Annotated in this window: 58 protein-coding genes and 1 riboswitch (1 of these 59 only partly in view); of the genes, 25 read left to right on the forward strand and 33 right to left on the reverse strand. The window is 70.0% G+C overall.

Translation table 11 applies throughout. The annotated features are described in order from the left end of the window. Window positions 1-1,189: UvrD-helicase domain-containing protein (locus ABGB08_RS32645; RefSeq protein ID WP_347598108.1), on the reverse strand; the 1,189-nt coding region annotated here is incomplete at its 3' end. Window positions 1,190-1,487: 298 nt separating this feature from the next. Continuing rightward, entirely contained in the window at window positions 1,488-2,078 is a 591-nt protein-coding gene (locus ABGB08_RS32650; protein ID WP_347598111.1) for a helix-turn-helix domain-containing protein, read from the reverse strand. Window positions 2,079-2,189: 111 nt separating this feature from the next. Here ABGB08_RS32650 and ABGB08_RS32655 point away from each other — a divergent pair, with 111 nt between their 5' ends. Then, window positions 2,190-3,218: an aldo/keto reductase gene (locus tag ABGB08_RS32655; protein ID WP_347598114.1), complete on the forward strand. Its 1,029-nt coding sequence runs from the start codon at window positions 2,190-2,192 to the stop codon at window positions 3,216-3,218. A 365-nt stretch (window positions 3,219-3,583) separates the two neighbouring features. On the opposite strand, the gene ABGB08_RS32660 is transcribed toward ABGB08_RS32655, so the two are convergent. From ABGB08_RS32660 to ABGB08_RS32700, 9 genes are all read right to left on the reverse strand, one after another. Continuing rightward, window positions 3,584-6,472, reverse strand: coding sequence for a CDP-glycerol glycerophosphotransferase family protein (locus ABGB08_RS32660; RefSeq protein ID WP_347598117.1), 2,889 nt, complete (start codon window positions 6,470-6,472; stop codon window positions 3,584-3,586). A gap of 51 nt (window positions 6,473-6,523) precedes the next feature. After that, complete coding sequence (locus ABGB08_RS32665) at window positions 6,524-6,829, reverse strand: MGMT family protein (RefSeq protein ID WP_347598120.1); 306 nt, start codon at window positions 6,827-6,829, stop codon at window positions 6,524-6,526. Beyond that, on the reverse strand, window positions 6,826-7,227 hold the full coding sequence (locus ABGB08_RS32670; protein WP_347598123.1) for a hypothetical protein: 402 nt from the start codon (window positions 7,225-7,227) through the stop codon (window positions 6,826-6,828). Before ABGB08_RS32670 ends, ABGB08_RS32665 begins: the two co-directional genes overlap by 4 nt. Before the next feature lie 101 nt (window positions 7,228-7,328). Beyond that, the gene (locus tag ABGB08_RS32675) at window positions 7,329-8,453 is read right to left on the reverse strand and encodes a S8 family serine peptidase (RefSeq protein ID WP_347598126.1); all 1,125 of its coding nucleotides are present in this window, start codon (window positions 8,451-8,453) and stop codon (window positions 7,329-7,331) included. Then, the gene (locus ABGB08_RS32680) at window positions 8,447-9,280 is read right to left on the reverse strand and encodes a hypothetical protein (RefSeq protein WP_347598129.1); all 834 of its coding nucleotides are present in this window, start codon (window positions 9,278-9,280) and stop codon (window positions 8,447-8,449) included. Before ABGB08_RS32680 ends, ABGB08_RS32675 begins: the two co-directional genes overlap by 7 nt. A 52-nt stretch (window positions 9,281-9,332) precedes the next feature. Beyond that, on the reverse strand, window positions 9,333-10,565 hold the full coding sequence (locus ABGB08_RS32685) for a S8 family serine peptidase (RefSeq protein ID WP_347598132.1): 1,233 nt from the start codon (window positions 10,563-10,565) through the stop codon (window positions 9,333-9,335). Beyond that, window positions 10,559-11,278 (reverse strand): hypothetical protein, encoded by a 720-nt coding sequence (locus ABGB08_RS32690; RefSeq protein WP_246269020.1) that lies wholly within the window; start codon window positions 11,276-11,278, stop codon window positions 10,559-10,561. The genes ABGB08_RS32685 and ABGB08_RS32690 overlap by 7 nt, the downstream gene beginning before the upstream one ends. A gap of 243 nt (window positions 11,279-11,521) precedes the next feature. Continuing rightward, complete coding sequence (gene moeZ, locus ABGB08_RS32695; protein ID WP_347598136.1) at window positions 11,522-12,703, reverse strand: adenylyltransferase/sulfurtransferase MoeZ; 1,182 nt, start codon at window positions 12,701-12,703, stop codon at window positions 11,522-11,524. Window positions 12,704-12,899: 196 nt separating this feature from the next. Further along, on the reverse strand, window positions 12,900-13,802 hold the full coding sequence (locus ABGB08_RS32700) for an alpha/beta hydrolase (protein WP_347598139.1): 903 nt from the start codon (window positions 13,800-13,802) through the stop codon (window positions 12,900-12,902). Between the two features lie 147 nt (window positions 13,803-13,949). Between ABGB08_RS32700 and ABGB08_RS32705 the strand changes: the two genes are divergently transcribed. Continuing rightward, window positions 13,950-14,330 (forward strand): hypothetical protein, encoded by a 381-nt coding sequence (locus ABGB08_RS32705; protein ID WP_347598142.1) that lies wholly within the window; start codon window positions 13,950-13,952, stop codon window positions 14,328-14,330. Window positions 14,331-14,427: 97 nt separating this feature from the next. Here the strand turns inward: ABGB08_RS32705 and ABGB08_RS32710 are convergent, their stop codons facing one another. Beyond that, window positions 14,428-14,697, reverse strand: a complete 270-nt coding sequence (locus ABGB08_RS32710) for a hypothetical protein (protein WP_347598145.1) — start codon at window positions 14,695-14,697, stop codon at window positions 14,428-14,430. A gap of 346 nt (window positions 14,698-15,043) precedes the next feature. Then, window positions 15,044-15,907, reverse strand: coding sequence for a Ku protein (locus ABGB08_RS32715; RefSeq protein WP_155359706.1), 864 nt, complete (start codon window positions 15,905-15,907; stop codon window positions 15,044-15,046). A gap of 104 nt (window positions 15,908-16,011) precedes the next feature. Here ABGB08_RS32715 and ligD (ABGB08_RS32720) point away from each other — a divergent pair, with 104 nt between their 5' ends. The 5 genes from ligD (ABGB08_RS32720) (at window position 16,012) to ABGB08_RS32740 (ending at window position 19,038) form a co-directional block, all read left to right on the forward strand. Further along, window positions 16,012-16,932, forward strand: coding sequence for a non-homologous end-joining DNA ligase (ligD, locus tag ABGB08_RS32720; RefSeq protein ID WP_347598149.1), 921 nt, complete (start codon window positions 16,012-16,014; stop codon window positions 16,930-16,932). Further along, on the forward strand, window positions 16,929-17,795 hold the full coding sequence (gene ligD / locus ABGB08_RS32725; RefSeq protein ID WP_347598152.1) for a non-homologous end-joining DNA ligase: 867 nt from the start codon (window positions 16,929-16,931) through the stop codon (window positions 17,793-17,795). Before ligD (ABGB08_RS32720) ends, ligD (ABGB08_RS32725) begins: the two co-directional genes overlap by 4 nt. 34 nt (window positions 17,796-17,829) lie before the next feature. Beyond that, the gene (locus ABGB08_RS32730; RefSeq protein WP_170322910.1) at window positions 17,830-18,003 is read left to right on the forward strand and encodes a hypothetical protein; all 174 of its coding nucleotides are present in this window, start codon (window positions 17,830-17,832) and stop codon (window positions 18,001-18,003) included. A 93-nt stretch (window positions 18,004-18,096) separates the two neighbouring features. Next, window positions 18,097-18,729, forward strand: a complete 633-nt coding sequence (locus tag ABGB08_RS32735) for a TetR/AcrR family transcriptional regulator (protein ID WP_155359708.1) — start codon at window positions 18,097-18,099, stop codon at window positions 18,727-18,729. Between the two features lie 78 nt (window positions 18,730-18,807). Further along, window positions 18,808-19,038, forward strand: coding sequence for a DUF3107 domain-containing protein (locus tag ABGB08_RS32740; RefSeq protein ID WP_347598155.1), 231 nt, complete (start codon window positions 18,808-18,810; stop codon window positions 19,036-19,038). Between the two features lie 307 nt (window positions 19,039-19,345). Here ABGB08_RS32740 and ABGB08_RS32745 read toward each other — a convergent pair whose 3' ends face one another. Further along, window positions 19,346-20,008: a ferritin-like fold-containing protein gene (locus ABGB08_RS32745; protein WP_347598158.1), complete on the reverse strand. Its 663-nt coding sequence runs from the start codon at window positions 20,006-20,008 to the stop codon at window positions 19,346-19,348. A gap of 317 nt (window positions 20,009-20,325) precedes the next feature. On the opposite strand from ABGB08_RS32745, the gene ABGB08_RS32750 reads away from it, so the two are divergent. Genes ABGB08_RS32750 through ABGB08_RS32760 form a run of 3 tightly spaced genes read left to right on the forward strand, consistent with a single transcriptional unit; the run spans window position 20,326 to window position 23,454 of the window. Further along, window positions 20,326-22,113, forward strand: coding sequence for a DEAD/DEAH box helicase (locus ABGB08_RS32750; protein ID WP_347598371.1), 1,788 nt, complete (start codon window positions 20,326-20,328; stop codon window positions 22,111-22,113). A gap of 30 nt (window positions 22,114-22,143) precedes the next feature. After that, window positions 22,144-22,521 carry a PLDc N-terminal domain-containing protein gene (locus tag ABGB08_RS32755; RefSeq protein WP_347598161.1) on the forward strand — a complete coding sequence of 126 codons (378 nt, stop codon included), beginning with the start codon at window positions 22,144-22,146 and terminating at the stop codon, window positions 22,519-22,521. A gap of 57 nt (window positions 22,522-22,578) precedes the next feature. Beyond that, on the forward strand, window positions 22,579-23,454 hold the full coding sequence (locus tag ABGB08_RS32760; protein WP_347598164.1) for an alpha/beta fold hydrolase: 876 nt from the start codon (window positions 22,579-22,581) through the stop codon (window positions 23,452-23,454). A 10-nt stretch (window positions 23,455-23,464) separates the two neighbouring features. Here ABGB08_RS32760 and ABGB08_RS32765 read toward each other — a convergent pair whose 3' ends face one another. Next, window positions 23,465-24,241, reverse strand: a complete 777-nt coding sequence (locus ABGB08_RS32765; protein ID WP_347598167.1) for a GH25 family lysozyme — start codon at window positions 24,239-24,241, stop codon at window positions 23,465-23,467. 12 nt (window positions 24,242-24,253) lie between these two features. After that, a riboswitch (cyclic di-AMP (ydaO/yuaA leader) is annotated at window positions 24,254-24,399 on the reverse strand. Window positions 24,400-24,720: 321 nt separating this feature from the next. Here ABGB08_RS32765 and ABGB08_RS32770 point away from each other — a divergent pair. Genes ABGB08_RS32770 through ABGB08_RS32780 form a run of 3 tightly spaced genes read left to right on the forward strand, consistent with a single transcriptional unit; the run spans window position 24,721 to window position 25,360 of the window. Continuing rightward, window positions 24,721-24,942: a hypothetical protein gene (locus ABGB08_RS32770; protein WP_347598170.1), complete on the forward strand. Its 222-nt coding sequence runs from the start codon at window positions 24,721-24,723 to the stop codon at window positions 24,940-24,942. A gap of 32 nt (window positions 24,943-24,974) precedes the next feature. Beyond that, complete coding sequence (locus ABGB08_RS32775; protein ID WP_347598173.1) at window positions 24,975-25,214, forward strand: SHOCT domain-containing protein; 240 nt, start codon at window positions 24,975-24,977, stop codon at window positions 25,212-25,214. Next, window positions 25,211-25,360 carry a hypothetical protein gene (locus ABGB08_RS32780; RefSeq protein WP_347598178.1) on the forward strand — a complete coding sequence of 50 codons (150 nt, stop codon included), beginning with the start codon at window positions 25,211-25,213 and terminating at the stop codon, window positions 25,358-25,360. The genes ABGB08_RS32775 and ABGB08_RS32780 overlap by 4 nt, the downstream gene beginning before the upstream one ends. Here the strand turns inward: ABGB08_RS32780 and ABGB08_RS32785 are convergent. From ABGB08_RS32785 to ABGB08_RS32805, 5 genes are all read right to left on the reverse strand, one after another. Further along, a complete protein-coding gene (locus ABGB08_RS32785; RefSeq protein WP_347598181.1) occupies window positions 25,357-26,310 on the reverse strand; it encodes a PD-(D/E)XK nuclease family protein in 954 nt (317 codons plus the stop codon). The two genes, ABGB08_RS32780 and ABGB08_RS32785, sit on opposite strands and share 4 nt — an antisense overlap. After that, window positions 26,310-27,026: an MBL fold metallo-hydrolase gene (locus ABGB08_RS32790; protein ID WP_347598184.1), complete on the reverse strand. Its 717-nt coding sequence runs from the start codon at window positions 27,024-27,026 to the stop codon at window positions 26,310-26,312. Before ABGB08_RS32790 ends, ABGB08_RS32785 begins: the two co-directional genes overlap by 1 nt. A 134-nt stretch (window positions 27,027-27,160) precedes the next feature. Further along, a complete protein-coding gene (locus tag ABGB08_RS32795) occupies window positions 27,161-27,793 on the reverse strand; it encodes a DUF6758 family protein (RefSeq protein ID WP_347598187.1) in 633 nt (210 codons plus the stop codon). Between the two features lie 270 nt (window positions 27,794-28,063). Beyond that, window positions 28,064-28,729: a PASTA domain-containing protein gene (locus ABGB08_RS32800; RefSeq protein ID WP_347598190.1), complete on the reverse strand. Its 666-nt coding sequence runs from the start codon at window positions 28,727-28,729 to the stop codon at window positions 28,064-28,066. Window positions 28,730-28,969: 240 nt separating this feature from the next. Beyond that, window positions 28,970-31,390, reverse strand: a complete 2,421-nt coding sequence (locus ABGB08_RS32805) for a winged helix-turn-helix domain-containing protein (protein ID WP_347598193.1) — start codon at window positions 31,388-31,390, stop codon at window positions 28,970-28,972. A 310-nt stretch (window positions 31,391-31,700) separates the two neighbouring features. On the opposite strand from ABGB08_RS32805, the gene ABGB08_RS32810 reads away from it, so the two are divergent. From ABGB08_RS32810 to ABGB08_RS32820, 3 genes are all read left to right on the forward strand, one after another. Then, complete coding sequence (locus tag ABGB08_RS32810) at window positions 31,701-32,180, forward strand: hypothetical protein (protein WP_347598196.1); 480 nt, start codon at window positions 31,701-31,703, stop codon at window positions 32,178-32,180. Next, window positions 32,177-34,792, forward strand: coding sequence for an FxSxx-COOH system tetratricopeptide repeat protein (fxsT, locus tag ABGB08_RS32815; protein WP_347598199.1), 2,616 nt, complete (start codon window positions 32,177-32,179; stop codon window positions 34,790-34,792). The genes ABGB08_RS32810 and fxsT overlap by 4 nt, the downstream gene beginning before the upstream one ends. 205 nt (window positions 34,793-34,997) lie before the next feature. Then, window positions 34,998-35,363, forward strand: a complete 366-nt coding sequence (locus tag ABGB08_RS32820) for an NUDIX domain-containing protein (protein WP_347598202.1) — start codon at window positions 34,998-35,000, stop codon at window positions 35,361-35,363. Here ABGB08_RS32820 and ABGB08_RS32825 read toward each other — a convergent pair. Next, window positions 35,344-38,277, reverse strand: coding sequence for a hypothetical protein (locus tag ABGB08_RS32825; protein ID WP_347598205.1), 2,934 nt, complete (start codon window positions 38,275-38,277; stop codon window positions 35,344-35,346). The two genes, ABGB08_RS32820 and ABGB08_RS32825, sit on opposite strands and share 20 nt — an antisense overlap. A gap of 99 nt (window positions 38,278-38,376) precedes the next feature. Beyond that, window positions 38,377-39,234, reverse strand: coding sequence for a type II CAAX endopeptidase family protein (locus ABGB08_RS32830; protein ID WP_347598208.1), 858 nt, complete (start codon window positions 39,232-39,234; stop codon window positions 38,377-38,379). A 385-nt stretch (window positions 39,235-39,619) separates the two neighbouring features. Here ABGB08_RS32830 and ABGB08_RS32835 point away from each other — a divergent pair, with 385 nt between their 5' ends. Together ABGB08_RS32835 and ABGB08_RS32840 are read left to right on the forward strand one after the other, a co-directional pair. Then, complete coding sequence (locus ABGB08_RS32835; protein WP_155359723.1) at window positions 39,620-40,309, forward strand: hypothetical protein; 690 nt, start codon at window positions 39,620-39,622, stop codon at window positions 40,307-40,309. Between the two features lie 13 nt (window positions 40,310-40,322). Then, complete coding sequence (locus ABGB08_RS32840) at window positions 40,323-40,886, forward strand: DUF6529 family protein (RefSeq protein ID WP_347598211.1); 564 nt, start codon at window positions 40,323-40,325, stop codon at window positions 40,884-40,886. A 52-nt stretch (window positions 40,887-40,938) separates the two neighbouring features. Here the strand turns inward: ABGB08_RS32840 and ABGB08_RS32845 are convergent, their stop codons facing one another. Beyond that, window positions 40,939-41,874: a CoA ester lyase gene (locus tag ABGB08_RS32845; protein WP_347598214.1), complete on the reverse strand. Its 936-nt coding sequence runs from the start codon at window positions 41,872-41,874 to the stop codon at window positions 40,939-40,941. A 130-nt stretch (window positions 41,875-42,004) separates the two neighbouring features. Between ABGB08_RS32845 and ABGB08_RS32850 the strand changes: the two genes are divergently transcribed. Then, window positions 42,005-42,598: a biotin transporter BioY gene (locus tag ABGB08_RS32850; protein ID WP_347598217.1), complete on the forward strand. Its 594-nt coding sequence runs from the start codon at window positions 42,005-42,007 to the stop codon at window positions 42,596-42,598. A 20-nt stretch (window positions 42,599-42,618) separates the two neighbouring features. After that, window positions 42,619-42,990, forward strand: coding sequence for a hypothetical protein (locus tag ABGB08_RS32855; protein WP_347598220.1), 372 nt, complete (start codon window positions 42,619-42,621; stop codon window positions 42,988-42,990). On the opposite strand, the gene ABGB08_RS32860 is transcribed toward ABGB08_RS32855, so the two are convergent. Next, window positions 42,967-43,914: an EamA family transporter gene (locus ABGB08_RS32860; protein ID WP_347598223.1), complete on the reverse strand. Its 948-nt coding sequence runs from the start codon at window positions 43,912-43,914 to the stop codon at window positions 42,967-42,969. The two genes, ABGB08_RS32855 and ABGB08_RS32860, sit on opposite strands and share 24 nt — an antisense overlap. A gap of 81 nt (window positions 43,915-43,995) precedes the next feature. Between ABGB08_RS32860 and ABGB08_RS32865 the strand changes: the two genes are divergently transcribed. Genes ABGB08_RS32865 through ABGB08_RS32875 form a run of 3 tightly spaced genes read left to right on the forward strand, consistent with a single transcriptional unit; the run spans window position 43,996 to window position 46,815 of the window. Continuing rightward, window positions 43,996-45,201 carry a CBS domain-containing protein gene (locus tag ABGB08_RS32865; RefSeq protein ID WP_347598226.1) on the forward strand — a complete coding sequence of 402 codons (1,206 nt, stop codon included), beginning with the start codon at window positions 43,996-43,998 and terminating at the stop codon, window positions 45,199-45,201. Next, window positions 45,194-45,658 (forward strand): DUF1003 domain-containing protein, encoded by a 465-nt coding sequence (locus tag ABGB08_RS32870; RefSeq protein ID WP_347598229.1) that lies wholly within the window; start codon window positions 45,194-45,196, stop codon window positions 45,656-45,658. Before ABGB08_RS32865 ends, ABGB08_RS32870 begins: the two co-directional genes overlap by 8 nt. Window positions 45,659-45,675: 17 nt before the next feature. Next, a complete protein-coding gene (locus ABGB08_RS32875; RefSeq protein ID WP_347598232.1) occupies window positions 45,676-46,815 on the forward strand; it encodes an Mrp/NBP35 family ATP-binding protein in 1,140 nt (379 codons plus the stop codon). A gap of 37 nt (window positions 46,816-46,852) precedes the next feature. On the opposite strand, the gene ABGB08_RS32880 is transcribed toward ABGB08_RS32875, so the two are convergent. The 4 genes from ABGB08_RS32880 to sigE form a co-directional block, all read right to left on the reverse strand. After that, on the reverse strand, window positions 46,853-47,206 hold the full coding sequence (locus ABGB08_RS32880) for a sec-independent translocase (RefSeq protein WP_347598235.1): 354 nt from the start codon (window positions 47,204-47,206) through the stop codon (window positions 46,853-46,855). A gap of 37 nt (window positions 47,207-47,243) precedes the next feature. Beyond that, window positions 47,244-48,638, reverse strand: a complete 1,395-nt coding sequence (locus ABGB08_RS32885; RefSeq protein ID WP_347598238.1) for a trypsin-like peptidase domain-containing protein — start codon at window positions 48,636-48,638, stop codon at window positions 47,244-47,246. 135 nt (window positions 48,639-48,773) lie between these two features. Continuing rightward, the gene (locus ABGB08_RS32890) at window positions 48,774-49,277 is read right to left on the reverse strand and encodes a zf-HC2 domain-containing protein (protein ID WP_155350194.1); all 504 of its coding nucleotides are present in this window, start codon (window positions 49,275-49,277) and stop codon (window positions 48,774-48,776) included. Window positions 49,278-49,323: 46 nt separating this feature from the next. After that, a complete protein-coding gene (gene sigE / locus ABGB08_RS32895) occupies window positions 49,324-49,953 on the reverse strand; it encodes an RNA polymerase sigma factor SigE (protein ID WP_174900286.1) in 630 nt (209 codons plus the stop codon). A gap of 141 nt (window positions 49,954-50,094) precedes the next feature. Between sigE and ABGB08_RS32900 the strand changes: the two genes are divergently transcribed. Continuing rightward, a complete protein-coding gene (locus ABGB08_RS32900) occupies window positions 50,095-50,721 on the forward strand; it encodes an O-methyltransferase (RefSeq protein WP_347598243.1) in 627 nt (208 codons plus the stop codon). Between the two features lie 186 nt (window positions 50,722-50,907). On the opposite strand, the gene ABGB08_RS32905 is transcribed toward ABGB08_RS32900, so the two are convergent. Together ABGB08_RS32905 and ABGB08_RS32910 are read right to left on the reverse strand one after the other, a co-directional pair. Beyond that, window positions 50,908-52,287 carry a M17 family peptidase N-terminal domain-containing protein gene (locus ABGB08_RS32905; RefSeq protein ID WP_347598246.1) on the reverse strand — a complete coding sequence of 460 codons (1,380 nt, stop codon included), beginning with the start codon at window positions 52,285-52,287 and terminating at the stop codon, window positions 50,908-50,910. Window positions 52,288-52,397: 110 nt separating this feature from the next. Continuing rightward, window positions 52,398-52,565 (reverse strand): DUF3117 domain-containing protein, encoded by a 168-nt coding sequence (locus tag ABGB08_RS32910; RefSeq protein ID WP_083502187.1) that lies wholly within the window; start codon window positions 52,563-52,565, stop codon window positions 52,398-52,400. Between the two features lie 282 nt (window positions 52,566-52,847). Between ABGB08_RS32910 and ABGB08_RS32915 the strand changes: the two genes are divergently transcribed. Beyond that, window positions 52,848-53,615: a PaaX family transcriptional regulator C-terminal domain-containing protein gene (locus tag ABGB08_RS32915; protein ID WP_347598250.1), complete on the forward strand. Its 768-nt coding sequence runs from the start codon at window positions 52,848-52,850 to the stop codon at window positions 53,613-53,615. Here the strand turns inward: ABGB08_RS32915 and ABGB08_RS32920 are convergent. The 3 genes in view from ABGB08_RS32920 to ABGB08_RS32930 are tightly spaced (at most 38 nt apart) and all read right to left on the reverse strand, a layout consistent with a single transcriptional unit that may run on beyond the window. Next, the gene (locus ABGB08_RS32920; protein ID WP_347598253.1) at window positions 53,609-54,157 is read right to left on the reverse strand and encodes a DNA-3-methyladenine glycosylase I; all 549 of its coding nucleotides are present in this window, start codon (window positions 54,155-54,157) and stop codon (window positions 53,609-53,611) included. The genes ABGB08_RS32915 and ABGB08_RS32920 overlap by 7 nt on opposite strands. Continuing rightward, entirely contained in the window at window positions 54,151-54,591 is a 441-nt protein-coding gene (locus tag ABGB08_RS32925; protein WP_347598256.1) for a hypothetical protein, read from the reverse strand. Before ABGB08_RS32925 ends, ABGB08_RS32920 begins: the two co-directional genes overlap by 7 nt. 38 nt (window positions 54,592-54,629) lie before the next feature. Further along, window positions 54,630-55,263, reverse strand: the 3' portion of a protein-coding gene (locus tag ABGB08_RS32930) for a TIGR00730 family Rossman fold protein (protein WP_347598259.1). It continues 11 nt past the right edge of the window; only the last 634 of its 645 coding nucleotides appear in the window; its start codon lies beyond the right edge, outside the window — the gene reads right to left on this strand; it ends in the stop codon at window positions 54,630-54,632.

A 55,263-nucleotide genomic window follows, 5' to 3' on the forward strand; every position in this document is an offset into this window, starting at 1 on the left:
ACCCGCCCATCCTTTGTTTCTCCTCGGGCTCCGCCCGCCCCCCGTCACCGCCGTGGCCACGAGAGAGGCAAACGCCCCCAGCGGCAGCGTCGAAAAAGGGAGGGTGGGTGGGGAGAACCCCCGGTTCGGTTGGAGTGTCCCAAAGGGTGGGCTGGATGTAGAGGTCTCGTTCGTTGGTGGGCATGGGGGCTGAGGGGAGGCGGGAGGCGATTCGGCGGGAGGCCGTCAAGAGGTCAGAGCCGCTTCGGCGGGAGAGGTGGAGGGCGATTACGGGGGCCTCTTGGCCGGTTATGGTGCGGAAGCGGTCGGGGAATTTGAGGATGCCCTGGACGTCGGCGCCGCGGAAGCCGTAGATGGATTGGTCGGGGTCGCCGACGGCTACCAGGTTGCGGCCCTGGCCGGCGAGTTGGCGGAGGAGGGACTCCTGGGCGGGGTCGGTGTCCTGGTACTCGTCGACGAAGATCCAGTCGTAGGCGGCGCGTTCGCGGGCGCGGGGTTCGCCGTGGCTGAGGAGGCCGGCGGCTTCGCGGATGAGTTCGGCGTAGTCGAGGCTGGGGGTGGGGTCGAGGTCGAAGCGGTCCTCGTAGCGGTGGGAGAAGTGGCCGGCAGCTTCCCAGTCGGCGCGGCCGTGGGTTCTGCCGAGGTGGATGAGAGCGTCGCCGTCCAGGCCGCGTTCGGCTGCGCGGGAGAGGAAGTCGCGGAGTTCTTCGGCGAAACCCCGGGTTTTGAGGCCTTCGCGCATACGTTCCGGCCAGAGCCTGGCGCCGTCTTCGAGTTCGCCGTGCAGGAGGCGGCGGACTTCGAGAAGTTGTTCCGGGCCGGTGAGCAGGCGGGGCGGGGGCTCGTCGGCGAGCAGGGCTTCGCGGCGGAGCAGGGCGTAGGCGTAGCTGTGGAAGGTGAGGGCCAGCGGGGTTCTGGTGGTTCTGCGGAGCCGGGCGGTGATACGTTCGCGCAGTTCACCGGCGGCTTTGCGGCTGAAGGTGAGGACCAGGACGCGTTCGGGGTCGATTCCGCGTCTTTCGATCCGTTCAACGACGCTCTCCACTAGGGTGGTCGTCTTGCCGGTGCCGGGCCCGGCCAGCACAAGCAGCGGCCCGCCCCGATGGTCCACGACGGCACGCTGATGCTCGTCGAGCACGGGAGCGATCCCCCGCCCCACGCCCCCACGCCGCACCAGCCGGTAACTCATAGCGCTTCATTCCACCAGATCGCGGGGACAGATCGTGCACCCTTGACGGCACGCTAACCCCGCCACCCCCACGGACCCGACAACGACACGGCCCCAGGCCGTTTCGGTCTATCCCGCCACAATCAACACCAGACCCACCGTCGGTGGGGCACTCACCGCTATCCGGCGCTGTTCACGCGGGTGGTGGCCCTCACCGCACCAGCGCCAGGAGCTTAGAGCCTGCTGACAAAGACTCAAGTGTGGCTTGCGGTCATCCGGGTCTCAGCTGAGTGAGTGTTGGGGAGTACGGGGTTGTCACTCAGGCAGAGGCGGTGTGGGTGCCGTAGCGGAGGCCGTCGACGAGCAGGGCGATCATGCGCTGGGTGTAGGCGTCGTCGTCCGGTTCGACGATGCCGCTGATGGCGCGCAGCAGGTCGTAAGGGATCACGTCGGAGCGGATGTCCCCGGCTGCTGCGGCGGCGTCCAGAAGCTGCGTCATTGCGGGGACGAAGCGCTCCATGAAGTACGCGGGCAGGCTTTGGTAGGCGGGATCGCCGGAGTGCAGGGCGGATTTGAGCCCGCGTTTGGCGGCGACGAACCGTGCCAGGTGCCGCAGCCAGCGGGTGAGGGCCTCGACCGGCTCGTACTGGTCCGCCAGGGCGGGGGCGGCCTCGGCGCATGCGTCGACCTCGTGGCGGAAGACGGCGGTGATGAGGTCGGAGCGCTGCGGGAAGTGGCGGTAGAGGGTGCCCGCCCCCACGCCAGCCCTGGCCGTGATCCGTCGCACGGGGGCGTCCACCCCGTCGGAGGCGAAGACCTCGGCGGCCGCGGTCAGCAGGGCGTCCAGGCTGCGCTGAACGTCGGGCCGTACGCGGCGGGGGGCCGGTGCTTCGGTGGTGCGATCAATCATGGCTGGGAACCCCTTGCAATGCGGAACGGTGTTCCATATTGTGAGCACTGAACGGCGTTCCGCTTTTAGTTTAGCGGGAGCGCGACCAGCAGTCCACGCAGGAGGAGAACCATGCTGTACCGCACGCTGGGCCGGACCGGCATCAAGGTCAGCCCCTACGGGCTCGGTGCCTTGATGCTCGGCGCGTCCATCGGCAACCCCCACCACGACGACTCGATCCGCATCATCCACAAAGCGCTGGACGCGGGGATCAACCTCATCGACACCGCCGACGCGTACTCCCGGGGCGCGTCCGAAGAGGTTGTCGGCAAGGCGCTCAAAGGGCGGCGTGACAGCGTCGTCCTCGCGACCAAGGTGAGTCTCCCGATGAGTGATGATCCCAATCAGCAGGGCGCCTCGCGGCGCTGGATCATGGCCGAGGTCGAGAACTCGTTGCGTCGCCTGCAGACCGACCACATCGACCTCTACCAGATCCATCGGCCGGATCCCGACACCGATATCGAGGAGACGCTGTCCGCGCTCTCGGATCTGATCCGCAGCGGTAAAGTCCGTGCGATCGGGTCGTCCACGATGCCCGCCTCCGACATCCTCGAGGCCCAGTGGGTGGCCGAGCGGCGCGGCCTGGAACGGTTCCATACCGAGCAACCGCCCTACTCGATCCTCAATCGCGGGATCGAAACCGAAGTGCTGCCGATTGCGCAACGCTACGGGATGGGCACGCTGGTGTGGGGGCCGCTCGGGCAGGGAATGCTCACCGGACGCGTCCGCAAGGGTCAGCAGACCGACCTCGTCCGCGCTGCCTTCTTCAAGGTTTTCAGTGACGAGCGCCGGCTTGCTGCCGTCGAACAGCTCAGCCTGCTCGCCGAAGAGGCGGGCCTGCCGATGACACACCTCGCGATGGCGTTCGCGATCGCTCATCCTGGTGTGACCAGCGCGCTCATCGGGCCGCGCACGATGGAGCACCTCGACGACCTGCTCGCTGGCTTCGACGTCATGCTCACCGACGAGATCCTCGACCGGATCGACGAGATCGTCCCGCCCGGCACTGATATCGGCACGCTCGACCAGGCCTACTTGCCCCCGGCCATCAAGAGTTCAAACCTCCGCCGCCGACCCGTCAGTGAACGTACCGCCGCCTGACCGCATCTCCTCACCAACGGCAACCCTGGTGACTCCCTCGGGCTCGCCCGACTCCGCCCGAAGCGGCAGGTTGATCAGTGTGGTTCTCCCACCCGCCCAACCCTTGTGATTCCCTCGGGCTCCGCCCGACCCCGCCAGCGCCGTGGTCGCGCCGACCGTCGTAACCCGAAACCCGTCGAAGCAGCCATAGCCATCGAAGCTATCGGCGACCCCTCGAAGCCGATCCAAGTCGAGGATGCCGTCAGCGGACGTCGAAGCCGACCCAAGCCGACGACGCCATCAACAGACGTCGGAGCCGTCAGGGTGCCAGCAAGCAATCCGCCGCGTGGCCCGAGGGTCACGCGGCGGACGGGAAGCTCTGGTGGTCAGGTGTTGAAGACGTGGTCGACCACGGCGGCGGCGGATTTGCCGGAGTCGTGGGGGGCGTACGTGCGGGCGAACGCCGCATACCGATCCGCGAGGCGGAGGGAGACCGTGTCGATGGTGCGGAGGACCTCGACCACCTCGGCGGAGCTGGCCAGGCGGGGGCCGGGGCGGTTGGCTTCCAGGTCCAGGTAGAGGCCGCGGGTGGAGCGGTACTTGTCCAGGTCGGGGGTGAACAGGACGACCGGGCGGCCGGTGGCGACGAAGTCGAACAGGGCCGAGGAGTAGTCGGTGACCAGCACATCCGCGATGGCCATCAAATCCGCCATATCCGGATAAGTCGTGACGTCGATGGCGAAGCCGTCGTGCGAGTGCACGTGGGGGAACGCCTGCATCAGGTGACCCCGGACCAGCGCCACGTGGTCGTCGCCCAGCGCCCGCTTGGCGTCGGCGAGGTCCAGCTTGACGGCCGCGTTCCTGCGGTCGTAGTCCCGGAACGTCGGCGCGTACAGCACGACGCGCTTGCCCTCGGGGATGCCGATGCGGTGGCGGATCTCGGCGGCGGTGTCGCCGACGTTGAACAGGCTGTCGTTGCGCGGGTAGCCGGATTCCAGGATCTCGCCCTCGTAGCCGAAGGCCTTGCGCAGGATCGAGGACGCCCACGGGCTCTGCGAGAGCAGCAGATCCCAGCCGCGGACCTCGGTGGCCTGGCGGTGCCAGACCGGCGGGCGCGGCTCGCGGCGCATGTGGGCCAGGTCGCGGCCGACGTGCTTGACGGGGGTGCCGTGCCAGGTCTGCAGGCAGACCTGCTCCTCCCGGGTGCGGAACCAGGCGGGCAGGAACTGGTTGCCGACGATGTAGCGGGAGCGGGCCAGCGCCTCGTAGTGCTCGCCGCTGCCCTCGCGGACCACGGTGGGCTCGATGCCCTCGCCCAGGCCGAGTTCGCGCGAGCCCGGCGGGACGAACGCGCCGTCCCGCACCACCCAGATGTGCTCGCTGTCGTCGCCGCGCCGCAGCCGCTCCTCGTAGATCGCCCGCGGGTTGTCGGAGTAGGCCCGCCCGTCGAACGAGGTGTAGACGGTCGCCTCGCGGATCGGCTTGGCCCGGTGCGCGGGGTAGAGGTTGCGGCTGAGCGCCCAGAGCCCGGCCGCGCTGCGCTCGTCGCCGGGCCGCTCCTCGGCGGCGACCAGCACCGGCACGTCGAAGCGGGTGGCCACGAAGCGGTAGACGCGCCCGTCGATGGTGCGCGAGTCCTCGTCCAGAGCGGCCAGCGAGGCGTGGTGCACCCGGACGGGGACCATGGAGGGGCCGTACTTGCCGGGCGGGGCCACAGACAGGTTCCAGGTGCCCTCAGACAGCGGGACAGAACCCCCGAAGCGGGGCATCGCGCCGGGCGCGAGCCGTACCTCGAAGGAGGTGCCCGAGCGGGTCAGCGGGACCCGGAAGGTGAGGCCGCCGCGGTGGCGGAGCACCAGGTCGCGGGGGCCTTCCTCGGGGTCGGGGTAGTCGCCGGCGAGCACCAGCGCGCCGTCCTGCCAGGCCATCGTGGTGATGATCGGCTGGATCTTGTGGCCGGAGACGACCACCCGGTCCCGCCGGTCGCCCTGGACGGTGATCTCGCGGTCGCCGACCAGCAGCCGGGTCTCCGGCGTGCCCTCCAGCATGACCGAGGCGGCCGGGTCGCCCTTCGGCTCCACCCAGAGGCGGCGCGCGTCGGCGGTCAGCAGCGTCTGCACGGCCAGCGACAGCGAGAAGCGGCTGCCGCCCTCGACGGGGGTGAAGTCGGCGGCCATCCGGTGGCCGCCCACCCTGGCCTTGCCCTTGTTGACCGGGCGGCCCGGCAGGAAGCCGGTCAGCTCGATGGTGTCGCCCTCCAGCGCGACGCCGGTGAGTTCGGCCCTGGTCGGATGGAGCACGACCTGCAGCGCCTTGTCGGAGGTCCAGACCGGGCGGACCCACCAGCGCTCACGGACCTTGAGCCCGGCGGGGCGCTCGGTCCTGCCGATGGCCGGGCCGCGCAGCACGCCGGTGGAGCGGGCGGCGCGGCTCCAGATCACGATCTCGGCCCGCCACGTGGTGGTGTCGCGGACGGTGTGGCGGCGGCGCAGCACCCGCTTGCCGCCGCGGACCACCGCGCGCAGCGCGGCCCGCCAGCGCAGCGCGAACGGGTTCAGCTCGGCGGTGAAACCGGCCCAGTCGTAGTTGCAGCCGGGCTCGCGCGCCGCGTGGGTGGCCTCCGGGCGGAAGGTTCGCTTGGTCTTGAGGGTCACCGGCGGTAGCCAGCGCGGCCCGCGCAGCACCACGGTGGCCCGGTTGAACCGGCCGCTGCGGACCGACAGACCGGCCAGGTAGGCGTGGCCGCTGATCTGGAGGCGCTTGCCGTGCCAGGTGATGTCATCGATCTGGGTGACCGGCACCATGTCGGCGGAGCGCAGGCGCAGCAGCTCGCGGTCCACCTCGACCGGCAGGTCGGCATACCACCGCAGCCCGTGGCGGACCCGCCGGGACGGCTCGGCCGCCGCGGCGGCCAGCTTGGCCAGCGCGTCGCTCTCGGCCAGCTGAGCCGGGTCGACGGTTTCGATCAAGTGGTACGCCACCCGGCGACCGACCGGAAGGGCCTTCTTGACCTTGGGGTCTACGCTCTCCAGGTAGGGGCGGAGGACCGCGATCGCTTGAGCTCGGCGGGCCGCTCCCCGCTTGGCCGCGGCGTCCAGCCGCAAGCCCAGGGGTCCGGCCAGGACCTCGCCGTCCAGAGTCCGGCGCGCGGCCTTGTCGAGGCCTTCCGCGCGGACGAGCTGGACCAGAGCGTCGATGTTCTCGCCCCGGTCATAGAGCTCCTGGACAGCCCGCAGTCGTTCAGCGGCGACATCGCCCTGGCGTGCGGGTGTCATAAGGGGGCACCACCCTTCAGATGACCGGGTTTCTGGAAATAGTAATGCCGGTCACAGAGGAGTTCCGTCCCATCGTGCGGTACGCATCTGGGCCCGGGCCCCGTTGACCGGTGTTCCCTCCTCGCGCCACCTGCGAAGACATTCGGTTTCATGCCCCGGCGGTGGAGTTCCATCTGTTCGGATGACGCGCCACCACGGAACACCGCCACCCCAGACCGACAGCACTCTGCCGACCTGCCGCGGCCCACCCTCACCGAGAAACTCGGCCACGTCGCCGTAGGACATGACCCGGCCCGGCGGGATGCGCTCGACCAGGTCAAGCACCCGCTCCGCGTAGGGGGTCAGATCCGACGTCATTCGCTCCAGCTGCTCGGCCCGGCCGCCAGGATCTCCTCCAGCTTGCCGAACTCGAGCACCGAGGCACTGCCGGTCTGTTCCAGAATGCCATCCCTGATGGAGTAGATTTCCCCATCTTCGCCAGCCAGGCGGCCGCCGACCAGTTCCGACAGAACGGCCAGCTGGGCCAACTGCCAGTCCGACGCGGGCTCGCCGACCAAACGGCAGGCGGAGGTGGACCAAGTGGCGATGGTGTGTGTCGCGTCGCCGAAGCGCACGACCACCTCGCCGGCCTCCCGCAACCCGCGCAGTTCGAACCCGGCCTCGGCCGCCTCAGGCGACGTCTCGGCCGACAGCGATCTCGCGAGTTCGGTGTAGCCGAGCGGTATCTCCCGCTCCACGCGCAACTCGTAACCCATGACGCGCGACCTTAGCGAAACTTTGCCCCGCCTTGTGACCAGATGGCCTAACTTGCGACAGCCCGCAGCCTAAAAGCACTCGAATCGCCACCGTTATGTGATCAGCTGCCACGGCGCGCCAGCAGTATTACCGAGACGCCGAAGGCGCCCAGGCCCAGCATCACTCCGATGCCGTACACCCAGAGCCTAACGGGATCCGGGCCCGGGCGCGTGGGTCCTTCGGAGAGTGGGCCGCCGCCGAAGTGGAGGTCGCCGGAGACCTCCACGGCGCGCCGGTAGTTCGCCAGCTCGCCGGCCTGGGTCAGGGCGGCCTCGGCGTTCACCACGCCGAAGCCGATCTTGTCGTCGTAGCCGGCCGGGGGGCGCGTGCGGGTGGCCGAGGTGAGGGCGCGGCTGACCAGGTCAGGGGGGAGGTCGGGGTATTTGGCCTTGATCAGGGCGACCACGCCGGCCACCAGGGCGCTGGCCGAGCCGGTGCTGGTCAGCTTCCTGCCCCCGGCCACCGGAATCTCCACGCCGGGCGCCCCGACCAGGACGGAGAGGTTGTCGCTGCTGAACGGCGCGCCCGCGTTCTTGTCGTCCACCGCGGCCACGCCGATCACGCCGGGGTATCCGGCCGGGAACTGCCAGTAGGAGGAGCTCATCTCGCGCGCGTACGGCGACTGCCCGTAGTCCCCCACCCCGGAGACGACCGAGACGCCCCGGGACAGCGCGTACGACACCGCGTCGCGGTCGATCCTGGCCACGCCGAACGTGCCGACCGGCACCAGGATCACCTGCGCGCCGTGGTTGGCCGCGTAGCGGATGCCGCGGGCGATCGGGCTGTCGACCAGGCCGCCGCTACCGGCCTGGGGGTCGATGAGCTCGTCGTCCAGCGGCGGAGCGAACACGGGAACCGACAGGATGCGGGCTTCCGGAGCCACCCCGAGCACGCCGCCGCCGCTGCCGTCCCCGGCGATGAGGGTGGCCAGTGCGGTGCCGTACGGCCCGGAGCGGGTGTCAGGACCGGAGTAGTACGTGCCCGTCATATCCGGCGCCTGCACCACCCGCCCGCGAAGTTCCGGCGCGTCGGCGTCGACCCTTTGGTGCAGCACGGCCACCGTGACGCTGGACCCCTTGGTCTGCTTCCAGGCCGCCTCGACGTTCAACCGGTCCAACGGAGTCGGCGCGGGCGCGGCCACCAGGGCCAGGACGGTGGCCGCCAGCGAGGCGGCGACTCTCAGCACACGTTCCCCTGGGTGCAGCGCGGCACGTCGGGCTCCTCGCCCAGGGAACGCGCCACCCGGCCGCCGATGGCCTGCGCGGTGGGCCACATCTCGCTGTTCAAGGCCTCCTCCGGCGGGATCGCGTCGCGGGTCCTGCCGTCGGTATACCCCGTGGTGACGAAGACAATGTAGGGACCGACGCCGACCCAGGCGGAGCGCTGCCGCTGGGCGGCGCCGAACAGGTCGGTGACCGTGCCGGGGAAGGCCACCGGGCGCACCCCGACCCGGTCGTCCACCGGGAGTTTGGCGGCGGCGCTGATCCGGGCGTCCTCGTCCTTGAGCACGGCCACGCCGATCGTGATCGCGAACGTGGCCGACTGGTCCACGTAGGTGGAACGGAGCAGGACCCGGCAGCCGCTCTCGTTGAGCACCGAGGCGACCGGCGCGTCCACCCCCGCCCAGCACGGGATCTCCGGCGCGACGCCGATCCTGCGGGCGAACTGCTGGGTGCGGGCCAGGCCCATGTACTCGAGTTCCTCCGGGAAGACCACGGTGGCGGGCCAGTCGTACCAGCGGCGGGCGACGTCCTGTTTCACGTATTCCGCGCGCTCCGCGCCGGTGAGCGGGCGGGACCTGGTCTCCTGTAGCAGGGCGGCGGTGCCGAGCAGCACGATGATGGCCGCGGCCCCGAGCACCGCGGCCATGATGGCCAGGAAGATGGAGCGCAGACGCACGCCGCGCTCTAACTCGGCGCGCTCCCTGGCGGCCTGCGCGGCGGCGGCACGTCCCCGCGAGGCAGGCCACGGGCGCACCCGGGTACGGCCGGCCCGTGGCTGCTGTGGCGACATACTCTGATGTTACGTCGAAGCGTCCGTATGCCAACGATTCGGTAGAGGTATCTCAGCGGGTGGCATACGTTTCACGCCTTACGGCGACCACACCGGCGTTGCGCCTGGCCCTTCTGACCAGGAAGACCACCACCATCAGGCCACCCGCCGCGCCGAGCAGCCCCGCCAGGCCGACCCCGGCGAAGACGGTGATGGCCTGCTGGTTGCGATTGACGATCACGACCGGGCCGGGCGCGGCGGTGGCGATCGGGCGGTCCGGGCGCTGCACGCCGGGCCCGGAGGCGGTGACCCGGTGCCGGGACAGCACGGCGGCCATCTTGAGCGCGCGGGTGGCGTTGACGACGCCGAAGCCGGTGCCGGTGTTGTACCGGGCGCCGCGCGGGGCCACGGCGGAGGAGGCGAGCGCCTGCGCCACCAACGCGGGCGACATTTTCGGATATTTCGCCTTAATGAGGGCGGCGACGCCGGAGACGAGGGCGGTCGCCTGGGAGGTGCCCCGGCCCACCCAGTATTCGTTGTCGGGTCCCGCGCCCAGGATGTCCACGCCGGGCGCCGACAGCATGACCGAGGAGTTGCGGTTGGAGAAGGAGGCCCGGGTCATCGTGCTGGTCACCGCGGCCACCGAGATCACGCCCGGGATCGAGGCGGGGTAGGAGTAGGGCGCCGTCCGGCGGCCCGCGCCGTCGTTGCCCGCCGCCGCGACCAGCACCACGCCCTTGGAGATCGCGTAGCGGATGGCGGCGCGCTCGGCCTCGGTGGCCAGGTCCTTGGAGATGGACAGGTTGATCACGTCCGCGCCGCTGTCCACCGCGTGCCTGATGCCCTTGGCGACCACGCCCTCGTAGCGGGCCTCGGCGTTGAACGTGCGGAACCCCGGCTCCTCGTCCTCCAGGATCACCCGCACCGACAACACCCGCGCCTCGGGCGCGACGCCGATCACGCCGTCGCCGCGTCCCGAGCCGTGCCCGTGACCGGCGATCAGGGAGGCCATGTACGTCCCGTGCAACCGCACCGGCGGGGCGCCGCCCGGGTTCGCGCCTTCGGTGAAATCCCTTCCGATCCGTACGGACCCGACCAGGTCCCGGTGGTTCGGATCCACCCCCGAGTCGAGCACGGCGACCAGCACGCCCCGCCCCTTGGTGACCTGCCAGGCCTGCGCCAGACCCAGCGTCCGCAGCACGGCCTGCTGGCTGCCGCGCACGTCATCGGCGGCTGCCGGACCGGCCAGGAAGCACGGCAGCAACAGGAGTAAGGCAAGTAAGGCAAGTAGGGCCCGTCTCAGCACTGGAACTCCTTCGCCGCACAGTTGGGCAGCACGGGGTTGAGCAGTTCCTTGGCGATCCGGTCGGCCAGGTCGCCGGTGAAGGTGAACATGGTGGGCCGCTGCCGCCCGAGCGCGCGGGCCGGTCGACCGTCGGTCTGGCCCGCGGTCGTCATGACCAGGTACGGCCCCGCTCGCCGTACCGTGGCGACCTGGCGGCCCGCGGCCGTGAAGCGGTCGGCTACCGTGCGCGGGAAGGAGAGGGCCCGCAGTCCTGGCGCGGGTTTGCCGCCCTGCGGCAGGGCCGCGGCGGCGCTGTCGGCCGCGCCGGGGTCGGGGAAGGCGGCGACGCCGACGGTGACCACGATGCCCTGCAGCGCGTCCAGGTAGGTGGCGCGCAGCACGCCCTGGCAGCGGGCGGCCTTCATGGTCTCGCGGAGCGCGGCGTCCACGGCGGCCACGCAGTCGGTCCTGGCCGAGATGCCGACCCTGCGGGCCCGCTCCGCGCCGCCCTGCTCGCCGGTGTAGGCGACGGTGGCGGGGAAGATCCGCCCGGCCGGCCAGACCCGCCAGCGGCGGGCGATCTCGGTCGCCGCCGCCTGGCGGAGTTCCTGCTGGCTGGGCTGCCTGGTCAGCTCAGCCAGCGCGGCGCTGGCCCCGACCCCGGCGACGATCGCGCAGCTCACGGTGAGAGCGGACGCCACCAGCATCGTCGGCCAACTGCGTCTCTCCCTCACGGCCCCGACCTTAACCGTTACCTGAAATGTGACCAAATACGACCACGTATCAGGCAGCCGTAGCCTTACGGCCCGACATTCCCCGTTCCTGGGGTTCCCGCTTCAACACCGACCGCCCACCTTCGTGGGTCTTACACCGGCTCCACGGGCGTTTTGCGTCTCCCCGCAACTCTGGGCGACGTTGATCTCATCAAAACATGTGTTCGCCTACACTCGCTCGCATTTTCCTGAAATTACTTCTAATCAGTAAGCGGGGAGCGAGGGGTCGACGGTCTTGACCCAGCTGAGCACGCCGCCGCCGACGTGCACGGCGTCGGCGAATCCGGCGCTCTTCAGCACCGCGAGCACCTCGGCCGAGCGGGCGCCCGACTTGCAGTGCAGCACGATGCGCTTGTCCTGCGGCAGGTTCGCCAGCGCGGCCCCGCTGAGGAACTCGCCCTTGGGGATGAGCACCGAGCCGGGGATGCGCACGATCTCGAACTCGTTCTGCTCGCGGACGTCGATCAGGTAGATGTTCTCGCCCTGGTCCTGCATCTGCTTGAGCTCGGCGGCGGTGATGGTGGCGCCCTGCGCGGCCTGCGCGGCCTCATCGGAGATCGTGCCGCAGAACGCCTCGTAGTCCTCCAGCAGCTGGGTGACCGTGGGGTTCTTGCCGCACAGCACGCACTCGGGGTCCTTGCGGACCCGGACGTCGCGATACTTCATCTCCAGCGCGTCGTAGATCATCAGACGCCCGACCAGCGGGTCGCCGACGCCGGTGAGGATCTTGATGGCCTCGTTGACCTGGATCGAGCCGATCGAGGCGCAGAGCACGCCGAGCACGCCGCCCTCGGCGCAGGAGGGGACCATGCCGGGGGGCGGGGGCTCCGGGTAGAGGCACCGGTAGCAGGGGCCGTGCTCGGCCCAGAAGACGCTGGCCTGGCCGTCGAAGCGGTAGATGGACCCCCACACATACGGCTTGCCGAGCAGCACAGCCGCGTCGTTGACCATGTAGCGGGTGGCGAAGTTGTCGGTGCCGTCCACGATCAGGTCGTAGCCGGCGAAGATGTCCATGACGTTGTCGTTGGTCAGCGCGACGTTGTGGATGACCACGTTGACCAGCGGGTTGATCTCGCGAACCGAGGCGGCGGCGGATTCGGCCTTCAGCCGGCCCACGTCGGACTGGCCGTGGATGATCTGCCGCTGCAGGTTGGACTCGTCCACGATGTCGAAGTCGACGATGCCGAGCGTGCCCACCCCGGCCGCGGCCAGGTACATGAGCGCCGGGGATCCCAGCCCACCCGCGCCGACACAGAGGACCTTGGCGTTCTTCAGCCGCTTCTGCCCGGCCATCCCGATGTCCGGGATGATCAGGTGGCGCGAGTAACGACGCACCTCGTCGACGGTGAGCTCGGCAGCCGGCTCGACCAGCGGTGGCAACGACACAGTTCTCTCCCACGGCACTTTGGGTACGGCTCACGCGGACTCTCGCGCCCGCGTGCACATCTCAACCTAGCTCGGGTGTCCCCGCATTCCCCAATCCGTATTAACCAGAAACCCGTCCGTAGCCAGCCGCATAGCCGCCGACCAAGCGACTCACCGCCGCGGCTGTCCAGATCACGACTTTCTAGTTAACAACCGCTTACCGGACGCCCGCACGGCTCTCCGCGATCAGGCGCCTGGCCTCCCTGGCGACGACCTCGGGGAACTCCATCTGGGCCACGTGGCCGGCCTTGGGCAAGGTGACGATCCGCACGTTCGGGAAGGTGCGCCCGGCCCGCATCGCCATCCGCGCGTCCACCAGCCGATCCCGGCCGCCGTGTACTACAAGCGTCGGCACGGTGATCTTGGCGGCCTCCCGCCAGAGGTCGTTCTTGAAGTACTCCCGGACGATCCCGCGCGCCGAGGAGATCAGGGCCCCCGCCGCGTACGGCAGGCCGTCCCGGCGGCGCAGCTCCTCGACCGCCTCGCGGAGCCGTACCGGATGGACCCGGGCCAGGTCGGCGTAGCACATCTCCAGGGTGGCCTGGATGCGGCGCTCGGCGGGCACGGCGGTGAGCCGCTTGACCGCCCACTCGGCCAGCACCGGGGTGACGGACATGGCCACCCGGGCCGGGCCGACCCGGGGCAGCAGGTCGGGGAGGGCCGGGGAGACCAGCGTCAGGGAGCGCACCAGGTCCGGCCGGGAGGCGGCCAGCCGGACCGAGACGGCGCCGCCGAGGGAGTTGCCGAACAGGTGCACCGGCGCGCCGAGGTGCTCGATCAGGCGGGTGACGGCGCGGGCGTGGGCGTCGATCGAGTAGTCGCCGTCGGCGGGGGCGGGCGAGTAGCCGGCGCCGGGGAGGTCGACCGCGTGCCCCGCCACGTCCTCGGCGAGCAGCGCCATCAGATCGGTCCAGTTGGTGGCGGAGCCGGCCAGGCCGTGGACGTAGACCGCCCGCTCGTCCGGGCCAGGGGGCCCGGTCCGGACATTCAGCTCAAGGTCGCCCAGGTCGATCAGCTCCGCCGCCCAGGCGGGGACAGGCTCCGGAAACCCCTGCTCCATCGCACATCCTCCTGCCGTTTACGCACCGTCTGTCCCAGCATATGCCACAACTACTCTAAGTGAACGCAAAGGTGCCTATCTGCCCGTTTTGGCACGGAGAGTGAGGACATAACACGATTAGGCACCAGCCGAACACAAGGAGTAACGATGCGGTTCAACACCATCGCCGGCGCGCTGATCGCGGCGACCATCGCCACCGGTGGGCTCGCCCTCGCGACCGCCGCCACCGCGGCGCCCGCTCAAGCACACGCGGCCAGCTCGGATTCGGGGGACTTCGGCGACAGCTTCGGCACCAACGAGGGCTTCGGCCACTTCAACAACTTCAATAATTTCAACCGCTTCAACAACTTCAGTAACAACTTTAACTTCGGGCACTTCCACCACCGGCACCACGGCCATGGGCACTTCCACCATCGCCATCACCACTTCGGCCACATCAGGCATCACCACCACCATCACGGCCATCACCACCACCACGGCGGCTGCGGCGGACACCGCGGCGGCTGCGGTGGCGGCGGCTGGTGGTAACCCTAAGCGTTCGAATCAACACAAGGAGTAGTTAATGCGTTACAAAAGGATCGCCAGCACCCTGATCGCCGCCGCTCTCAGCGGGGGTGGGCTCGCCCTAGCGACAGTCGCCATCGCAGCGCCCGCCCAGGCCCACGCGGCTAGCTTCGACGGGGGTGGCTTCGACAGCTTCGACGAGGGGGGCTTCGGCAACGAGGGCTTCGGCTTCGGTCACTTCAACAATTTCAACAACTTCAACAACAACTTCCACCACGGCTTCGGGCACCACCGCCACCACGGCTTCGGCCACTTCCACCACCGGCACCACCACTTCGGGCACGTCCGGCACCATCACCACCACCACGGCTGCCACCACCACCGTTTCCACCACCGGAACTGGGGCTGCAACCGCGGCTGCGGAGCCCGCTGGAGGGGCGGCTGCGGCCGCTGGTAACCGCCAGAAGACCTGCGAACAGGTGACCTGCCAAAGCACCTGACGTGGACAGCGTGCCGTGATGATCCTTCATCACGGCACGCTATTAATGAGAAAGTCGTGATCTGGACAGCCGTGCGGTTTGGCCGCGCCTGTGTCTGGACTGAGGAACGCAGGTCGCGAAGCGGCCGGAGTGACGAGGGAAGACACAGGCTGAAGGCGGCCAAGCCCGCCGCGCCGGAGGCGCGGCCATAGACACGGTGAATCGCCTGGTCTGCGGCTGGCTTGGACGGGTTTCTGATTAAGCGGACTTCTTGGCCCGGCGTTTGGGAGCCGCGGGCTTCTCCTCCGCCGGCTTGGCGGCCTTGGCGGCGGGTTTCTTGGCGGCTTCGCGCTCCTTCTTCGCCGCGTCCACGCTGGCCCGCAGCGCCGCCATCAGATCCACGGCCGGGCCCGCCTCGGCCGGAGCCTCCGGGGCGACGACCTCACGCCCGGCCACCTTGGCCTCGATGACCTCCTGCAGCGCCTCCCGGTAGGCGTCCTTGTACTCGGCCGGATCGAAGTCGGCGACCATCGTCTCGATCAGCGACTCGGCCATCTTGAGCTCCTGCGGGCGCACCTCGACGTCCTCCTCCAGGAAGGGGAAGTCGGCGACCCGGACCTCGTCCGGCCAGAGCATGGTCTCCAGCACGAAGATCCCGTCCCGGACCCGGAGCGTGGCCAGCGACTCCCGCTGCCGCAGCGCCACCTTGACGATCGCCACCTGGCCCGACCGCTCCAGCGCGTCCCGCAACAGCACGTACGGCTTGGCGCCCTGGGCGTCGGGCTCCAGATAGTAGGTCTTGGCGAAATAGATCGGGTCGATCTGCTCGGCCGGGGTGAACTGCAGCACGTCGATCCGGCGGGACGTGCTCAGCGGCAACCCCGCGAAGTCGTCATCGGTGAGCACCACGATCTCGCCGGTGGCCAGCTCATACCCCTTGGCGATGTCGGCGTAGGGCACCTCCTCGCCGTCGGCCTGGCAGACCCGCTTGTACTTGATGCGGCCGCCGTCGGCGCGGTGCACCTGGTGGAAGGTCACGTCCTTCTGCTCGGTCGCCGAATAGAGCTTCACCGGGATCGTCACCAGGCCAAAAGAGATGGCGCCCTTCCAGATGCTACGCATAGCCACATACTCGTCTCTTTGTTCGAATACCGCTATATCGGGATTCAAGGGACTTACCTATTGGGCAGATACCCAGTGTGGCAATGCCATATCCGGTCGAACCAATGCTCGCCGTCCCGGGGACCCTGCCGGCGGACGCGTCCCACTATGCCCTGGAGGTCAAGTGGGACGGCATCCGCGCGATCGTGTACATCGATCAAACGATCCGGGTCACCGGCCGCAAGGGCACCGACTTCACCTCCCGTTATCCCGAAATTTCGGCATTACGGGTGCCGGGGCATGAGGTGATCCTGGACGGCGAGGTGGTCGCCCTGGACGCCGACGGGCGGCCCAGCTTCGAGCTGCTCCAGCGGCGCATGCACATCACCGATCCGGCCGCCCACGGGCTGCTGACCCTGGTGCCGGTCAGGTACATGCCGTTCGATCTGCTCTACCTGGACGGCGAGAACCTGATGCGGCTGCCGTACTCCGCCCGCCGGGAGCTACTGGAAGAGCTGCCGGGCCTGGACGTGCCCCCCACCTTCCCGTGCGATCCTGACGTGGTGGCGGCGACCCGGGCGCAGGGGCTTGAGGGCGTGGTGGCCAAGCGGCTGGACTCGCCGTACCGGCCTGGCCTGCGGACGCCGTGGTGGATCAAGGTGAAGAACCTGCGGGAGACCGAGGTGGTGGTCGGCGGCTGGCGGCCCGGCAAGGGCCGCCGCGAGGGCGGTGTCGGCTCGCTGCTGCTCGGCATGTACGCCGAGCTTCCCGAAGGCGGCGCCGAGTTCGTCTTCGTCGGCCACGTGGGCACCGGCTTCAGCGACGCCGCGCTGGACGAGCTCTACCGTATGCTCCGGGCCCGGGAGGTGCCGCGCAGCCCGTACTCCCAGCCGCTGCCCCGGGAGATCGCCAGGAACGCGCACTGGGTGCGCCCCGAGCTCGTCGGCGAAGTGACCTTCACCATGTGGACCGAGGAACGCCGCCTGCGCCACCCGGCCTGGCGCGGCCTGCGCCCCGACAAGATCCCCGCGGAGGTGCGGCTGTGAAGGTTCCGGTGGCCGTGGACGGCCGGCAGCTGGTGCTGACCAACCTGGACAAGGTGCTCTACCCGGAGGCCGCGTTCACCAAGGCCGAGGTGATCGACTACTACTCGCGGATCGCGCCGGTGATGCTGCCGCACCTGCGCGGCCGCCCGCTCACGGTCAAGCGCTACCCGAACGGCGTGGGCGGGCAGTTCTTCTTCGAGAAGAACGCGCCCCGGCACACCCCGTCCTGGGTCCGCCGGGTCACCCTGCCCGTGCCCGGCAGCACGATGGACCGGGCCAGCATCGATTTCGCGATCATCGACGACCTGCCCACCCTGGTTTACTACGCCAACCTGGCCGCGCTGGAGATCCACGTCCCGATGTGGCGGGTCTCCGCCGAGGGCGAGGCGCTGCCCCCGGACATCCTCGTCTTCGACCTGGACCCGGGACCCCCGGCCACGATCGTGGAGTGCTGCCGGGTGGCCGCGCTGCTGCGCGACGCCCTGGCCGCCGACGGCCACGACAGCTATCCCAAGACCAGCGGCAACAAGGGCATGCAACTGCACGTGCCCTGGCCGGACGGCGAGCGCGACACCACCGCGTACGCCAAGGCGCTGGCCCAGCGCCTGGACGCCGAGCACGCCCTGGTCACCAGCGTGATGACCAAACGGCTGCGGCCCGGCAAGGTCTTCATCGACTGGAGCCAGAACAATCCAGCCAAGACCACCGTGGCCGCCTACTCGCTGCGCGCCAACCCGCGGCCCACGGTTTCCACCCCACTCTCCTGGGACGAGGTAGCGGAGTGTGAAAGCCCAGATCAGCTGGTGTTCACGGCACCCGACGTGCTGGCGCGGGTCGCCGAAGTCGGGGACCTGTTCCCGTAGGGTGGAATCAAGGCAACCACCGCGGGAGGACACCGTGTCCGAGATGAACTCGCTGGACGCATCCGAAGCCGACCTGGCCGAGCAGAACCGCGCACTGCGCCCGGAGGAGGGCCCCTGGCCGTTGGAGATACCCCTGGAGGCGGACCCGGCGGACGCCGCGGAGCAGGACCGCGAGGTCGGCCAGGACGACGAGGACGACTATCGCTGACCAGTTATCCGCTGACCGTAGTTACCCACGCGTAGGATGAGTCCCCGTGACCGCCAGGCGCGGGACCCGCAAGAACCCCTCAAGGAGACCGTCGTGACCGCTACCCCGGACGCCAAGCCCCGGGGCACCCGGCTGCCCCGGTTGGCCCGCCGCCGCCAGCTGCTCAGCGCGGCGCAGGAAGTGTTCGTGGAGAACGGATACCACGCGGCCGCGATGGACGAGATCGCCGAGCGGGCCGGGGTCAGCAAGCCGGTCCTCTACCAGCACTTCCCGGGCAAGCTGGAGCTCTACCTGGCGCTCCTGGATCTGCATGTGGACGACATGGTGGGGCGCTGCAAGGAGGCGCTGGCCGCCACCACCGACAACAAGCAGCGGGTGCAGGCCGCCATCGGCGCCTTCTTCGACTTCATCTCCAGCCAGGGCGAGGCGTTCCGGCTGGTCTTCGAATCCGACCTGCGGAACGTGGCGCCGGTGCGGCAGCGCATGGAGCGCTCGCTGCGCGAGAGCGCCGACGCGATCGCCCAGGTCATCCAGGAGGACACCGGCTGCTCCAGCGACGAGGCCCACCTGCTCGGGGTCGGCCTGGTGGGCATGGCCGAGGTGAGCGCGCGCTACTGGCTGACCGCGCACGGCTCGATTCCCAAGGAGGCCGCCACGCAGCTGATGGCGCGGCTGGCCTGGCGGGGAATCAGCGGCTTCCCGCGGCACACGCCGGAAATGTCGTAAGACCGTTCGCTTGCCGCGATCAGCCGCCCGGATGGTGCTCCGACAGGCCACGATGGAAGTCTGTCGAAAGGAATCCTGATGGAAATCAAGATCGGCGTGCGATCGGTGCATCGCGAGATCGTGCTGGAGACCGACGATTCTGTCGAGCAGATCGAGGAGGAACTCCGGAACGCGCTCGCCGCCGACCGCGGCGTCTTCTCCATCACCGACGTCAAGGGGAACCGCTACATCGTGCCCGTGGCGGCGCTGGGCTTCGTCGAGATCGGCGAGGGCGAGAATCGCTCCGTCGGCTTCGGCGGCACCCTGTAAAGAGGCTCCCCCCGCTTTCCGGCGCGCCGGGAGGGTCCCGGCACGCCCGAAAGCGGGCTCAGTGTTCTCGGAGATCACACCCGGGTGGCCGGCGGCGGGGATGTGGGCGGTGTTCTCGCCGCTGCCCGATGGTCGGGCAGCCCGTGCTCCCCCTTCTCAGCACGGCGCGGGATACCCAGCGGTTCGGTCCACATCTGGTCAAGGAACTGCCGTAGCGGCGCGAGGCCCTCATGTCTCGCACGGTACAACCGTTTGGGCCCTGCACGCCCCTCGAACGGCAGACGGGTTCCCATCGCCGGGCTCCCCGTCATGCTCCAGGAGTCAGGCCGATGGCGGCCATGCGCTTGCCGTGTTCCTCGGTGATCTGGGCGAACATCTTCCCGATTCCGGCCAGATCGGCGCCCTCCGCGGAATCGGCCAGCAGCACCGCGAGTTCCGGCCGGGCCGCCGCCACCCGGTAGGCCTGGCTGAGCGCCTCCCCCACCAGCCGCCGCGCCCACAGCGCCAGCCGCCCGTTCAGCCTCGGATCCTCGGCCAGCGCCTGGCGGACCCGCTCGACCGCGAACTCAGAACGGCCGTCGTCGGCCAGCGCCTGGTCGACCAGCTCCCGGGTGGAGGCGTCCACGTGCCTGGCCACCTCCCGGTAGAAGTCGCCGGCGATGCCCGTGCCCACGTAGGCCTTGACGAGGGCCTCGTACCAGTCGCTGGGGCGGGTCTGCGCGTGCCAGGCGTCCAGGGCCTCGGTGAACGGGGCCATCGCCTGCTCGGGGTCGGCGCCGAGGGAGTCCAGGCGGTCCCGTACCAGCCGGAAGTGGGCGTATTCGGTCGCCGCCACGTCTCCGAGCGCGGCCCGGTCGGTCAGCGTCGGGGCCAGCAGCGAGGCGTCCTCGGCCATCCGCAGGAAGGCGGTGAGCTCGGCATATGCGAGCACTCCGAGCAGGTCGACGACGCCGGGCGGGGAATCTGTCATGGCAGCAGACTAGGGGCACGCTCTCCCCGAAAAACATGCGGAACACGCGGAAATCGGTTCACGGTTGTGGTATCGAGTAGACTGCTCTGTGAAAGTGCGACCGCACTGTGTTGATCCGGGGTATAAGTTCCCGGAACCCCCAGAAATCTTGGATGCCGCGGTCGCTGATGACGTCGAAGGCGTCACCTCCGCGAGGACCCGGCACGGGGATGGCTCGAACCAGTTCGACGAGCTCCAAGACGCCGGAGGTCCCGAAGGCCGTCTTCGACCAACGACTGAGGCAGGCGACGATTACGACGACGTTCCGAGACCTGGGAGTGATCCCGGAGATCGCCGATGCCCTGGAGACCGAGGGCATAACTTCACCATTCCCGATTCAGGAAATGGCGCTCCCGCTGGCACTCGCCGGACAGGACGTCATCGGACAGGCGCGCACCGGAACCGGTAAGACCTACGCTTTCGGCGTCGCGATGCTGCAACTCGTCGGGAAGCCGCGGAAGAACCGGAAGAAGCCGCGGGGCCTGGTGCTGGTGCCCACCCGCGAGCTCGCCCTGCAGGTGACCGAGGACCTGGTCCTCGCCGCCGGCAAGCTCGGCTCCCGCATTCTCACCGTGTACGGCGGGCGCGCCTACGAACCCCAGATCGAAGCCCTCAAGAACGGCGTCGACGTGATCGTCGGCACGCCGGGCCGGCTGCTCGACCTGATCAAGCAGAAGCACGTGGACCTGGGCCAGGTCGGCATGCTGGTGCTGGACGAGGCCGACCGCATGCTGGACCTGGGCTTCCTGCCCGATATCGAGCGGATCATCAAGCTGGTCCCGGCCGAGCGGCAGACCATGCTGTTCTCGGCCACCATGCCCGGCGAGATCGTGGCGCTGTCCCGGCGCTACCTGACCCGGCCCATCCGGGTCCGGGCCGAGCACGAGGAAGCCGACCCGGAGCAGCCGCCGCAGACGGCCCAGTTCGTCTACCGCACGCATCGGATGGACAAGATCGAGATCCTGGCCCGGTTGCTGCAGGGCCGGTCCACCGGGCTCACCATGGTCTTCTGCGAGACCAAGCGGGCCTGCGACATGGTCTTCGAGCAGCTGCGCGAGAAGGGGTTCGCGGCGGCTGCCGTACACGGGGATCTCGGGCAGGGGCAGCGTGAGCAGGCCCTGCGCGCGTTCCGGAACGGCAAGATCAGCGTGCTGGTGGCCACCGACGTGGCGGCCCGGGGCATCGACATCGACGACGTGACGCACGTGGTCAACTACGACTGCCCGCAGGACGACAAGACCTACGTGCACCGGATCGGGCGGACCGGGCGGGCCGGGCGGACCGGCGTGGCCGTGACGTTCGTGGAGTGGACCGAGATGACCCGCTGGAAGGTCATCAACAACACGCTCGGGCTGAGCTTCGCCGAACCGGCGGAGACCTACTCCAGCTCGCCGTCGCTCTTCACCGATCTGGACATCCCGGAGGGCACCAAGGGCGTGCTGCCCCGGGCCAACCGGTCCAGGGCGGGGCTGGACGCCGAGCAGATCGAGGATCTCGGCGAGACCGGGCGCACCCGCAGCCGGTCGCGTCCCGGATCCGGGGGATCCGGCGGTTCCGGTGGCGGCGAGGAGCGGGAGCGGCGGGAACGTCCGGTCCGCACCCGGGAGCGCCGCCGCACGCGGAGCGGCCGGACGTTGGACACAGCTGAAGAGCAGACTGCCGGGGAGGTCGAGAGCATGGTCACCGCGATTCCAGAACCGTCGGCTCAGGAACCGCCCGTGGAAGCCGTCGAGGAGCGCAAACCCGCGCGCCGGACGCGGACCCGCAAGGTGGTCGAGGCGCCCGCCGTCGTCGAAACCGTTGCCGAACCCATCGCCGAACCCGCTGTCGAGGCTGTCATCGAATCCGTAGTGGAGTCTGTCGTCGAACCTGAGCACTTCTACGAGCCCGAGCCGGTCGCGCCGCGGCCGGAGCCGGAGCGGATCATTCCGGCCAGCCCGTTCTCGGTGGTGTTCCAGTCTCCCGACCTGGCGACCGAGGACGACACTCCGGCGCCGTCCGCGGCCACCGAGCGGAAGGCGCAGCGCCGGCAGTTCAACCGGCCGCGGCCCCGCCGCAACGGCTGATCGACGGGACGGACGGAAGGTGCTCTCGTCATGGTGATCATTCGCGGCGTGATCCTGCTGGTGCTGATCGGGTTGTGGCTCTACTGCGTGCTCGACGTGATCACGACGGAGCCCGCCCGGATCCGCAACATGCCCAAGCTGCTCTGGCTGCTGGTGGTGATCCTGCTGCCGACCGCCGGGTCGCTGCTCTGGCTCATCGCCGGCCGCCCGCGCCTCCCCCGGGGTTACACCACCTACACGGGCCAGAACGTGCCGCCGCGCGAAGTGCGGCGGCTCAGCCCGGACGACGACGAGGAGTTCCTCCGCAAGCTCAGGGAGCGGGCGGAGGAACAGCGCAGGTCGGCACGCGAAAAGGCGGATCCGGAAAGTCCGGACGCGCCCAAACCGGAGCCGGCCCCGGACGAGTAACCGGCTAAGCTTCTTCGCCGGTGTCGCTGCCAGGCTTGTTAAGTATTGTGGCTTCACGTGAGTACGCCGAGATTCCTTACCTTGCCGCCGGGCGTGACCGCTCAGCGGATTCAGACGCCGGTGGGCGGCTTCGCTGTGCTTGAAGCCAGGCCCGTGACCGGTGTCGCGGAACGGTGGCCGGCCCTGCTGGTCCCCGGCTACACCGGCAGCAAGGAGGACTTCATCGCGATCCTGCAGACCCTGGCCCAGGCCGGGCGGCGGGTTATCGCGATGGACCTGCGGGGACAGTTCGAGACCCCGGGTCCGGAGGATCCTTCGGCCTACACCTGCGCCGCGCTGGGCGCCGACGTGGACGTGCTCGCCTCGGTGGTCGGCGACGGCGAGCCGGTGCACCTGCTGGGGCACTCCTTCGGCGGGCTGGTGACCCGGGAGACCGTGCTCGACGGGACCTCGAAGCTCGCCTCGTACACGCTGATGAGCTCGGGTCCCGGCGGGATCGTCGGGCCGCGCGAGCACGCCGGGCGGACCATGCTGGCCGAACTGCCCACGCACGGCGTGGAGCGGATCTGGACCGACCGGATCGAACCGGAGGCCATCAGGGCCGCAGTGCCCGACGACATCGTCGCGTTCCTGCGGCGGCGGCTGCTGGCCAACTCCGTCACCGGCCTGCTCACCATGGGCCGCGCGGTGCTGGACTCCACCGACCGGGTGGACGAGCTCTGCCAGACAGGCCTGTCCACCCTCGTGCTGTACGGCGAGCACGACGACGGCTGGCCCCCCACCCTGCAGGCCGAGATGGCCGACCGCCTGGACTGTGACTGCGTGGTCGTCCCCGGCGCGGCCCACTCCCCCGCCGTGGAGGCCCCGGAGACGACCGCCGCCGCCCTCACCCGCTTCTGGAACGCGGCGGAAAGCGAGATCCTGCACCGCTGAGGCGCCGTCTTCAGGTGGCGGGGCGGCCCAGGTCGCGCAGTTGGTCGGGGGTCAGCGCGGAGACGTTCTGGTCGATGGGGGAGTCGGAGTACTGGTGGATGGCCCAGGACTTCCAGTCGGCGGGCGGGGTGACCGTTCCCTTGGACTTGCTGTAGTGGGCGACCCACAGCGGGTATTCGGCCAGGCCCTTGCCGTAGGTGTTGGCGAAGTTCCAGCCGCTGTAGAGCATCGGGATGATCCCGGTCTTGGCCTTCACGTGCGCCAGCCACGCCTTGGCCCAGGCGTTGACCTCGGCGACGGACTTGCCGTCGGTGGTTTCCAGGTCCAGGACCAGCAGGTCGCCGGGCTTGCCGGGCTGGGAGTCCACCACGGACAGGAAGTGCTCGGCCTCGGCGATGGGGTCGTTGCCGGGGTGGCCGTAGTGGTAGGCCCCGCGCGCGATTCCCTTCTTGCCCAGCTCGCGCCAGTGCCTGGCGAACGAGGCGTCGCGGAAGCTCGTACCCTCGGTGGCCTTGATGATGCCGAACTGGGCCGGGCTGGCATTCCAGTCGTAGTGGGGCTGGTAGTTGGAGACGTCCAGGCCGTAGGTGAGCGATCCGGCCTCCTGCTGAGCTTCGTGCGTCGAGCTGTGCACGGCGGAGGATGTGAGCGCCGTGCCGGTCACGCCCGCGATGGCGGTGGTCGCGGCCAGGATCGTACCGGCGACGGCGAAGTTGAGGCGTTTGGTGGGGAGATCGCGACGGTCTTGGAGGGAATGGATGATTGTGGCAAACCGGGGCTTGAGCATGGGGGTATTGGCTCCTTGCTTCCATGCCGCCTACCGGGTTAGCTGACGGGTTCGGGCTTGGAAGTGCCCTACGGCGCAGCCTGGGCTGGCGTCCGATTCACCCCAAAGAGGATGTGGGTCCCCGGCTCCGCGAGGCGCGGATTCGGCGGCCGAACGCCGTCCTGAAGCATCCCTCAGGACAGCGCACGGTCTGGTCAACGAAGCGGCAACGATGCGACGAAAACACGTCACGACGTATACCGCGATGACACAAAAGGTATATACATCACCATAGATAGTGCAAGTAGGGCAAATCGGACTCGGTGTATCGGCCTCCGAACAGGCGCTGGAATGCCGTGCCCGCAGGAGGCTGGGGCTGGATAAAAGTTTGCCGCTACAACTTCCCGGCTCCACTCACCGCGGCGGGCGAAAGCACGAATCGCATCCGGTCTTTCGCCTGCACGACGCAGGAACTTTGGAGGCCACAACGGGGGCCAACGATGCCGAAGGTGCTGTTTTGCGTGCGCATCACCGCACGGGTACTCATGGCGATGGCGCCCCGGGCGCTGCCGGCTACCTATGTGCTGGACCGGAAGGGCCGGGTGGCGGCCTTCTTCGGAGCGGTCACCGCAAAGCGTGCTTGCCGTCCTGAGGGGCATCGCCGCCGAACCGAACTCAGTCGCGGCTCGCCACCGCCCGGCGGGGCAGATGAGTTGGCCTAGGTAACTTAGGCGATTAGCGTAGGGAAGGGGTGATGGACGACATGATGGGCAGCATGGGAGCCTGGATGATCCTTTGGGCCATCCTGGGCTTGGTGGTGCTGGGATTGACGGTCGCCGGAACGGTGTGGCTGGTGCGCTCGCTCATCACCGGTGACCAGGGCCGCCCGCAGGTGCCGCCCGAGGATCCGGTGCGGCGGGAGCTGCGCCGCAGGTACGCGGCCGGAGAGATCGACCGTGAGGAGTTCCTGCAGCGCAAGGTAGACCTGGATTGAGAAAGGACGGCGCGGAGCGCAGATTCGGCGACTTGGAGGCGGCCATCATGGATGTCATGTGGGCGGCCGACGGTCCGCTGCCGGTGCGCGAGGTGGTGGCCCGGTTACGGGAGGGTCGGCAGCGGCCGTTCCGTTCGGTGTTCTAAAGGGCCGGTTCCGGGGTGGCCAAGCCGTCCCACGGGGACTTGTCGGGGGCTGCGGTCCGGCCTTCCGGGCAGTGGCGGCGGAAATCGCACCAGGAGCAGATCGGGCCGGGCGACGGCGGGAAGAGCGCGTCGATCTCGGGGGGCACCAACGCGACTCCAGGGCTGTTGGATTCAGCGGGCGCGGATCCGGGGGCCGCGAATTTGGCGGCGGCGAATCCTCGGCCTGAACGTTTGCCGGTGCTCGGGAGGCGGGCGCGGTAGGTCTCGTCGGCGGTGGAGGCCTCTTCGGCGATTTGTTCGGCGCGGCCAAGGTGGCGGGTGAGGGTTTCGTCGGTGTGTTCCCAGTCGGCGATCTGGCCGGTGGGGAGATGGTGGAGTTCGACCCGGTGGCAGGAGCGGCGGAGCACCCGGGAGGCGGCCACCGCGTAGATGGCCAGGGCCAGGGAGGAGCGGGCGTCGTCGGGGCCGGGAGGGCGGCGGCCGGTCTTGTAGTCGACTACGACCAGTTCGTCGCCGCGGCCGTCGAGGCGGTCGATCCGGCCGGAGACGGCGATGATCGCAGTGCGGGTGGCGACGGTGCGCTCGACCCCGACCGGCTCGTCCGCCGCATCTAACGTCGCGACATATCCGGACACCATCTCGCGGGCCCTGTCCCGCCACGCCAGCGACTGCTCTTGGTCCCTGAAGCCCTCGGCGATCCAGCCGTTGCTGACCAGGATCGCCGCCGTCATGGGAGTGCGCCGCTCGTACGGCTCCCGCCACCACGCGGCCAGCGCGTTGTGCACGGCGGCCCCGACGCTGTTGTGCGCCCATGGCGGACCCTTGGGCGGCGCGGGCCGATCCAGGTAGGCGAACCGGTAGCGCCTGCGGCAGTCGAGCCAGGAGTTGAGCCGCGACGGCGTGCACGAGTACAGCCGCCGGGGCATGCCCTCAAGACCGAGCTGCTCCACTAATCGTCGTCGTCGTCGAGGTCGAGCTTGATCCCGGACGCGCGCGAGCCGTCGGGCAGCGGCGGCTCCGACTCCTCCAGGGTCCCGGTCAGCGAGCCGGACAACCACCGATCGAACTGGGGCTCCAGATCGCCGATGGTGGTCTCCTCGCCGTGCGCGGGCAGCACCCGGGTCTCGTGCGGCAGCGTGAACAGCCGCTCGCCGATCGAGGTCAGCTGGTCGGCCAGCGACGGATACTCCCCGCCGAGCTTGCCGGGCCCGTCGGCCAGCAGCGTCTCGCCGGTGAACACCACGCCCAGCGACTCCGACAGCAGCGACACGCCGCCGGGGGTGACCCCGGGCGTGGTCAGGACCTCCAGCTCGGTGTCGGCGACGGCGAACAGGCCCTCGTCCTCCATGTCGATGTCCGGCCAGGTGTCCTCCCAGGTCTGCCGCCAGAGGCGCTTGTCCTTGGGATGCAGGGCGATCACCGCCTCGTCCTTGGCCGCCACCTCGATGGCCGCGCCGACATGGTCGGCCAGGCCGTGCGTGCAGATGACGGCGAGGATCTCGCGCTCGCCCACCTGCTCCAGGATCTTCTCGGCGTCCCGCGCCGGGTCGATGACGATGACCTCCTCGTCGTCGCCCACGATCCAGGTGTTGTTCTCCACCTTGTGCTCGACGTCGTCGATCTCCACGACCCCGGCGGTCACCACTCGTTCGATACGCGCTGTCACGCCTCAGAACCTTACCCGTCCCCAGCCGTGAGCGGGATCCGTGCGTTACTAACGGGAAACCTGCTCATCAGCCTGCCACCCCACTGTCTTGCCTGGTCAGAACCGTAGTGGCAGTCCATTTAGCAACTTTCCCATTAGTACTCCGCCGCCAGCCGTGGCGAGAAAGCCCCGAACGGGACATCGAAGTCGACGTCCCGGAAGTCGGCCAGGGTCAGCTGGGCGAGCACCAGCAGCCACCCGGCGTCGGCCGGCCAGGCGATCGTCCACAGCCAGCGGCCGAGCGCCTCCCCCGCGTACACGGCCCGGTCGCCGGGCACGTCCTGCACGCACCAGAGCGGGGTCGGGTGACCGTTCACGTTGACCTTCGCGTGCGGCGGACCCACGCCCACGCCGTCGCCGGGATCGGGCCCGGCGAGCCCGGCGTAGCCCGCGCCCAGGCCGACGCCGGGTTCCTCGGCGATCAGCAGCAGGTCGGCGGGGCCGTGCGTGATGGACGGGCCGGAAAGGGCCACCACACTGCCGCGTACGCCGGTGCGCTCGTCGCCCGCCGCACCGAAGCCGGTCACCAGCCAGCCGGTGGGCAGCGGCCAGGGCAGCCAGAGGGGGACGGTGGCGGACTCCCGTACCAGGGTGAGGGCGGCCAGGGAGGGGCGGTGGGAGGTGTAAGGCAGCACGTCGCCGTGCGGGCCGCAGCGCCAGGAGCTGGACCAGATATTCGGCTCCTGCAGCGGTCCGAAGCAGCGCGGACAGGTGGGCGCGGCTCTCACACCTCCCCACGGTGCGTCGCGGGGCGCGACCTAGTCAAGGGGTTTCCTGTTATCCAGTCGAAATATTGCGGTAGCCCTCGCCATGGCCCTGACCTGCGGCATAAGAGTACGAGCCGTGATCAAACCCCCAGGACAGGGAAGGCCAGTGGAGGTGGGGATACTAGGAAGAGCCCTCGCATTCATCTGCGAGGGCTCTCGGATGGCCTCTTTGCCGGACGGGATCCCCTCCCTCTTAGGATTCTGACACCGCGAGATTCAGCGGCTGGGTGATCATAGGCACTGCGGCGGGTGATCGGCCGCGTATATCTTCACCATGCTGCCCGGCAGGACGAGGGTTCCCGCCTTGGGGGTCTGGCGCATGATTCGTCCTCGACGGGTGTTGCAGGCCCAGTCGATTTCGACGATCACGGTGACCTGCAGGCCCGCAGCCCACAAAGTCGATCTCGCCTGTGGCACTGTCATGTCCAGCACCGATGGGACCGGCTGGCTCGGCACCTGGGTGGTGGTAAAGGCCCATGATCTGACGCAGTCGGAGAGGAAGTCAGGCCTGACCCTGAGGCCTACGGTTCCGGCGAAGGTGCGGCCGTTGGCGGTGAGCAGGGCGTTGTCGATGGTGACGTCGACGACAACATGCACTTCGGCGTCGAATTCGAACTGCCCGCTGAAATCGAAGGTTGCGGACCCGTCCGAGCCCACGCCAGTGCGATGGCCCGTCAGGAGGACGGAGCGTGCGCCGAGAGGGCGGTTGCCGTGGCAATCGATGCGAGCGCCCGCATCGAGGGCGAAGCTCGCTGCCAGCGCCGATTGCTGTCCACTCACCTGTACCGTGAGGCCGGCCGTCGATGCGAAGTCCGCGCTGATCAGGCCTTTGTAGGGACCTGACAACTCCGCCCCGGCAACGGCGGCCGACGCGATGGTGGTGGCAGACGTCGCCATGACTAGCGAAAGTAAGAACAGGACAGCTCCAGTCAGGACCGTCCGTCGTGATCGATACATCTGGCTCCCCTTTGTCTCATGCCCCCCGTTGGGCAGGGTTTTCGGTTGCGCGGAATCCATGAACGCCATGGGTGTACTCCCTTGAATGTCCGTACCGGGACCAGCCTCGCGGGGTAGCGGACGAGGAGCTTGGAGGGGAGGTGGAGAGAACGTGGAGGCGGCCCGTGGGCCGTCACCGGGTCAGAGCCGATGTTCGGAGAGGATGGCCGCCACCGGCCGTTCGCGGCCGCGCGCGATCGCCTCCTGGAATGAGGTGGCGTCGAGCATCGGACGTACCACATGATCCCGGATGATCATGTGATGGAGAAAGTTGGCGGTGTCATGGAACAACACGCCACCACTGGCTCCCACGAGTTCGGCGGCGAGTATCGGTTCGCCACGGCACGCGGCCGCGTAGGCGAGGGCCAGGACGCAGTCGGGGTCGGCCCGGCGGCCCTCGGCTTCGGCGCGGCGTCGGGCCTGGCTCAGATGGGGCAGGTAGTCGGCGCCGTCGGCGATCCGTGCCAGCGCGTGGCAGAACAGCGTCACCCAGTTCTCCTGCAGGCCGGTGCTGCGCAGGCTGTCGGCCTGCCGGTCCATCCACCGGCGCAGCGCCGGACCGTCCCGGTCGGCCAGGGCGTCCGCCCACGCCGCCCAGATGCAGATGTAGCGGTCGTACCCGGTGGCCGCCGCCGTGGTCAGCTCGGAGATCTCCGCCTGAAGGCCGGTGCGGCGGCCGGCGGTCAGCAGGGCGACCACACGGAAGGCCCGCGCGAGTCGGTGCAGCTCCAGCTCGCCGATGTCGCGAGCTTCGTCTCGAGCGGCCTCCAATCCCGCGACCGCCCGATCCGGATGACTCGACAACGACAGCGACCAGTAGATCCGGACGATGACGTCGGCGGCTGGATCCTCCACGCTGGTACTGAGCTCGGCTGCCGCCGCGGCGGCGTCTGCCATCAGCCGGGGGTTGCCGGAGCCGAGTCCCAGATCGGCCTCGACGATGTGCAGCCATAATCGGTCCCGTGGTGCGAGATCCTGGTGTCGCAGATCCGCGGTCCAGCGCAGGCCGTCGGCGTAGGAGGCCGCGTTCCGCCACAGGCTGCTGAGACCGATCATGATGTCGACCGCGTCGGTGAACCGGCCGCGGGCGAGGCTGGCGTCGAAGGCGGCGCGCACGTTGTCGATGTCGTCACGATTTCGCGCGGCCAACGACGCCGACAGCCACACCTGCTGCCTGCTCCGCGCCGTCATCCGGCCGACGATGTGCCGGCGCAGCCGCTCGGTGAGCTCGGCATGTCGCCCGGACGTCTCCAGCCGGCCCTGCGCGAACAGCCGGATCGTCTCCAGCAGGCGATATCGGCGGCTGCCGTGGTCATGGACGACCAGGCTCTTTCCCACCAGGTCACCCACCACCCTGGCGGCGGCGACCAGGTCGGACCCGCCGCTGATCGCCTGGACCGCCGGCAGGTCGAAGCCGGCCGGAAAGACGCCGAGGCTCACGAACATCTCGCGCGAGGCGCCGGAAAGCAGTTGCTGGCTCCATTCGATGGTCCTGGCCAGCGTGAGGTGCCGCTCACCCGCACGCGGCCGGCCGCCGACGAGCAGCCCCAGCCGGTCATCGAGCATGCCGGTCAGGTCGCCAAGTGCCAGATGGCGCAGCTGCGCGGCGGCCAGCTCGATCGCGAGTGGGAGACCGTCCAGCCGCTCGCACAGCTCGACCACCTGGGGATCGTCGGCCGTCAGGGTGGTGCGTCCGGCAGCCGCCGCGGCCCGCTCGACGAACAGAGTCCTGGCGTCGCGGCCCAGCGACCCCAGCACGTGGACCGCCTCGCCGTCGACGCCGAGGGGCTCGCGGCTGGTCGTCAGGACGTGAATCCCCGGACCGGCGTCCAGCAGCCGGTCGACAAGCTCAGCGCTCGCCTCGAGCAGGTGCTCGCAGTTGTCCAGCACCAGCAGCAGCCGACGCGGTGCCAGGTTCGCCGCGAGCACGGCTACCTCAGCGGCGCCAGCCCCTTCCACACCGGTCGCCTCCGCCACCGCCCGTACCAGGTCGGACGCGTGGTGCACCGGCGCCAGCTCCACGAAGGCGACCTCAGGCCCATGCTCGTCAACTCGCCTGCGGGCCAGTTCGAGAGCAAGCGTCGATTTGCCCACACCTCCTGGCCCCGAGATGGTCACAACGCGGTGACCCAGCAGCAGGCGTCCGAGCGCTTGGATGTCCTCCACGCGTCCGATCACCTCGACGCGCGCAGATGGCAACAACCCGGTCGGCGACCACTGCGGCTCGAACCGGAGCGCGGGCGCGGCGTCGTCGACAGCGACCGTGCCAACGAACCGGTACCCCCGCCCACGTTGCGTGCGGATGAGGAGCTGGGATGTCCCATCGTCGCCGATGGCCCTGCGCGCGGACTTGATCCTCGACGTGAGCGTCGACTCCGCGACGAATTGGCTGCGCCACACCGCGTCGAGGAGCTCGGTCTTGGAGATCATCCGATCGCGGTTCGCGACAAGGTAGGCGAGCACATCGAACACCTGCGGTTCGAGGTGAACGACCGCGCCATCCACGCTCAGCTCCCGAGCGTCCAGGTCGAGTCGGCGGTTGCCGAACGTGTAGACCGCCATGCCTGGAGCTCCCATCTGACCGACTGGACACCGGACCCGGGGCAATGATCATCCTAGTCGTCAATGGGGACCTCGTCGTTGGCCGGCCAACGGTAGAACTTGAACGGTGAATCCTGACGGGACGTCACTAAGGACACGCCGATTCGCGTACAAGATCGTGGGTTCCGGTCGCGGTGGGCCCGGCCCGGCCGGGTTGGTGACGAATTGCGGTCAGATGGGAACTGATCGCCTCATTCGCTCGTAGTCGGTAAAGGCGGGCGGGTTAGGATCGCACCGACCTTCGGGGGGAACGCGAAGGGGAGGGACGACGATGGAGATCGCTGAGATGGCCGCGCTGGCGGTTCCGTACATCGTCACCGCAGTCGGCGCCTACGGTGCCGCGGTGTGGACCAAGACCCAGGACGCGATGGCCGATGAGACGGTCGGCTGGGGGCGGCGGATGCTGCAGCGGCTGGGCCGGCGGGCGGAGTCGCGGGCGGCGCTGGAGAGCGCGGTCGCCGACGTGCCGGCCGACGGCGACGACGCCGACGCGGTGGCGGCGCTGCGGATGCAGGTGAGGAAGGCTCTGGCCGCCGACCCGGAGTTGGCCGCCGACATCGCGCAGATGCTGAGCACGGCGGGGGCGGGCAGTCAGGTGATCTCCGGCAGTCACATCGGCGGGGATGTCAACCAGATCGGCTCGGCCCGTGATGTGTCGATCACCGGCCGACGCGGGGTCTCCATCGGCGGCGACAACTCCGGGATCGTCTCCAGCGGGGATGGCGCCAACAACGTCCAGTTCAAGCGGTGACCGAGCCCGTCCCGGCGAAGCCCGCTCCGCAGATCATCGCGGGCGGAGCCGGGGCCGTCGCCGCGGGTGCCAACTCCGGCGTCATCGCCACCGGCGATGACGCCACCATCACCCAGATCAACCAGGTCACCCAGATCGCCCAGCAGATCCGGTTGCCGGAGGCGGCGACGCGGCCGGTCGCCGACGTCCCCGCACCGGCGGGAACGATCAACGTGCCCGCCGCGGGCCAGGTGTTCCTGGGCCGCCGGGAGGAGTTGGACGTGCTCGCCGCCACGCTGGAGAACGGCCCGGGCGGGGTGGTGGTGGCGGCGGTGCACGGGCTGGGCGGGGTCGGCAAGTCCGCGCTGGCGGCCCACTACGCCGCGACTCAGGTGGGGCGGTTGAATCCGATCTGGTGGATCACCGCCGACAGCCCCGCCTCCGTCGAGGCCGGCCTGGCCGACCTGGCGGTGGCGTTGCAGCCGGAGCTGGGCGGGGCGCCGTTGGAGGTGCTGGCGCAGCGGGCCCTGGCCTGGCTGGCCGCACATCCCGGCTGGCTACTGATCGCCGACAATGTCACCACCCCGGCGGACGCGGATCGGCTGCTGGCCCGCACCCTGGCCGGCCAGGGTCGGGTGCTGGTGACCAGCCGGCTCGGCCAGGGCTGGCACCGCACCGGGGCCCGCCTGCTGCGCCTGGACGTCCTGACCGAGCCGGACGCCATCGATCTGCTGATCCAGATCGCCACCTACGACCAGCCGCCGGTCGGCACCACTCGTGCTGAGGCATCTTCAGCGCAGGAGAGCGGTCGGTGGGAGGGGGCCAGCGCGCTGGTGCGCGAGCTGGGATGGTTGCCGCTGGCGGTCGAGCAGGCTGGCGCCTACCTGCGCCAGAACCAGCTCACCGCCCGCGCCTACCTGGACTTGCTGGCCGAGCATCCCGCGGTGATGTATGACCAGGCCGCGCGGGGGTCGGATGTGGAGCGGACGATCGCGCGGAGCTGGCGGCTGACCTTGGACCAGCTGGCCGCTACCCCGCTGGCCGGGCAGGTGCTGCGCGTGCTGGCCTGGTTCGCCCCGCAAGACATTCCCCGCGCCGTGCTGAACGACCTGGCCCCGGCGCCGGACCTCCAGCGGGCGTTGGGGGACCTGGCCGCCTACAACATGCTCACCTTGGCCGACGCCGGGATAAGCGTGCACCGCTTGGTCCAGGCCGTCGCCCGTACTCCCGGCCCCGCAGATCCGCACCGCCAGCCCGCCGACATCGATGCCGCACGCGACCAGGCCACCGCGCTCCTCGCACAGGCGCTGCCCGATGACGGGCAGGATCCCGCGGGCTGGCCGCAGTGGCGCGGGCTACTGGATCACCTCACCGCTCTCGCCGATCACACCTCCCCCAGCACTGACACCATCAACAGCGCCTATCTGCTCAGTGCGCTCGGCCGTTTCCTGTACGCCCAAGGTTCGGCTGCCGCAGCGATCAGCCATCAGCAGCGGGCGCACATGGCCTATCACCGGCACCTGGACGCCGATCACCCCAACACCTTGAGCTCGCGCAGCAACCTGGCCGCCGCCTACCGAGCGGCGGGGGATCTGGGCCGGGCCATCCCCCTGTTCGAGCAGACCCTGGCCGACTGCGAGCGGGTGCTGGGCGGCGACCATCCCGACACCCTGGCCTCCCGCAACAACCTGGCCGGCGCGTATGAGTCGGCGGGGGATCTGGGCCGGGCCATCCCCCTGTTCGAGCAGACCCTGGCCGACTGCGAGCGGGTATTGGACGGCCACCACCCCCAGACCCTGACCTCCCGCAACAACCTGGCCGGCGCGTATGAGTCGGCGGGGGATCTAGGCCGGGCCATCCCCCTGTATGAGCAGACCCTGGCCCAGCGGGAGCGACTGCTGGGCGACGACCACCCCGACACCCTGACATCCCGCAACAATCTCGCCTACGCCTACCGAGCGGCGGGGGATCTGGGCGGGGCCATCCCCTTGTACCAGCAGACACTGGCCGAGCGTGAGCGGGTGCTGGGCGCGGACCACCCCGACACCCTGAGCTCCCGCAACAACCTGGCCAGCGCATATGAGTCGGCGGGGGATCTAGGCCGGGCCATCCCCCTCTACCAGGCAACACTGGTCGAGCAGGAGCGGATATTGGGCGGGGACCACCCCCACACCCTGACATCCCGCAACAACCTGGCCGCCGCCTACGAATCGGCCGGGGATCTGCGCCGGGCCATCCCCCTGTATGAGCAGACCCTGGCCCAGCGGGAGCGGCTACTGGGCGAAGACCACCCCGACACCCTGACATCCCGCAACAACCTGGCCGCCGCCTACGAATCGGCCGGGGATCTGGGCCGGGCCACCCCGCTGTTCGAACGCACTTTGGCCGAGCGGGAACGGGTGCTGGGCAACGACCATCCGCACACCCTGGCCTCCCGCAACAACCTTGCCTACGCCTACCAAGCGGCGGGGGATCTGGGCCGGGCCATCCCCTTGTACCAGCAGACGCTGGCCGAGCGTGAGCGGGTGCTGGGCGAGGACCACCCCGACACCCTGGCCTCCCGCAACAACCTGGCCGCCGCCTACCGGGAGGCGAGGGATCTGGGCCGGGCCATCCCCGAGCCAGGACAGTGACGTTTTCTCAGTGGTTTCATTTCCAGTGTTGGTTGAGGACGAGGTGATGTCACCGATTTGGCTAGGGCTGAGGGTGATGTGTTGCGGGCATCGCCAGTCGGCGGATCAGATGTGGTCGAGCACTGCCCACCAGCCCCATCCCCGGCGCGCCTACACCCGCCTTCGCCAGGGGTGGGGTAGGTGTCCCAGTCGTAATCTTGGGCGTATGCGATGTGTAGGGGCCGTAATCCGCGACTCCGATGGGCGGCTGCTGCTGGTCAGGCGTGGGCGGCCGCCGGGGGAAGGGCTCTGGTCGCTTCCTGGCGGGCGAGTGGAAGCCGGGGAGAACGATTTCGAGGCGGTGGTACGGGAGATCCGCGAGGAGACCGGGCTTGATGTCGTGCCTGGGGAGTTAGCTGGGACCGTGTGGCGGCCGCCGTATGAAATCCATGACTACTACGCGACCGCGGTGGGGGGCCTCCTGAAAGCGGGGGACGACGCGGCGGACGTGCGCTGGGTGTCGGAGGCCGAGTTGCGCTTGCTGCCGCTGACGGACGGGCTGCTCGGCTTCCTTAGCGGTCTTCCGAGGTGAGGGTGCTGCGCCAGATGATGATGTTGTCGGTGGTGCCGGTGGTCGAGCGGCCGATGGCGATCACGCGCTGGCCGGAGATGGTGACCGCGCCAAGCCATTGCGCGCCCGCGCCGCCCAGGCCGTCCTCGACCAGGGCGTGCCGCTGCCAGGTGCGGCCGTCGGCCGAGGCCCAGACCGAGCTGTCGCCCTCGCTGGAGCGGCCGTGCGAGCCGACGGCGACGATGCCGCGCTCGCTGGCGGTCAGGTCCAGCACGACGGCGGCCTCCTCGGCGGGTAGCCAGTTGTACTCCCAGGTCGATCCGCCGTCCATGGAGACCGCGGCGAACGGGCGGGAGCCCTCGTCGGTGACGGCGGCGCCGACCGCGACGATGCGGTCGTCGCGGGCCACCACGTGCCGCAGCCCGGCGGAGCGGGCGTCCTCGGGGATCACCCGGCGCTCGGCCTTCCAGCTGAGCCCGTCTGAGGAGATCCACACCACGCCGGACTCGCGTTCCGCGGATCCTGAGCCGCCGACGGCGATGAATCCGGACGGGGTGGCGGCCACGTCCTGGATCCGGATCCCGGCCCCGCCCGCCGGGAGCTTGCTCACCCGGGTGAAACGTTTGAGGTCGGGGCTGAACCACAGCGCGGGGACGATGCCGGAGGCGGTCTGGTCCTCCCCGGCCAGCACGTAGCCCGCGGGTCCGGCGGCCACCGTACGGGGGGCCAGGAAGAGATGCCCGTCCGGCACGTCGATGACCGGTCCTGGCCGCCACCCCTTGCCGTCGCCGGAGGTGACCAGGAGGGGTTTGGTGATGACGGGGTCGGCCATCGTGCTGCCGACGGCCAGCCAGCCCTTCTCGCCGTGGGCGACGTCGGTGAGCTCCTGCCGGCCCAGGCCTCCCAGCCACTCCGACTCGATGGCCTTCCAGTTGGCGCCGTTGTTGCCGCTGGTCCAGATGCCGGCGTCGCCGTTGGCCGAGCCGACGGCCACGAAGGCGCCGCCGGAGGCGAGCACGCTGGCGGTGTTGCGGGCCAGCCGGTTGAGACCGGCCACCGCGTCCAGCGGCACCGCGCGAGCGGCCTTGCCCCGCTCTGCCGTCATCAGGACGGCCAGGTTCTCGACGTCGCCGGGGCCGCGCGCGTCGCCGCCCGCCACCAGCAGGCCGTCGCCGGTCATGGTGACCGCGCGCAGGGTGCCGGGGATGTGCCCGAGGTCGGTGCTCTTGGCCCATTTCTTGCCGTCGCCGCTGCGGAAGACCACGTACTCCTCCCAGGCCGACTCGGCGACGGCGGCGATGCCGTCGGAGGAGGAGGCCAGGCCGCGGACGCCGGTGCCCTGCGGGCTGAGCGGGCCGATGGCGCCGCACTCGCTCCACTGGCCGCCGTCGGGGGAGCAGTGCACCGGGACGCCGTCGCCCCCGAACCGCTGGCCGGTCGGGACCAGCACGAAGCCATCCTTGCCGACCGCGAGCGCGCCCGGTTCGGGGCGGATGTCGGGCAGTTCGGTGGCGGTGCGCAGCCAGTTCGCGCCGCCGTCGTCGGAGCGCAGGATCACGGTCGCGGTGCCCGCGCCCGGGTCGGCCAGCGCGACCACCTGGTCGCCCTTGGCGATCACCGACTGGATGCCCCTGATCTTGTCGGAGGTGCCGATCCTGGCGTTGTCCACCCGGGACCAGGACTGGCCGTCCGGCGAGACCCAGGCGACCGCGCCGAGCGTGCCGTCGCCCAGCACGGTCGTGCCGACGGCGACGAAGCCCGAGGTGGTCCTGGCCAGGTCGGTGATGCGGTCCTGGGCGAGGAACGGGCTCAGCCGGGCGGGATCCACCGCCGTCCAGGTACGGCCGTCCGCGGAGGTCCACATGCCGCGGCCCTCCGGTCCTGGCTCGTCGGTGCCGACGGCCAGCCAGCGTCCATTGCCGCCGGTGACCCGGCCGGGCGAGCCGGGGACCGGCTCGTAGCCGGGCGGGCCGATGACGGTGCCGAGCTCCCAGTCCTTGCCGCCGTTGACCGAGACGATGAACAGGGGGCGGGCGATCGGGCTGGTGGTGTCGGTGCCGACGGCCACGATGGTGGATCCGGCGGAGGCGACCGAGGTGAGCAGCTGGCGGGAGCCGTTGCCGGGCTGTCCCGGCGCGGCGAAGGCCGAGTCGCCGGACTGGCCGTCGCCGACCGCGAGGGTGATCCCGGTGGTGGTGGGCGCGCTGGCCCACTGCACGGCGAACCAGCCGAGCACGGCCACGGCGAGCAGGGAGGCGACCACGAGCAGCGGCAGCCGGAACGACTGGGGGGTGGCACGGCGGGGCTCCCGCAGGCTCCGGCGGTGGTGCCGTCCCCCGCGCGGCGGTCCTAACGAGACCAGCACGTCCGGGCGGGCCGGGCGGCCGCCGGGCGGGCGGCCGATGCGCTGCGGAGGTGGCGGGGGTGGAGGCGGCGGCGGGGGTGGCAGGACGGGTTGCCTCGGCGGCGGGAGTTCCTCAGGCTCTGCCTGGATCTCCGGGCTCCTACGGATACCGCTCGGTGGCGGTCCGGAGGCGACGAGCTTGTCCGGCCGGTTCACCAGCCGCCGGGGCGGCCGGGGCTCCTCCTCGACTTCGGCCTGCCAGGACCAGCTCGGCTGCGGGCGCGGCTGCTCGCCGTAAGGCGGCCGACCGGTTCTCGGCTCCGGGGGATCCGGCTGGCTGTACGGCTGGCCATGACGGAACTCGGCAGGCTCCGGCGGATCATCGTACGGCCGGCGTCCGGTCCTGGGGTTAGGCGACCAGGTGTGCTCCTCCGGGGGCTCCTCCGCGTCCTCGGGAACGGGCGCGCCGAACGGCGGTAGCGCCCATGGTGAAGAGCCCGGGGGGCGGGGCGATCGCTCCTCGGCGGGTCCCGGCGGCGAGTGATGCAGCGTCGGGGGTGACTCCGCTGGCTCCTCGTCTTGGGGGGGCACGACCGGTACCTCCTATTTCAGGACCGTTCCAGACATATCGGGGACGCGTTCGTCTTTTACCCCCTCACTGCCGAGCGATCACCTCTTCTCTAGTCAGATTTATCGCGACACCGTCTGAACTGCGGATTTTCGCGCGAATGTCAGGACGACGATGGTGTACACGGCGAACTGCACGACGGTTCCGACCACCGTCTGCCACGGCAACGACCCCTGTTCCAGGGCTCCGTCCAAATTTCCATCCGCCGCGCTGAACCCGAACGCGACCACGTTGTTGACCACGTGCAGCGCGATGGGCGCCTCCAGGCCGCCCGTCCGCACCGCCAGCCAGCCGGACAGGATCCCGAACCCGAAGACATACGCGATGCCCCAGTCGGTGTACCCGTGCAGCGCGGCGAAGCCGGCGGACCCGATGATGAAGGCCGGCCACGGGTTGCGCATGTAGGCCCCGAACGCCTGGATGACCCAGCCGCGGAAGACGTACTCCTCGGCCGCGGCCTGGAACGGCACCAGCAGCACGATCACGGCCATGGCCTGCAGGAACGGGGTCCAGCCTCCCCACTCGTAGGTGACGGGCTCGCCGCTTAGGAACACCGTCAGCTGCTGGGCGGCCTCGCCGACCACCACCGCCAGCAGTCCCAGGGGCACGCAGGTGAGCAGCCACCGCCAGCGCAGCCGCCCCACCACCGAGGAGACCGTGCCGGGCCGCCGCCGCTGGACCAGCCAGACCGTGCCGAGCACCACGGGGATGGCCGCCGCCAGCACCAGCAGCTGGAAGGCCACGTCCAGCAGCGGATCGGTGAACACCCGGGAGCCTTCGGCCACCATCGGGATGCCCGCCATCCGGGCCAGCAGGCCGACGACCAGGCCGAGCACCAGCGAGCTGATCAGGAAGCCGACGATCAGGAAGACCGTGCCGAGGATCGGCCGCCACCAGCTGTTGATCGCATTGCGGGCCATGTGGTCGAATCGCAACCCGGAGGGGGTTGGCAGCGACCACGGCTGGGGCTGCGGTGTCGGGAACCAGGCCCCCGGCGGGTACTGCTGCTGATACCCTGACTCACCCGATTGCGCCGCATATTGTGCCGGATATTGTGGCGCGTCCGAAATGCTCGGTGTACCCGAAGGAGGCGACGGGTCAGTCGGTGCGGGATTGGCAGATGCCCAGGTCGGAGGGTGGGCAGGCGGCGGCGTCCGGTCCGGGCGCGGCTCATGGTCGTTCATGTGACCCATTCTCCGTAATCAGAGCCGGTTTCGTCGCGATCCACTTTGCGCATTTGTTCACAGACAGAACGGGGCCGGAAGAGTTCACTCACCGGGGTACGAACTATCCCAGGAGAAGGCAATGAGTCGGTTAGGACCTGTCTATACATTGGCCGTCGGCGCGGTGCTCACCGTCGCCCTCGGCGTCGCAAGCGCCCAAGCCTCGCCCGCGGTCGAGCAGGCGACGGCGACACCCATCGAAACCGCGTCCACCGCCCCTCCCGTCGCCGAGGAGGAGGCCCCCACGCCCGAGGAGACCGCGCCGCCGGAGGAGGCGGCACCCGCCGACACGACCCCCAAGAAGGTCGACTACGCGGGCGTGGTGCAGGGCAACGGCGGCTTGGTGGCCATCTCGATCAGGAACGGCAAGGCGGTCGCGTACTTCTGCGACGGCCACATCGAAGCCTGGCTGAAGGGCACGGCGGAGAACAACACGGTCACCCTTGAGGGCAAGGACGCCCTGATCACCGCCAGCCTGGGCGGCGGCAAGGCGCAGGGCCGGGTCGAGTTCAAGGGCAAGTCGTGGCGGTTCTCCGCCGCGGTCGTGAAGAAGCCGTCCGGTCTCTACCGGGCGACGGCCCAGGTCCGGGGGGCCAGGATCGTCGGCGGCTGGATCAAACTGCCGAGCGGCCAGTCGGTCGGTCGGCTCACCATCGGCGAAAGCGGCGCGGGCGAGGCCGCGGCCGCGTTCGAAGGCGGCGTCGTCACCTGGTACGGGATCCCCTTGACCCCGCAGGAGCCGGACGCTTTCATCGACACAATCAACCCCTGATAGCGAGCCCGAGATGAGCCACACACAGCAGTACTCCACCCCCCGTCGGGGCTCCGCCGTCGTCCTGCTCGTCGTGCCCGCCCTGGTCGGTGGCGCCATCGCCACCGCCCTCGGCGTGTACGGCGAGCTCCACCCGCCCACCGGCTTCGCGGTCGGCCCAGGCGGGTTCACCGGACCGCTGGCCATGAAGGCGTGGCTGACCACCGGTGCCGCCCTGCTGGCCATCGTCCAGGTGCTGACCGCCATGGCGATGTGGGGCAAACTTCCGTTCGAGGGCGCCTGGGTGGAGCCCACCCACCGCTGGTCGGGCCGGATCGCCTTCCTGCTGACCGTGCCGGTGGCCTTCCACTGCCTGTACGCGGTGGGCGCCCGCTACGACGAGCCCCGGGTAATGATCCACTCCATCCTGGGCTGCCTGTTCTACGGCATCTTCGCCACGAAGATGCTGGCGCTGCCGAAGCGCGGCGTGCCGGGCTGGACCCTGCCCGTGCTCGGCGGGCTGCTCTTCACCCTGCTGGTCGGCCTCTGGCTGACCTCGTCGTTCTGGTTCTTCACCACGATCGGCGTGCAGTTCTGACACCCCGGGACCGCTTCAGGGGCCACCCCACAGCCCCTGAAGCGCCCGGAAGTCAGGGCCGCTGGAATGACGTGGTACGGGTGAGCCCGGCCGCCCGCCCCTTGGCGGAGATCACCAGGGCCATCTTCCGGGACGCCTCGTCGATCATCTCGTCCCCCAGCATGACCGCGCCGCGGCCCTCCACGGTCGTGTAGTACTCGTACGCGTCCAGGATCAGCTCCGCGTGGTCGTAGTCGGCCTGCGACGGCGAGAACACCTCGTTGGCGGCGGCCACCTGACCCGGATGCAGCACCCACTTGCCGTCGAACCCGAGCGCCGCCGCCCGCCCGGCCGCCCGCCGGAACCCCTCGATGTCCTTGATCTGCAGATAGGGTCCGTCGATGGCCTGCAGGTCCCGGGCCCGGGCCGCCATCAGGATCCGCATCAGGATGTAGTGGTAGGCGTCCCCTTCCGAGTACCCGGGCGGCTGTTCCCCCACCACCAGCGTGCGCATCCCGATCGAGGCCATGAAGTCGGCGGGCCCGAACACCAGCGTCTCCAGGCGGGCGCTCGACCCGGCGATCTCGTCCACGGCGACCAGGCCGCGCGCGCTCTCGATCTGCGCCTCGATCCCGATCCCGCCCACCGGCAGCCCGACCGTACGCTCGATCTGGCTGAGCAGCAGGTCCAGCCAGCGCACCTGGGCGGCCTCCTCGACCTTGGGCAACATCACGCAGTGCAGCCGGTCGCCGGCCGCCTCCACCACCTCGATGACGTCCCGGTAGGTCCACGGCGTGGACAGGTCGTTGACCCGGACGACCACGGTCTTGCCGCCCCAGTCGCCCTCCTTCAGCGCCGCCACCACCGAGCGGCGGGCGCCCTCCTTGGCGATCGGGGCGACCGAGTCCTCCAAGTCGAGGAAGACCTCGTCGACGGGCAGGCTCTGGGCCTTCTCCAGGAACCGGGGATTGCTGCCGGGCACGGCCAGGCAGGATCGTCGCGCACGCATGCGCTCCACGCTAGCGCTGTGGCCTTCCTACAAACGGTGGCGGGCGACCTTGGCCATGACGTCGTACTGCGCGCTCCCCATTCATCCCAAGAATGGGCAAAGGAAACAAAAGACGAAGGGACGCAGAGCGATGGCCAACGCCACCATGGGGGACCGCCCCGCCGTTTTGTCTGATCTCATCCCCGGACGGCTGGTCCGGGACGCCGTGCTCGTCGTGGGCGCGGCCGCGCTCACCGGACTGGCGGCGCAGATCAGCGTGCCACTGCCGGACACACCCGTGCCGATGACGCTGCAGACTCTGGCGGTGCTGCTGTCGGGGGCGGCGCTCGGCCTGCACCGGGCGTTCCTCGGCATGGCGATCTACTTCCTGGTGGGGCAGGTCAGCGAGCTGGCCGGGCTCGGCCTCACCTGGTTCGCACCGTCGGGGGGCAACGCCACGCTGGGTTACGTCGTGGGGTTCATCGCGGCGGCCTCGCTGGTCGGGTACCTGGCCGGGCGGGGCGGCGACCGCACCGTGGGGCGGACGATCCGCACCATGCTGGCCGGGACCGCGGTCATCTACGCGGTCGGCGTGCCGTGGCTGATGGTCTACACGGGCATGGATCTGGGCACCGCGTTCGCCAAGGGCGTCGTGCCGTTCCTGGTCGGCGACGGGATCAAGCTGGTGATCGCCGCCGGGCTGCTTCCGGCGACCTGGAAGCTCATCGGCAGGACGAAGCCGTGAAAGTCTGAAAAAGTAGGAGCATGACCCTGCGGCTGATCGAAGAGGGCGCGAAGAAGTCCAGTGTGCTCTGGCTGGCGCTGCCGTCCGGGACCCGGCTGGCCTGGCACGTCTGGCACGACGGCGCGATCCACGTCGTGACCGGCGGCGGCGAGCAGGAACTCCCGGGCCTGGCGGGCAGCCCGGAGATCGAGGTCATCCTGCGCAGCAAGGACAACGGCGCCCAGCTCGTGCGCTTCCCCGCCACCGTGACGGTGCTCAACCAGGCGGAGCACCCGGAGGTGGTGGCCGCGCTGGCCAAGGAGCGCCTCAACGCCATCGACAGCGCGGCCCTGACCGCCCGCTGGGCGACCCACTCCCTGGTCGTACGGCTAACGCCCCTGAACGCCGGTTAGCACGGGTTCGCCCATCGGTGCGGCCTCTTGCCGGGCGGCGGTGGCGGTCTGCGCGAGCAGCGCGCCCGACAGCACCACCGCGCCGCCGGCGATCTGGGCGACCCCGAGGTGCTCGTCGAGCAGGATCCAGGCGAGCAGGGCCGCGCTGATGACCTCCAGGCTGGCCACTGTCGCCCCCACCGCCGCCGAGAGCCGCCGCACCGCGGTCACCCCGGCCACGTACGCGATGACGGTGGCCACCACGATCAGCCAGGCCAACGCCCCCGCCACCGGCAACGTGACGTCGCTCACCGTGGCGTTCCCGCCGAACGCGGCCCAGTCGATGCCCCACGGCTGCGAGAGCGGCACCAGGACCACGGCGGCCCCGATCATGCCCCAGGCCACCAGCCCGAGCGGATCGACGTGCAGGTTATCGCTCATCAGGAAATATCCGGCGCAGCACGCCGACGCCAGCAGCGCGAGCACCAGCCCCAGCGCGTCCAGCCGCAGCCCCTGCCAGACCTCCACGACCACCCCCAGACCGATCACCGCCACCAGCGCGCCGAGGTAGGCGGTGCGCGGGAGCCGTACCCGCCGGATGAACCGCACCCACAGCACCACCAGCACGGGCGCGGTGTATTCGATCAGCAGGGTCACCCCGACCGGGAGCCGGGTGAGCGCCAGGAAGAACAGGGCCTGCACCCCGGCCACCGCGATCACCGCGTACGCCGCGAAGAAGCCGAGCCGGTCGCGGGGGACGCGCAGCGCGCCCGGCCGGACCACGGCGAGGATCACCACCAGCACCAGGCCGGCGCCGACCATCCGCACCCAGACCGATTCCAGCGGGCTCAGCCCGGCGGCCCCCAGAAACTTGGCCATCGGCCCGGAGAACCCGAAGCACAACGCCGACACGACCGCGATTCCCAGGCTTATTGACCGGATCATGACCCATCCATGTAACTACCGTTTAATAGTATTGATCCTGTCATACCGTCCGGGGCGGGCGCAGCGCCATACCGTCGAGGAGTGGATCGGATCTTCGTGGCCCGGCTGGCGGGGCTCGCGGTGTTCGACCCGGCCGGGGACCGGATCGGCCGGATCAGGGACGTCGTGGTCGCGCTGCGTGGCGCCCAGCCGCCCCGGGTGCACGGCTTCGTGGTCGAGGTCCAGCCGCGCCGCCGGGTGTTCCTGCCGGTCACCCGGATCATCAGCGTGGAGGCCGGCGCGGTCATCTTCACCGGCCGCCTCAACCTGCGCCGCTTCGAGCAGCGCGCCTCCGAGACGCTGGCCATCGGCGCGCTGCTGGACCGGGGCGTCACCCACGACGGCGAGCCCGGCACCGTGCTGGACCTGGCCATGGAGAACCGCCCGCCGGACTGGCTGATCACCAAGGTGGCGGTCAGGCACGGCACCCGCCGCCGGGGCCAGACGGTGATCGCCGACTGGAGCGAGGTGACCGGCCTGGAGCAGCCGCAGCCCGACCAGGGCGCCGCCAGCCTGCTCGCCGCCTTCGACACCATGCGCCCCGCCGACCTGGCCAACCTGCTGCACGAGCTGCCCGACAAGCGCATGGCCGAGGTGGCCGCCGCCCTGGCCGACGACCGCCTCGCCGACGTGCTGGAGGAGCTGCCCGACCGGGACCAGGTCGTGGTGCTCGGCAACCTGGACGCCGAGCGGGCCGCCGACGTGCTCGCCGTGATGGGCCCCGACGACGCCGCCGACCTGCTCCAGGACCTGCCCGCCGACCAGGCCGAGAGCCTGCTCCAGCTGATGATCCCGGAAGAGGCCGATCCGGTACGGCGGCTGCTCGACTACCCGGAGGAGACCGCCGGCGGCATGATGACCACCGAGCCGGTGATCCTGCCCCCCAACGCCACCGTGGCCGAGGCGCTGGCGCACATCCGCAACCACGAGCAGCCCCCGGCGGTGGCCGCCCAGGTGTTCGTCTCCCGTTCGCCCACCGAGACCCCCACCGGGCGTTACCTGGGCCTGGTGCACTTCCAGCGGCTGCTGCGGGAGCCGCCGTCCGCCCTGCTCGGCGGCCTGGTGGACCCCTCACTGGACCCGATCAGGCCGGAGTTCTCGCTGCCGGAGGTGGCGTCGTACCTGGCCACGTACAACATGGTCGCCAGTCCCGTGGTGGACGGCGTGGGGCGGCTGATCGGCGCGGTGACGGTGGACGACGTGCTGGACCATCTGTTGCCTGAGGACTGGCGGGAGCGGCGTGACTGACCGACTGGACCAGCCAAGGGAGCTGGGGATCCGGCTGCGGCCGCACTACGACCCGGAGGCGTTCGGGCGGCTGGCCGAGCGGATCGCCCGGTTCATCGGCACGGCCAGGTTCCTGGTCTACATGACCGTGTTCGTCACGGTGTGGGTGCTGTGGAACGTGCTGACGCCGCTGAAATTCGACCCCTATCCGTACATCTTCCTGACGTTGATGTTGTCGTTGCAGGCCTCGTACGCGGCCCCGCTGATCCTGCTGGCCCAGAACCGGCAGGACGACCGGGACCGGGTGCAGTACGAGCAGGACCGGCTGGCGGCAGACCGGAACCAGGCGGAGATCGAATATCTGACCCGGGAGATCGCCGGGCTGCGGATCGCGCTGGGCGAGGTGGCCACCCGGGACTACCTCAGGGCCGAGCTCCAGCGGCTGGGGGAGCAGCTCAGTTCGTCGGAACGCCGCTGAGTTCGTAGCATGAACGTATGGCACCGACCCCTGAACTGGTGACGGCAGCGCTGGCCAAGGTCAACGACCCCGAGATCCGCCGGCCGATCACCGAGCTCGACATGGTGAAGAGCATTGACATCTCCCCCGACGGGGCGGTGCGCGTGGGCATCTATCTGACGGTCGCCGGATGTCCGATGCGGGACACCATCACCCGCGACGTGACCGCGGCCGTCTCCGCGATCTCCGGCGTCGCCCGGGTGGCGGTGGAGATGGACGTCATGAGCACCGAGCAACGCAAGGTGCTGCAGACCAAGCTGCGCGGCGACCGCGGCCCGGAGAAGGAGATCCCGTTCGCCAAGCCCGGCTCGCTGACCCGCGTGTTCGCGGTCGCCAGCGGCAAGGGCGGGGTGGGCAAGTCCTCGGTGACGGTCAACCTGGCCGCCGCTATGTCGGCGAGCGGCCTCAAGGTGGGCGTGCTGGACGCCGACATCTACGGGCACAGCGTGCCCCGCATGCTCGGCGTGGGCGACCGCCCCACCAAGGTGGAAGACATGATCATGCCGCCGGTGGCGCATGACATCAAGGTCATCTCGGTGGGCATGTTCAAGCCGGAAGGCAACAGCGCCGTGGTCTGGCGCGGCCCGATGCTGGACCGGGCGCTGCACCAGTTCCTGGCCGACGTCTACTGGGGCGACCTGGACGTGCTGCTCATGGACCTGCCGCCCGGCACCGGCGACATCGCCATCTCGGTGGCCCAGCGCATGCCCACCGCCGAACTGCTGGTGGTCACCACGCCGCAGCAGGCCGCGGCCGAGGTGGCCGAGCGGGCCGGGTCCATCGCCGCGCAGACCCACCAGCAGGTGGCCGGGGTGATCGAGAACATGTCCTGGCTGCCCTGCCCGCACTGCGACGAGCGCATCTCGGTGTTCGGCGAGGGCGGCGGCCAGACCGTCGCCGACGCGCTGACCAAGACGCTCGGGTCGCGGGTGCCGCTGCTCGGCCAGGTGCCGATCGACACCCGGCTGCGCGAGGGCGGCGACGAGGGCAAACCCCTGGTCATCACCGAGCCCGACGCCCCGGCGTCGGTCGAGCTGCGCCGGATCGCGCAGGGGCTGAGCAAACGGTCGAGCAGCCTCAAGGGCATGAAGCTCGATCTGACCCCGACCGGTCGCTGAACCGCCGAAAGCCCGCCCAATCCGGGCGGGCTTTTCGTCAGGTCGCCTCGTTGTCGTACGGCGGGATCTCCCCAAAGTTCAGCTCCGCGTAAGCCGGAGCCGGGGGTTCGAGCGGCGGCAGGTCCGGCTCGTCGTCCTTCCAGTCCTTCTCCACGTCATCCAGCAGGTGCTTGCGGACGAACGTCTTGGGGTTCAGGTCGGCCGGGTCGAAGTTCTTGAACTCCGGCCCCAGGTTCGCCTCCAGATCGCTGCGCGCGTTGTTGGCCATCTGCCTGAGCTGCCGCAACGTCCGTCCCGCCTGGGAGGCCGCCTGCGGAAGCTTCTCCGGGCCGAAGACGAGCAGCGCGATCACCACCAACGCTACGATCTCCGGCCAGCCGAGTCCGAACACGGCGATCTCCCTCCAACTACCACTGCGCTCAGACTACTCACGATGGCTGAGCACTGGGCGCGGGGGCGGCCCCGATAGTAACCGTCGCGGTCCGTTCGGAACCCGCGCGCTGGTACTTGAAGACCACCTTGTCGCCGGGGGCCTTGCTGCGGATGGTGACGATCAGCTCCCGGCTGTCGCTCACCGGCTGGCCGTCCACCTCCAGGATCACGTCCCCGGGCCGCAGCCCCGCCTTGTCGGCGGGTCCGTCCGGGGTCACCGGCTCGACCCCGCGCTCGGCCTGCGCCGCGATCCGCACCCCCTGCCCCTGGTACTGCTGGTCGATGCTGATCCCGATCCGGGACGTACGGGCGCTGCCCGTGGTGATGAGCTCCTCCGCGATCCGGCGCACCTGGTTGACCGGGATGGCGAAGCCGAGGCCGATGCTGCCGGTCTGCTGGCCGAGCGGGGAACCGCCGCCCAGGGTGGCGATCGCCGAGTTGACCCCTATCACCTCACCGGCCGCGTTGACCAGCGGGCCGCCCGAGTTGCCGGGGTTGATCGCCGCGTCGGTCTGGATGGCGTTGATCAGCGCCGAGTCCCTGCCGCTCTCCCCGCCCGCCTCGACCGGGCGGTTGAGCGAGCTGACGATGCCCGTGGTGACCGTGCCGGTCAGGCCGAGCGGGGAGCCGATCGCGATGACCGGGTCGCCCACCACCATCGAGTCGGAGTTGCCCAGCGCCACCTCCGGCGAGCCGAACGTCTCCTCCGGCTTGACCACGGCGATGTCGGAGTTGGGGTCCCGGCCCACGATCCTGGCGGTGGTGGACCTGCGGTTGCTGAACTTGATCCGGATCTCGCCGCCGGTGGAGGCCACCGCGACCACGTGGTTGTTGGTGACGATGTAGCCGCCCTTGATCAGGAAGCCGGAGCCGGTCCCCGACTCGCTGCCGCCGCGCACCTCCAGCGAGACCACGCTGGGCAGCACCCGGGAGGCCACCCCGGCGACCGACTCCGGCGGCCGGGCGGTGCTGCCGGCCGGGGTCGTCGGGATCGCGTAGTTGGGGTCGAGGCCTGAGGTCGACCCGGTCAGCAGGTAGGTGCCGTAGGCCCCGGCCCCGCCCGCGAGCAGGGCGATCACCACCGCCAGCAGCACCATGACGCCGGAACGCGGTCCCTTCTGCGCGTCCGGCCGCGCCGGCGGGGCACCGGGCGGCGGCGCCCAGGCCGGGCCCATCCCGTACGCGTTGACCGGTGGCGGCGGACCCGGCGGCTGGCCGTACTGGTCGCCGAACGGGTCGGTCGGGTGCTGCGACTGGATGAAGTCGGGCCCTTGCTGCCGGTACTGCGGGCCGGGGCCGCCGGATGGGCTGCCCCAGCCGGGGTGGGGTCCTTCCGCCGGAAGGAACTCAGGCCGGTCCGACGCGTTGAAGGAACGCGTGTCGTCGGTCATCGGTGTTTTTCACTCCCACGCGAAGTCAGCGGTGGCCTTGTGCCATCCTCAGGCGAACGGCATACGACTGATGTAAAGCGAAATCGTATGCCGTCGATCCCCATCATTCGGCAGGGTAGTCGCCCGATCAGGACATCACCGCGCAAGCGAGGGTCGCGGGCTCGGGGTGGCGGACGGCGAGCTGAGCCGGAACGGCGCCGCGGTGTTCGGCGCGGGCACCATCATCTCCGGCGGCGTGGCCGGGCGAGGCTCGCCGCTGACCATGAACAGCGTGCCGAGCGCGACCGCGGCCGAGGCCACGCCCACCGCGACATAGCCGATGCGGCGACTACCGCGTCCGGGCCCGGAAGATCCGGCGGCCCGGCGGGGGCGGTTGTCGACCGGGGCAAGGCTGTAGATACCGGGCAGAGCCCGGAGATCAGGGGGGCCGGGTGGCGGCATCCTCAGCAGCGACATGGTCAGATCCGCCGGAACCGGAGGCGGATCCATCAGGCGCAGGCGGCTCTTGAGCGCGCGGAACGCCTCCACCTCCGCCCGGCAGTCGGCGCAGAAGGTCAGGTGAGCCAGGGCGCGTTCCCGGTCGTTGTGGCCGAGCTCGCCATCGATCAGCGCGGAGACGCGCTCTCCAAGGTGCGTCATGCTCCCTCCTCGTGGTGCTGTCGGGGGCAGGCGGCGCGCGAGTCGCTCATCTGCCCTCCCGGGTGAACGACGAAGGGGGGAGCTGGTCGTCGCGGGGCGCCCGATGGTCCAGGGCTTCGCGCAACTGCGAGCGAGCGCGGTGGATGCGGCTGCGGACGGTGCCGAGCTTCACCCCGAGCGTCGCGGCGATCTCCTCATAGGACAGGCCTTCGATGTCACAGAGCACGACGGCGGCCCGGAAATCCGGCGGCAGCGCGTCCAGCGCGGCCTGGATGTCGGGTTCCAGATGGGCGTCGTCGTAAGCCTGGGCCGGAGACGGCTCGCGGCCGCGTAACCGCTCCGCCGCGTCGTCGGCCAGGCCTTCGAACCGGATGCGCTGCTTGCGCCGCGCCTGGTCCAGGAACAGGTTGGTGGTGATGCGGTGCAGCCAGCCCTCGAACGTCCCAGGCGTGTAGCTGGACAATGATCGGAACACCCGGACGAAGACCTCCTGGGTCAGGTCCTCGGCGTCGTGCACGTTCCCGGTCAGGCGGTACGCGAGCCGGTATACCCGCGCGGAGTGCGTGCGAACGACCTCCTCCCAGCTGGGAGGCGTCCAGTCGGACACCGAGGCGTCCGGCTGGCGGTCGGCGTCGTCCACCAGCAACCCTTTCTCCAAGACCGTCGCTACACCCATTGTGCCCTTCTGTTCTCATTGCCGCGCCCGCTGTGCGGCTGCTGCTTTGATGCCGCGAGAATAAAGACCGTTCAAAGCGTGCAACGTCCTCGTTGTGGCGTGAGTTCCCGTTCGGGGCTTACTCCCCTACGCTTCAGAACCATGAATACGGCGAGCCTGGCTCATGCGGAGGATTTCGTCCCCGAGGACGAGGTGCTGCGGGCCGCGCGGCAGCGGGGCACAGAGGTGGGCGCGCCACCCATCCTTCCTGGTGGTGGGGCCGCGCTGAGCTTCCTCGCGACCGCGATCAACGCCAGAGCGGTGGTGGAGATCGGGACCGGGTGCGGGGTGTCCGGGCTCTGGCTGCTGCGCGGCATGCGGCCGGACGGCACCCTGACGAGCGTGGACGCGGAACCGGAGCACCAGCGGCTGGCCCGCCAGACGTTCGCCGAGGGCGGTTTCTCCGGAAGCCGGATCCGGCTGATCGTCGGCCGCGCCCTGGACGTCCTGCCCCGCCTCGCCGACGGCGGGTACGACCTGGTCTTCTGCGACGCCGCCAAGCAGGAGTACGGCGACTACCTCGCCGAAGCCATCCGGCTGCTGCGGGTGGGCGGCATCGTCGCCTTCGACAACGCCCTCTGGCACGACCGGGTGGCCGACCCCACCCAGCGCGACCCGGACACCATCGCCATCCGCGAACTGGGCAAGCTGGTCCGCTCCGACGAGCGCCTGCGCCCCCTGATGTTCCCGCTAGGCGACGGCCTCCTCGCCGCCATCAAGCTGTCATGATTGCGATGCTGCGCATCGCGGTTCGGGTGCTCAACCCCGGTGTCTTCCCTCGTCGCTCCGCTCCTCAGTCCAGACACCGGCGCACCCTCACTGTCTTCATTGCGATGCTGCGCATCGCGGTTCGGGTGCTCAACCCCGGTGTCTTCCCTCGTCGCTCCGCTCCTCAGTCCAGACACCGGCGCACCCTCACGGACTAAGCCAGTCCAGCAGCATCCGCACGCCGAAGCCGGTCGCGCCCTTCTCGGCCCTGGCCGGTCCGGCGATGTCCAGGTGCGCCCACGGCCGCTTGCCGGTGAACTCGCGCAGGAACAGCGCCGCCGCCACCGAACCGGCCGCGCCGGACATGCGCTTGTCCACGTTGGCCAGGTCGGCCACGTCGGAGTCCAGGTCGCCGACATAGTCGTCGATGAGCGGCATGCGCCAGAGCCGGTCGCCGGTCCGCTCGCTGGCGGCCAGCAGCTGGGCGGCCAGTGCCTCGTCGTTGGCGTACAGCGCGGCGATGCCGGAGCCGAGGGCGATCTTGGCGGCGCCGGTCAGGGTGGCGATGTCCACCATCGCGTCCGGGTCGAGTTCGGCGTCGGCGTAGGCGAGCGCGTCGGCCAGCACCAGGCGGCCTTCCGCGTCGGTGTTGAGGATCTCCACGGTGCGCCCGCCGTACTGGACGATGACGTCGCTGGGGCGCTGGGCCGAGCCGGAGAAGGCGTTCTCGGCGCAGGCGATCAGGCCGGTGACCCGGACCCGCGCGTTGAACTCGGCGAGGGCGCCCATGGCGGCGATGATGGCCGCGCCGCCCGCCATGTCGGTCTTCATGGTCTTCATGCCCTCGGAGGTCTTGATCGACAGGCCGCCGCTGTCGAAGGTGATGCCCTTGCCGACCAGGACCACGTGGCGGTCGTACGAATCGGGCGTGTAGGACATCTCGACCAGGCAGGGCGGGTTGACCGAGCCCTGGCCGACGGCGCGGATGCCGCCGAAGCCGGTGAGCTCGGTGTCGACCCGGACGCCGAGGCCCGCGCTCGCGCCGATCTCCACGGCCTGGGCGGCCAGCCAGCCGGGGGTCTTGATCGAGGCCGGGGTGTTGACCAGGTCCCTGGCCACGCTGGTGGCGCGGGCGATCGCCTCGCCGCGGCGGACTGCGGCGGCGTCCCCGCCGACGAGCACGATCTCCGCTACCGATTTGGTCTTGATCTCGCCGATGGTGAACGTGTAGGCGGCCAGCAGCGCGGCTTCCACCAGGGGTGCCACATCGCCCTCCGGGGGGAGCAGCACGGTCAGGCTCGGGCGGCCCTTGGCCCGGCCGGTCAGCGCGGCTCCCGCCTTGCGCAGGTCCTTGGCGGAGCTGTCGCCGACGCCGTACAGGAGGATGCGCCTGACCCCGTCGCCCTGGGCGACGGGGATCTCCAGCACCTCGCCCGCGTCGCCTTTGACCTGGTAGTGCGCCAGCAGGGCGGGGAGCGGGATGGGGAGTTCGACCGCGGCGTCAAGGTCGCCGCCGAACGGGACGGCCAGGAATTCGGCGCCGGACGCGGCGTGAGGCGCGACGGTCAGGCGAGTGTGAATGGGCACGATCACTCCTGGCGTTCGGTAGCGGAGAAACGTCGAGTGTGGGAAACAGAGCGGCCCCGGCGCGGGGAAGACCCGCTGCCAGGGCCGATATCAATTGATATACGGCTGGGTCAGCCGACCACGTTTTTCAGTGCGTCGCCGAGGGCGCTGGCCTCGTCCGCGGACAGTTCGACGACGAGCCGCCCACCACCCTCCAGCGGGACCCGCATGACAATGCCCCGGCCTTCCTTGGTGACCTCCAGCGGACCGTCACCAGTCCGCGGCTTCATCGCCGCCATGCGTGTATCCCTTCCCGCGTTGTCGACCGCCCCCGAGGAGGCGGTCGGCGCATTCACGTCTTCTGTGATGTCCTATTATCCCGCCTCCGAGCTCAATAGGGTAATGCCCTGGGCTCTTTTGTGGATCAAAGCGTGCCCACGTATGGCCCGTGAGGGTGCGCCGGTGTCTGGACTGAGGAGCGGAGCGACGAGGGAAGACACCGGGGTTGAGCACCCGAACCGCGATGCGCAGCATCGCAATCAGCATTGTCGGAGACAGATCCTGACCCCACACTGGGTGGGGTGAACGCCCGAGCCGCGCTTTTCGATCTCTACGGGGACCACCTGCGCATGCGGGGCGGGCGCGCCTCGGTGGCGGCCCTCGTCCGGCTGCTCGCGCCGCTGGAGGTCGCCGCTCCCGCAGTACGCACCGCCATCTCTCGCATGGTGCGACAGGGCTGGCTGGACCCGGTACGGCTGCCCCAGGGCCCCGGCTACGGGCTCACCCCCAAGTGCGCCAGACGCCTCGACCAGACCGCCGCGCGGATCTACCGGGGCGCCACGGTCACCTGGCCGGGCCGCTGGCACCTGCTCGTGCTGGAGCCGATCCGGGACCGCCCGCGCCGCGAACGGCTCCGAGCCGACCTCTCGTTCCTGGGCTACGCCCCCCTTTCGGAAACGACCTGGATCGGTCCTAGACCGTCGCCCGAACTCGACGCACTGGGGGTAACGGCCGACCGATTCGAGGCCGTGCTGGAGGGGGATCCGCGCGATCTGGTGGCCAGGGCGTGGGATCTGGAGGGCATCGGGCGGTCGTACGAGGAGTGGCTGGCCGGGGCGATGACCTTGGTCGCCTCGCTGCCGGACGACGCCCCCGACGACCGGGTGTTCGCGACCCGCAGCCGGCTCGTGCACACCTGGCGGAACTTCCTGTTCCGCGACCCGGGACTGCCGCCCGCGCTGCTGCCGCCGGGGTGGCCGGGAGAGAAGGCACGGACCTACTTCGAGCAGGAAGCGGCCAGGCTGCACCCGCGGGCCGCCGCGTTCGTGGACCGCAACCTCGGTCACTGACCGGGTCGCCTCGCGACGCACTCGGCGATGTGGTCGTTGACCAGGCCGATGGCCTGCATCAGCGCGTACGCGGTGGTGGGCCCGACGAAGCGGAAACCGTGCTTCTTGAGGTCCTTGGCGAGCGCGGTGGAGCCGGGGGTGGTGGCCGGGATGTCGGCCATGGTCTGCGGGATCGGCGCGTCCGGGTCGGCATATTTCCAGATCAGGGCGGAAATGCCGTCTGGCAGCTCCTGGGCGGCCCGGGCGTTGGCCACGGCGGCTTCGATCTTGGCGCGGTTGCGGACGATGCCGGGGTCGGCCATCAGGCGGGCCACGTCGCCCTCCCCGTACGCGGCGACCTTCGCGATCGCGAACCCGTCGAAGGCCGCCCGGAAGTTCTCCCGCTTCCGCAGGATCGTGATCCAGGCCAGGCCCGACTGGAACGCCTCCAGCGTGACCCGCTCGTAGACGCCGTCGTCATCCCGGACCGGACGGCCCCACTCCTCGTCGTGATAGGCCAGGTAGAGGGGATCGGAGGTAGCCCAGGCGCACCTGACTACCACGCCTCCTCCACATCACCCGAGTCGATCACGTCGACCCGGTCCTTCTCCCAGCCGCCCGCCCCGTTGGGCACATCCGGCTGGTGCTCGGTCCTGGGCGGCTCGGCCGGGCGCGCGAACGCCTCCTGCCTGGCCTGCAACCGCCCGGCCAGCAGCTCGGCCACCCGCTGCTCCAGCACGGCGATCCGGGTGTCACGCTCGCTCAGCGCGGTGGCGGCCCGCTGCAGGGTCTCGTCCACGGTCTGGGTGTGGTAGCCGACCAGGCCGATGGGCAGGTGCAGGGACGCGAAGTCGACCGCGTTCAGCTGCCCCGCCTCCGGCAGCTCCAGCGGCGGCACGTCGGGGGGGAACTCGGCCAGCTCACCGCCCCGGCCCAGCGAGACCAGCACCACGCATCCCAGCACGGCGAGAGCGGCGACCACGAGTACGACCAGCACATACGAATCGTGCCACAACTCCCAAGGGCCGCAGGCCGTCAGTCTGGATCGACCAGGGGAATGTGGTGCTGTCGTTTCTCGAGCAGGTCGAACGCTTCGGGGACGCCGGTGGCCCAGGAGATGGCGTCGAACACGCCAGGGCGGGTGAAGCCCTGGTCGTACATGCCTTCGACCAGGGCCCTGAGCGGGTCATACAGGCCCCAGGGGTCAAGGATGACCAGCGGTTTGGCATGCAGGCCGAGAACCCGGGTGCTCCAGATCTCGAACAACTCCTCCAGGGTGCCGATGCCGCCGGGGAGCACCAGGAAGGCGTCAGAGCGGGCGTCCATCTCGCCCTTGCGCTCGCGCATGCCCGAGGTGATCACGAGCTCGTCCGAGTCGGTGTCGGCGATCTCGATGTCCACCAAGACCTGCGGGATCACCCCGACGGTCCTGGCCCCGCCGGCCCGCGCGGCGCGCGCCACCTCGCCCATGCAGGAGACGATGGCACCCCCGCTGACCAGGGTGTGGCCACGCCGAGCCAGCTCGCCGCCCACCTCCCGGGCCAGCTTCAGGAACTTGGGGGCGATCCGCTGACTGGAGGAACAGAACACACAGACGTTGCGATCCTCACTGACCCCGGAGGGCCGGTGCCGGTCGGATCTCCGGCCGACGCCCTGATTGCCGGCCTGG

The organism is Acrocarpospora sp. B8E8 (assembly GCF_039871605.1).
GTDB classification, from domain to species: domain Bacteria; phylum Actinomycetota; class Actinomycetes; order Streptosporangiales; family Streptosporangiaceae; genus Acrocarpospora; species Acrocarpospora macrocephala.

What these genes read in the sequence shown, in the direction of transcription:
- ABGB08_RS32805 (WP_347598193.1), bottom strand. Translation starts at nt 31,390, where the DNA reads ATGGCGGTCTACACGTTCGGCAACCGCCGACTCGACCTGGACGCTCGG.
- ABGB08_RS32900 (WP_347598243.1), top strand. Translation starts at nt 50,095, where the DNA reads ATGAATACGGCGAGCCTGGCTCATGCGGAGGATTTCGTCCCCGAGGAC.
- ABGB08_RS32770 (WP_347598170.1), top strand. Translation starts at nt 24,721, where the DNA reads ATGCCGAAGGTGCTGTTTTGCGTGCGCATCACCGCACGGGTACTCATG.
- ABGB08_RS32765 (WP_347598167.1), bottom strand. Translation starts at nt 24,241, where the DNA reads ATGCTCAAGCCCCGGTTTGCCACAATCATCCATTCCCTCCAAGACCGT.
- ABGB08_RS32705 (WP_347598142.1), top strand. Translation starts at nt 13,950, where the DNA reads ATGCGGTTCAACACCATCGCCGGCGCGCTGATCGCGGCGACCATCGCC.
- ABGB08_RS32840 (WP_347598211.1), top strand. Translation starts at nt 40,323, where the DNA reads ATGAGCCACACACAGCAGTACTCCACCCCCCGTCGGGGCTCCGCCGTC.
- ABGB08_RS32890 (WP_155350194.1), bottom strand. Translation starts at nt 49,277, where the DNA reads ATGACGCACCTTGGAGAGCGCGTCTCCGCGCTGATCGATGGCGAGCTC.
- ABGB08_RS32665 (WP_347598120.1), bottom strand. Translation starts at nt 6,829, where the DNA reads ATGACGTCGGATCTGACCCCCTACGCGGAGCGGGTGCTTGACCTGGTC.
- ABGB08_RS32680 (WP_347598129.1), bottom strand. Translation starts at nt 9,280, where the DNA reads ATGTCGCCACAGCAGCCACGGGCCGGCCGTACCCGGGTGCGCCCGTGG.
- ABGB08_RS32745 (WP_347598158.1), bottom strand. Translation starts at nt 20,008, where the DNA reads ATGACAGATTCCCCGCCCGGCGTCGTCGACCTGCTCGGAGTGCTCGCA.
- ABGB08_RS32670 (WP_347598123.1), bottom strand. Translation starts at nt 7,227, where the DNA reads ATGGGTTACGAGTTGCGCGTGGAGCGGGAGATACCGCTCGGCTACACC.
- ABGB08_RS32835 (WP_155359723.1), top strand. Translation starts at nt 39,620, where the DNA reads ATGAGTCGGTTAGGACCTGTCTATACATTGGCCGTCGGCGCGGTGCTC.
- sigE (WP_174900286.1), bottom strand. Translation starts at nt 49,953, where the DNA reads ATGGGTGTAGCGACGGTCTTGGAGAAAGGGTTGCTGGTGGACGACGCC.
- ABGB08_RS32775 (WP_347598173.1), top strand. Translation starts at nt 24,975, where the DNA reads ATGGACGACATGATGGGCAGCATGGGAGCCTGGATGATCCTTTGGGCC.
- ABGB08_RS32810 (WP_347598196.1), top strand. Translation starts at nt 31,701, where the DNA reads ATGGAGATCGCTGAGATGGCCGCGCTGGCGGTTCCGTACATCGTCACC.
- ABGB08_RS32755 (WP_347598161.1), top strand. Translation starts at nt 22,144, where the DNA reads ATGGTGATCATTCGCGGCGTGATCCTGCTGGTGCTGATCGGGTTGTGG.
- ABGB08_RS32655 (WP_347598114.1), top strand. Translation starts at nt 2,190, where the DNA reads ATGCTGTACCGCACGCTGGGCCGGACCGGCATCAAGGTCAGCCCCTAC.
- ABGB08_RS32820 (WP_347598202.1), top strand. Translation starts at nt 34,998, where the DNA reads ATGCGATGTGTAGGGGCCGTAATCCGCGACTCCGATGGGCGGCTGCTG.
- ligD (WP_347598149.1), top strand. Translation starts at nt 16,012, where the DNA reads ATGCTCGCCGTCCCGGGGACCCTGCCGGCGGACGCGTCCCACTATGCC.
- ABGB08_RS32800 (WP_347598190.1), bottom strand. Translation starts at nt 28,729, where the DNA reads ATGGCGACGTCTGCCACCACCATCGCGTCGGCCGCCGTTGCCGGGGCG.
- ABGB08_RS32830 (WP_347598208.1), bottom strand. Translation starts at nt 39,234, where the DNA reads ATGGCCCGCAATGCGATCAACAGCTGGTGGCGGCCGATCCTCGGCACG.
- ABGB08_RS32845 (WP_347598214.1), bottom strand. Translation starts at nt 41,874, where the DNA reads ATGCGTGCGCGACGATCCTGCCTGGCCGTGCCCGGCAGCAATCCCCGG.
- ABGB08_RS32700 (WP_347598139.1), bottom strand. Translation starts at nt 13,802, where the DNA reads ATGGAGCAGGGGTTTCCGGAGCCTGTCCCCGCCTGGGCGGCGGAGCTG.
- ABGB08_RS32850 (WP_347598217.1), top strand. Translation starts at nt 42,005, where the DNA reads ATGGCCAACGCCACCATGGGGGACCGCCCCGCCGTTTTGTCTGATCTC.
- ABGB08_RS32715 (WP_155359706.1), bottom strand. Translation starts at nt 15,907, where the DNA reads ATGCGTAGCATCTGGAAGGGCGCCATCTCTTTTGGCCTGGTGACGATC.
- ABGB08_RS32860 (WP_347598223.1), bottom strand. Translation starts at nt 43,914, where the DNA reads ATGATCCGGTCAATAAGCCTGGGAATCGCGGTCGTGTCGGCGTTGTGC.
- ABGB08_RS32855 (WP_347598220.1), top strand. Translation starts at nt 42,619, where the DNA reads ATGACCCTGCGGCTGATCGAAGAGGGCGCGAAGAAGTCCAGTGTGCTC.
- ABGB08_RS32740 (WP_347598155.1), top strand. Translation starts at nt 18,808, where the DNA reads ATGGAAATCAAGATCGGCGTGCGATCGGTGCATCGCGAGATCGTGCTG.
- ABGB08_RS32660 (WP_347598117.1), bottom strand. Translation starts at nt 6,472, where the DNA reads ATGACACCCGCACGCCAGGGCGATGTCGCCGCTGAACGACTGCGGGCT.
- ABGB08_RS32910 (WP_083502187.1), bottom strand. Translation starts at nt 52,565, where the DNA reads ATGGCGGCGATGAAGCCGCGGACTGGTGACGGTCCGCTGGAGGTCACC.
- ABGB08_RS32650 (WP_347598111.1), bottom strand. Translation starts at nt 2,078, where the DNA reads ATGATTGATCGCACCACCGAAGCACCGGCCCCCCGCCGCGTACGGCCC.
- ABGB08_RS32875 (WP_347598232.1), top strand. Translation starts at nt 45,676, where the DNA reads ATGGCACCGACCCCTGAACTGGTGACGGCAGCGCTGGCCAAGGTCAAC.
- ABGB08_RS32885 (WP_347598238.1), bottom strand. Translation starts at nt 48,638, where the DNA reads ATGACCGACGACACGCGTTCCTTCAACGCGTCGGACCGGCCTGAGTTC.